Genomic DNA, 41,280 nt, shown 5'->3' on the forward strand with positions numbered 1-41,280 from the left:
CGCGCGGTGCAGTCCGAGCCGCAACCCGACCCCGCCGACCTGGCGCGCCAGGCCGAGCGGCTGCTCGGCGAGCTGCCCGCGGGCCTGGAGGAGCCACGTGCCATGTTCATCGGGTCCCACCTCCGGGCGCTGGCCTGCGCGGGACGCAAGTTCGCCGGCGAGCAGGTCGGGTTCGTCGACGAGGTGGAGGCCTACTTCGACGTCCGGATCAGCAAAGGCGACCCGGACCGGTACCGGGAGGCGCACGCGGCGCTCGACGACGCGCTCGGCGGGACCGGGCCGCTGGCCGACCGCATCCAGGCCTACCGGGCGGCCGAGGAGATCCCGCCCGAGCGCCTGGAGGAGGCGATCCATGCGTTCTCCAGCGCGCTGCGCGACCGCGTCCGCGCCACGTTCCCGCTGCCCGCGCGCGAGACCATCACCTATGAAGTCGTCACCGACAAGCCGTGGTCGGGGTTCAACTACTACAAGGGCGACTACCAGTCGACGGTCGCGGTCAACGCCGACCTCAAACAGCAGATGTCGAACCTGCCGCGGCTGGTGGCCCACGAGTCCTACCCGGGGCACCACACCGAGCACTGCCGCAAGGAAGAACGGCTGGTGGCCGGTCAAAATCAGGCCGAGCAGACGATCTTCCTGGTCAACACCCCGCAGTGCCTGATGGCCGAGGGGCTGGCCGACCTGGCGCTGTACGCCGCGGTCGGCCCGCAGTGGGGGAGTTGGGCCGCCGAGATCTACGCCGATCTGGGCCTGCGGTTCGACGGGGAGCGGGCGGCGGCGATCTCGGACGCGACCGCCGCGCTGGCCGACGTCCGCCAGGATGCCGCGCTGATGCTGCACGACGAGCACCGCGACGTCGACGACGTCGTCGCGTTCCTCAAACGGTGGCTGCTGGTCAATGACGAGCGGGCCCGCCAGACGCTGCGGTTCCTGTCCTCCCCGCTGTGGCGGGCCTACACCAGCACCTACGTCGAGGGCTACCGGCTGCTGCGGGGCTGGCTGGACGCACGGCCCGACGGCGTCAGCCTGACCGAGCGGTTCGGCAGGCTGCTGGACGAGCCGCTGATCCCGTCGTCGTTGCGCGCGGCCTGAACGTTTAGGCTTCCTGGCATGACTTCTTCGTCGCCGTCAGGTCTGGGTGCCGAGTACGCCGCCGACGCCAGTGAGGCCTACCGGGCCGCGCTGCGCGTCATCGAGAGCGTCGAGCCCCGCGTCGCCGATGCCACTCGTAAAGAGCTTGCCGACCAAAGGGATTCGCTCAAGCTGATCGCCAGCGAGAACTACGCCTCCCCGGCGGTGCTGCTGACCATGGGCACCTGGTTCTCCGACAAGTACGCCGAGGGCACCGTCGGGCACCGGTTCTACGCGGCCTGCCAGAACGTCGACACCGTCGAGGCGCTGGCCGCCGAGCACGCCCGCGAACTGTTCGGCGCGCCCTACGCCTACGCCCAGCCGCACTCCGGCATCGACGCCAACCTGGTCGCCTACTGGGCCATCCTGGCCACCCGCATTGAAGGTCCAGGATTGGCGGAGCTGGGTGCCAAGCACGTCAACGACCTGTCCGAGGCGGACTGGGAGTCGCTGCGGGCCAAGCTCGGCAACCAGCGTCTGCTGGGCATGTCGCTGGACACCGGCGGGCATCTGACCCACGGCTTCCGGCCCAACATCTCCGGCAAGATGTTCCACCAGCGCCAGTACGGCACGGATCCGGTCACCGGGTTCATCGACTACGACGTCGTCGCCGCGGCGGCCCGCGAGTTCAAGCCGCTGGTCCTGGTCGCCGGCTACTCGGCGTACCCGCGCCGGATCAACTTCGCCAAGATGCGCGAGATCGCCGACGAGGTCGGCGCCACGCTGATGGTGGACATGGCGCACTTCGCGGGCCTGGTGGCCGGCAAGGTGTTCACCGGTGACGAGGACCCGGTGCCGCACGCGCACATCACGACCACCACCACGCACAAGTCGCTGCGCGGCCCGCGCGGCGGCCTGGTGCTGGCCACCGAGGAGTACGCGCCCGCGGTCGACAAGGGCTGCCCGATGGTGCTCGGCGGTCCGCTGTCGCACGTGATGGCGGCCAAGGCCGTCGCGTTGGCCGAGGCGCGGCAGCCGGCGTTCCGCGAGTACGCGCAGGACGTCGCCGACAACGCGCAGGCGCTGGCCGAGGGCCTGCTCAAGCGGGACGCCGGGCTGGTCACCGGCGGCACCGACAACCACCTCGTGCTGCTCGACGTGACCTCGTTCGGGCTCACCGGGCGGCAGGCCGAGTCGGCGCTGCTGGACGCCGGCATCGTCACCAACCGCAACGCGATCCCGGCCGACCCGAACGGCGCCTGGTACACCAGCGGTATCCGGTTCGGCTCCCCGGCGTTGACCACCCGCGGGTTCGGCGCCGACGACTTCGACCGCGTCGCCGAGCTCGTGGTCGACGTGCTGAACAACACCCAGCCCGCCGCAGGCCCGAACGGCCCGGCCGGATCGACTTCGAAAGCCAAGTACACGCTGGCCGACGGCACCGCCGAGCGGGTGCGCGCCGCGTCCGCCGAGCTGCTCGACGCCAATCCGCTGTACCCGGGCCTCACGCTCTGACGCGCTGATCCCGCCGAAATCGCATTCCGTGCGGCCCGTCGACGTGATCGGCCGCGTGGAATGCGGTTTCGGCCGACACCCGGTGCGGAATTTTACGATCCCCACAGAATTGAGTTAATGTAACCGCATGGCACAGAAACCTGTCGCTAACGCGCTGACGCTGGAACTCGAGCCCGTGGTTCTGGAGGAGCTGCGGCGTCACCTCGATACCGAGGACGTCTGGTTCGCCCACGACTACGTGCCGTTCGACCAGGGCGAGAACTTCGCCTTCCTGGGTGGCCGGGACTGGGATCCCTCACAGGTCACGCTGCCCAAGAAGATCACCGACGCGTGCGAGATCCTGCTGATCACCAAGGACAACCTCGCCGGTTACCACCGTGAGCTCGTCGAGCACTTCATCCTCGAGGACAAGTGGGGCCGCTGGTTGGGCCGCTGGACCGCCGAGGAACACCTGCACGCGATCGCGCTGCGCAACTACCTCGTCGTGACCCGGGAAGTGGACCCGGCCGCCAACGAGGACGTCCGCGTCGAGCACGTGATGAAGGGCTACCGGGCCGACACCTACACCCAGATCGAGACGCTGGCGTTCATGGCGCTGTGGGAGCGTGCCCACGCGGTGTTCTGCCGCAACCTCGCGCAGCAGACCGACGAGCCGGTGCTCAAGGCGCTGGCCGGGCGGATCGCCCAGGACGAGGAGCGCCACGAGCAGTTCTTCGCCAACCTCGTCGGCCACCTTCTGACCACCGCCAGGGACGAGACGGTCACGGCGATCGCGCGCCGCGCCGCCGCCCTGGACGTCGTCGGCGGGGACATCGACACCTACGAGGACAAGGTCGCCACCGTGGCCGAGGGCGGGATCTTCGGCCGCGATCAGCTGCGCACGGTGATCGCCGACCGCATCACCGCGTGGGGCCTGGCCGACGAACCCGAACTCCGGCAGTTCATCAGCTCTTAACGCACGCGCCGCGCAGACCCGGCGCGCCTGCGAGGCGCGGTCGGCACACCCGGAGTAGCGTCGATTCCGATGGCTAGCGACATGCTCTGCTGTCCGGGCGGTCCCGATTGAAAGGGCCGGCCCCGGCTCTGAGACCGCTTGTGTGTCCACCGAGAAGTTCGTGTGGGGCCACAGGAACTCGCGCAGCCTCGAGGAGCGCTACGTGACTCAATCGCTCAACCCTCAGTCCGACCTCCGGACCTATGTGCTCGACACCTCCGTGCTGCTGTCCGATCCTTGGGCCTGCACGCGGTTCGCCGAGCACGAAGTGGTGGTTCCGCTGGTAGTGATCAGCGAACTGGAAGCCAAACGCCACCACCACGAGTTGGGTTGGTTCGCCCGACAGGCATTGCGCATGTTCGACGATCTGCGGCTGGAACACGGGCGGCTCGATCAGCCCATTCCCGTTGGCGCAGAAGGCGGTACGCTGCACGTCGAGCTCAACCACAGTGACCCGACGGTGTTGCCGGCCGGCTTCCGGACCGACAGCAACGACGCGCGGATCCTGACCGTGGCAGCCAACCTGGCGGCCGAGGGCAAGCACGTGACGCTGGTGAGCAAGGACATCCCGCTGCGGGTGAAGGCCGGTGCGGTCGGCTTGCTGGCCGACGAGTACCACGCTCAGGACGTCGTCACCTCCGGGTGGACCGGCATGGCCGAGGTCGAGGTGGCCGGCGACGACGTCGACGCGTTGTTCGCCGACGGCGAGATCGATCTCGAAGTCACCCGCGACCTGCCGTGCCACACGGGAATCCGCTTGCTCGGCAGCAACTCTCACGCGCTGGGCCGGGTCAACGCCGACAAGAAGGTGCAGCTGGTACGTGGTGATCGCGAGGTGTTCGGCCTCCGGGGAAGGTCCGCCGAACAACGCGTCGCCCTCGATCTGCTGCTCGACGAGTCGGTCGGCATCGTGTCCCTCGGCGGCAAGGCCGGCACCGGGAAGTCGGCGCTGGCCCTGTGCGCGGGCCTGGAGGCGGTGCTGGAACGGCGCACCCAGCGCAAGGTGGTGGTGTTCCGTCCGCTCTACGCGGTCGGCGGGCAGGAACTCGGGTACCTGCCGGGCAGCGAGAGCGAGAAGATGGGGCCGTGGGCGCAGGCCGTCTTCGACACCCTCGAAGGCCTCGCCAGCCCGGCCGTGCTGGAGGAGGTGCTGTCGCGGGGCATGCTCGAGGTGCTGCCGCTGACCCACATCCGTGGTCGTTCGCTGCACGACTCGTTCGTGATCGTCGACGAGGCGCAGTCGCTGGAGCGCAACGTGTTGCTGACCGTGCTGTCGCGGCTCGGGGCGGGATCACGCGTGGTGCTGACCCACGATGTGGCACAACGGGACAACCTGCGCGTCGGCCGCCACGACGGCGTCGCCGCGGTGATCGAGAAGCTCAAGGGCCATCCGCTGTTCGCCCACATCACGCTGCTGCGCAGCGAACGGTCACCGATCGCGGCGCTGGTCACCGAGATGCTGGAGGAGATCAGTCCCGGCGCCCTGCCGTGACCGTGACGGGCGGATCCGGCGCGCAATGCGACACCCACGGTGCTCGGGCGCGCCGGATTCACTCGGCGATCGGGTGGGTAGCGGCGCTGATGCTGGCGGCCGTGGTCGTGGCCCCGACCGCATCGGCCGACGTTGTGGACTGCTCCCGGGTCAAGTGCGTGGCCCTGACGTTCGACGACGGGCCCGGGCCGTTCACCGACCGGCTGCTGCACACCCTGCGGGACAACGACGCTCGCGCGACGTTCTTCCTGATCGGCGACAGGGTGGCCGCCGACCCGGCCGCGGCCCGGCGCATCGCCGACGCCGGCATGGAGATCGGCAACCACACCTGGCAGCATCCCGACATGACGACCCTGCCGCCCGCGCAGGTTGCTGAGCAGTTCAGCCGTGCCACCGCCGCCCTGCAGGCCGCGACCGGCCGCACACCCACGTTGGCGCGCACCGGTTTCGGCGCCGTCGACGACGCCGTGCTCGCCGAGGCGCGACGTCAGGGTCTGGCCGTGATCAACTGGGACGTGGTGCCGCTGGACTGGCAGCACGCCGGCGACACCGCGGCCACCCGCGCAGTGCTGATGAGCCACGTCCGGCCGGGCTCGGTGGTGCTGCTGCACGACACGTTCGCCTCGACGGTCGACCTGATGGCCGAGTTCATCCCCGTGCTCAGCGCGAACGGCTACCACCTGGTGACCGTCTCGGAGCTGCTGGGTCCGCGTGCGCCGGGAAGCCTGTACGGCGGCCGCGACAACGGGCCGCCGGCCTACGATCTGGCCGAACCCGCCCGCTGATACCGGCTCAGCGCTGTCGGCGTCCCTCGACCAGGAACCATCCCGCCGCGGCTGCGCCGGACATCGCCAGCACCCGATCCGCACCGCCGCCGCGTCTGGCTCGCGAGAGGTCGACCAGTGACGCCAGCCCCAGCACCACGGCACCGGTCCGCAACGCGGGCTGGCTGGTGGCCGTGGTGACCAGGGTGGTCGAGGACGGGGTGATTGCGGCTTCGGGCTGAGCGGACACCGCGCCTCCTGATTCCTGCCTGGGGGAGGAGCCCGCCGTCACGCCGAGGACGCGGCGGCGAGCCCAATGCTCCCTAGATCTTGTGCCTGTCTTGACGATTCGTCAGGCGAATGGCAGATCTCGGGGGCAGGAATTCGGACGGTCAGTTTCCGTCGCGGACCTTGGCCATGGCCAGCACGTCGAGGCGGCGGTCCAATTCCTCCTCGGACAGCTTGTCGCCGATCAGGCCGCGGTCGATGACCGTCTGGCGGATCGTCTTCTTCTCGGCGAGTGCCTGCTTGGCGACCTTGGCCGCTTCCTCGTAGCCGATCGCCGAGTTCAGCGGCGTCACGATCGACGGCGACGACTCGGCCAGCTCACGCAGCCGGTCCTCGTTGGCGACCAGGCCGTCGATGCACTTCTCGGCGAACAGCCGGGAGGAGTTGGCCAGCAGCGTGAACGACTCCAGCACGTTGCGGGCCATCATCGGGATGTAGACGTTGAGTTCAAAAGCTCCGGAGGCGCCACCAATAGTGACGGCCGCGTCGTTGCCGATGACCTGGGCGGCCACCTGCGTGACGGCCTCAGGGATGACGGGGTTGACCTTGCCCGGCATGATCGAGCTGCCCGGCTGCAGGTCGGGCAGTTGCAGCTCGCCCAGACCGGTCAGCGGGCCCGAGCCCATCCAGCGGATGTCGTTGGCGATCTTGGTCAGCGACACCGCGATCGTCTTGAGCGCACCGGACGCCTCGACCAGCCCGTCGCGCGCGGCCTGCGCCTCGAAATTGTCGACTGCAGGCCGCAACTCGGCGATGCCGGTCTGGTCGACGAGCACCTCGACCACCTTGGGGCCGAACCCGTCGGGGGCGTTGAGCCCGGTGCCCACCGCGGTGCCGCCGATCGCCAGCTCGCCGAGGCGGGGCAGGCATGCGCGCACCCGTTCGATGCCGGCCTCGACCTGGCGGGCGTAGCCGCCGAACTCCTGGCCAAGCGTCACCGGCACCGCGTCCATCAGGTGGGTGCGGCCGGACTTCACCGTGGTGCGCCACTGCCGGGCCTTGGCGGCCAGCGACTCGTGCAGCACCTCGAGTGCGGGGATCAGATGGCGCACAGCGGCTTCGGTCGCCGCGATGTGGGTGGCGGTCGGGAACGTGTCATTGGAGCTCTGCGACATGTTCACGTCGTCGTTCGGGTGCACGGTGACCCCGTTGGCGGCGCAGATCGAGGCGATGACCTCGTTGGCGTTCATGTTGGAGCTGGTGCCCGAGCCGGTCTGGAACACGTCGATCGGGAACTGGTCGTCGTGGCGGCCGTCGGCGATCTCGGCCGCGGCGGCGATGATCGCGTCGGCCTTTTCCGGGGCCAGCAGCCCGAGATCCTTGTTCACCTGGGCACACGCGCCCTTGAGCAGCCCGAGTGCGCGGATCTGCGTGCGCTCCAGCGGGCGGAACGAGATCGGGAAGTTCTCCACCGCGCGCTGGGTCTGGGCGCGCCACAGCGCGTTCTTGGGCACCCGGACCTCGCCCATGGTGTCGTGCTCGATGCGGTACTCGGTGGCGTCGACAGCGCTGTCGGTCATGTGGCTTCCTGTTCGTCTCGGTATGGAGGATTCGGGCTTAGGGCAAGGGGTAGGCGGCGGTGTTGTCGCCGGTGAAGTTCACGGCCGAGTACTCGTTGAGCTTGGTCAGCCGGTGGTAGCCCTCGATCATCCGGACGGTGCCGGACTTGGACCGCATCACGATGGACTGCGTGGTGCAGCCGCCGCCGAAGTAGCGCACACCCTTGAGCAGGTCACCGTCGGTGACGCCGGTGGCGCAGAAGAAGACGTTCTCCCCGGCGACCAGATCCTTGGTGTTCAGCACGCGGTCCAGGTCGTAACCGCGGTCGATGGCGCGCTGGCGTTCGTCGTCGTCGGTGGGCGCCAGGGTGGCCTGGATCTCGCCGCCCATGCACCGGATGGCCGCCGCGGCGATGATGCCCTCGGGGGTGCCGCCGATGCCGACGAGCAGGTCGGTGCCCGACTCGGGCCGGCACGCCGAGATCGCGCCCGCGACGTCGCCGTCGGAGATCAGCCGGATCCGGGCGCCGGCGGCGCGCACCTCTTCCATCAGCTTGCTGTGGCGGGGCCGGTCCAGGATGCACACGGTCACGTCGGAGACCGAGGCCTTGCGGACCTTCGCGATGCGCTGGATGTTGGCGGCGATCGGCGAGGTGATGTCGATGAAGTCCGCGACGTCGGGTCCGCCGGCGATCTTGTTCATGTAGAACACTGCCGACGGGTCGAACATCGCGCCGCGCTCGGCGACCGCGAGCACCGAGATCGCGTTCGGCATGCCCTTGCTCATCAGCGTGGTGCCGTCGACCGGGTCGACCGCGAAATCGCAGTCCGGCCCGTCGCCGTTGCCGACCTCCTCGCCGTTGTAGAGCATCGGCGCGTTGTCCTTCTCGCCCTCGCCGATGACCACGACGCCGCGCATGGAGACCGAATTCACCAATTGGCGCATCGCGTCGACAGCCGCGCCGTCGCCGCCTTCCTTGTCGCCGCGGCCGACCCAGCGGCCCGCCGCCATCGCGCCCGCCTCGGTGACCCGTACCAGCTCAAGGGCAAGATTTCGGTCCGGCGCTTCACGTCGAGAGGTCGATGAGCCGCCTGCGCGAAGAGCATCCGGAGTAGTCATGGCCAGATTGTCCCATTAGCAGGTTGCCAATTGAGAGCTGGGATACTGGCGGGCATGACGATGTCGCCCGAGCCGGGCCAGGAGGTCGCCGGTGACGCCGGGCGCCGCCCCGACACTGCAGGCCAGCACCCGGTCGATCACGTCGTGGTGCCGGTGGCGCCGCCCGCCAAGTCGCGTCTGCTACAGGACGGCCGGGACATGTTCTGGTCGATGGCCCCGCTCGTGGTCGCGTGCCTGGTGCTGGCGGGCCTGCTCGGCATGTGCTCGTTCGCGCCCACCGGCCCCGGACCCGGCCCCGCCCCCGACTACAACGCACCGGCCGCGCTGCGGGCCGACGCCGACGCGCTCGGCATCCCGATCCGGGTGCCGCGGCTGCCGGAGGGCTGGCAGGCGAATTCGGGCAGTCGCAAGGGGATCGAGGCCGGCCGCACCGATCCGGTGACCGGGCAGCCCGTCCGCGCGGTCGGTGCGGTCGTCGGCTACCTCAGTCCGGGCGGCAGGTATCTGAGCGTCACCCAGAGCAACGCCGACGAGGACAAGCTCGTCGCCTCGTTCAGCCCGGGGTTGGTGCCGACCGGGGTCGAGGACGTCGACGGCGTCCGGTGGGTGGTCTACGAAGGCGGCGAGGTCGACGGCAAACAGCTCGAGCCGGTGTGGACCGCGCAGGTTCGCGGGCCGACGGGACCGGCCCAACTTGCCGTGACGGGCGCCGGGAACACCGACGAGTTCCGTACGCTGGCGGCGGCGACGCAGTCCCAGGCGCCGCTGCCGGTGGACTGAGCCCGCCGGAGCCCATCAGCGAGGACGTTCCGTCAGCCGAGGAGACGTACATGAGCGGACCGGAAGCAGATCTGCGCGGATGGTCCGCGGAGCCGTTCACCGCGGCCGGCGTGACCCACGACGTGTACCGCAAGGGTGACGGACCCGGCGTCGTGCTCATCCCGGAGATGCCCGGCCTGCACCCCGGCGTGCTCGCGCTGGGGAACCATTTGGTGGACAACGGTTTCACGGTGTGGTCGCCGTCCCTGTTCGGCACGCCCGGGGCGCCTGCCCAGCGACCGGGCGCGCTGCCGGTGCTGGCGAAGGGCTGCATCGCCAAGGAGTTCGCGGCGTTCGCCACCCACGCCGACCGGCCGGTGGCGCACTATCTGCGCGCGCTCGCACGCGAATTGAACGCCTGCACGCCGGGCAAGGGGGTCGGCGTGATCGGCCAGTGCTTCACCGGCGGGTTCGCGCTGGCCGCCGCCGTCGACGACGCGGTGCTCGCCCCGGTGATGAGCCAGCCGTCGCTGCCGCTGCCGCTGACCCCGCGCCTGCGCCGGGATCCGGGCCTGTCGGAGGCCGAGCTCAAGGTCATCGAGCGCCGCGCCGCCGACGAGGGGCTGTGCGCGCTGGGGCTGCGGTTCAGCGAGGACCTGATGTCCCCGGCGGCGCGGTTCACCACGCTCAAGGCCCGGCTCGGGGACGCGTTCGAGCTGATCGAGATCAGTTCCAAACCGGGCAACCCGGACGGCATCGGCCGCATGGCCCATTCGGTGCTCACCGATCAGGTGGTCGAGCGTGACGGCCATCCTGCCTACGAGGCGCGGAAGCGGGTCGTCGAATTCCTCACGGAGCGGCTGACTTAGCGGGCGCCGGTGCGGGCTTCGGGGTGCCCGGCAGCAGCCTGCGCCACCACGGGACGTCGCGTGCCGCGTCGTCGTCGGACGGTTCCCCGCCCGTACCCGTGACCGACTCCATCGGCGCGTCCCGGTACACCACCCGGTAGACGCTGATCGTCGTGACGATCACGATCATCAGCACCGGGCCCAGCACGATGCCGATGAAGCCGAACATCTGCAGCCCGGCGAACACCGCGAGCAGCATCAGCGCGGGCTGAAGGTGCGCACTCTTGGGCACCAGGAACGGCCTCAGCAGGTTGTCGATGTTGGTCACCACGAGGAGGTGGAACAACACGACGAAGATGCCGCCCACCGGGTTTCCGAACACCACCATGACGATCCCCGCCGGGATGGTGACGATCCCGCCGCCCAGCGGGATGAACGACAGCACGGTCAGGAAGATCACGAACATGAAGAAGCCGTCGTGCAGGCCGGCGATGTACAGCGACGCCGCCCCCGCGACGCCCTGGCAGGCCGCGATGATGAACTGGCCCTGGACCGTCGCCTTGACCATCGCGCCCACCTTGGCGAGGTAGATGTCGGCGACCTCCTCGCCGAGCGGGTTCAGGTCGCGGAACAGTTCCAGCACCTTCGGGCCGTTGGTCAGCAGCGCCAGGAACACGTACAGGAAGATGATCAGGCCCGTGACCATCGCGACGATGCCGCCGACCGAGTCCCGGGCGAACCCCAGCGCCAGCTCCCCGCCCTTCTGGCCGACAGTCGTCATCGCGTCGCGCACCGACTCGGGCGTCAGCGTGAAATCCACGAACGGCACCCGGGCCAGCAGCTCGTTGGCCGAATCCAGCAGGCGTTGCGCCAGTGCGGTGAAGTCGGTCTCTTCGACCCAGTGACCGATGCCGGTGACCATCTGGCTGATCTGCAGGAACGCCAGGAGCGCGAGGCCGGACAACGGCACGGCCACCGTCGCGATCGCGGCCAGCATGGTCAGAGCGGCGGCCGCACCCGGTCCGATCCGGGCGCGCAGACGGTCGAACAGCGGGGTGAACAGGTAGGCCAGTACCGCGGCGATCGCGATGAGCAACACGTATGCGCGCAGGAAATACGCGCCGAACGCGAGCGCGAGCACCGTCAGCACCGCCAGCGCGCGCTTCTGGGTGAGGGTGAAGTCGCTTCTCATGCACGCCCTCCCGACCACGCCCGTTCGGATGCCGAGGGCAACCCTATCCGCTGTCGGCGGTAGGGGACGGGGATCCCTGCACCTGCCGGGCGCGCTGCTGCGCGACGAACCGCATCGAGAGCCGGTTCATCAGCTCGGGCGCCAGTCGGGCGATCCACCACTGCGCCTGTGCGGCAACCGGTCTGACGAGGATGGCCTTGTCACGTTCGATCGCGCGCAGCGTGTCACGGGCCAGTCGGTCGGCGTCGTAGGCCTTCCCGCCCTGGGTCTGCAGGAAGTAGTCGCGGCCGACGAAACCACCGACGGCGCCCTTGTCCAGGATCGGGGTCTCCACCGCGGCCGGGCAGACCACCAGCACCCCGACTCCGCGGGGCACGGCTTCGGACCGCAGTGCCATCGACAGGCCGACCACGGCGTGCTTGGTCGCCACATAGCTGGTGAGCTGTCCGGCAGCGGCCAGCCCGGCCATCGACGCGGTGTTGACGATGTGGCCGTGGCCCTGCCGCAGCATCTGCGGGTAGGCCGCGGCCACGCCGTGCACGACGCCGCGCAGGTTGACGTCGATGATCGCGTTCCACTGGTCCAGCGTCAGCCGTTCGGTGTCCCCGCCCCACACGATGCCGGCGTTGTTGAACATCAGGTCCAACCGGCCCGCCCGGGCCACGACGTCGTCGACGGCGGCCTGCACCGCCGCGGCGTCGGTGACGTCCAGCCGCGCCGCGCGGGCCCGGGGGCTCAGTGTCGCCACCACCGCGTCGGCGGCCGCCGGGTCGATGTCGGTGCACACCACGTGCGCACCGGCCTGATCGAGCGCGCGGCACAGCGCCGCACCGATCCCGGACCCGCCGCCAGTGACTATTGCCTGTTTTGCTCCTCGCGTCCGCGGCGCATGCTTGCCGGCGATCTTCACGATGACTGTTCCACCAGCCTCATCACGTGGCCCATCACATCCGGGTAGCGCTTCAGGTGGGCGCCGCCGTTGATGTCGAGCACCTCGCCGGTCAGCCATGAGGCGCCCGGCGAGCACAGGTACACCACGGCATCGGCGATGTCCTCAGGCGTGCCCGCCCGGCCGAGCGCGGTGTTGTCGACGTAGTCCTCGACCACGCCGGGCACCGACGCCGCCGCGGCGGTCAGCGGGGTGTGCACGAAACCGGGGGCGACGGCGTTGACCCGGATGCCGCGCGGACCCATCTCCAACGCGGCCACCTGGGTGAGCATCGACAGACCGGCCTTCGCCGCGCAGTACGCGCTCATCCCGGCCGCGGGCTGCCTGCCGTTGAGCGAGCTGATCTGCACCAGCGAGCCGCCCTCGCGCAGCTGCCTGCCCGCGTGTTTGGCGACGATGAACGCACCGTTGAGGCAGACGTCGATGACGGCGCGGAAGTCCTCGGCGGCCATGTCGGTGATCAGGCCAACGTTGCTGAAACCGGCGCAGTTCACCGCGATGTCCAGCGGGGCCGCGCTGTCGAAGAGTTGCTGGACCGAGTCCTCGTCGGTGACGTCGACGTAGGCCGACGTGTGCGGATGGCCGAGTTCGGCGGCGCGCTCACGGGCCGCGCCGGCATTCAGGTCCGCGATCGTCACCCGGCATCCCTGACCGGCCAGCGCCGACGCGGTCGCCCACCCGATGCCGGACGCGCCGCCGATGACCACAGCCTCCCTGGCGGCCCGATCGCTGCCGTCGCTCATCCGGTTGGCCTTCCGACGATGGAATAGAACGTGTTCTAAAGTCACACCCGGAACCCGAAAGCGCAATAGCCGGGCCCGAACTGGCAGACTCGGCCGGGTGAGCGAGCTGAAGATGTCCGAGTCGATCCACGTGGCCGCCACTCCGGAGCAGGTGTATGCGTTGGTCGCCGACGTCACCCGGATGGGTGACTGGAGCCCGATCTGCAAGGCGTGCTGGTGGGACGAAGGCGCGGGCCCCCAGGTCGGCGCGTGGTTCACCGGCCGCAATGTGACCGCGGAGCGGACGTGGGAGACCAGGTCTCAGGTGGTCGCCGCCGAACCGGGACGCAAGTTCGCCTGGGAGGTCAACGACGGCTGGGTGTACTGGGGCTACGAGATGGCCGCCGAGGACGGCGGCACCCGTCTCACCGAATCGTGGGAGCTGCTGCCGAAGGGGGTGGCCGGATTCCACGAACGCTACGGCGACACCGCCGAGGACGAGATCGCCCAGCGCGTCGAGGCGGCCGGCAGCGGCATCCCGGCCACGCTCGCGGCGATCAAGGAGACAGCCGAGGCGGCGTGACCGGCCCCGGCGCTCACTGCTGCAGGTGGGCCTTGGCGTCGTCGTAGCCGCCGCTGCGGGTTCCGCGGTCCGGGCCGTACACCAGGTGCAGCACCCCGGAGCCGAATGCGCGACTACTCAGCAGCGCGAGCGGGACCGGTGTGCCCTCGTCGAACAGCCGTGCCCCCTTGCGTACCGCGATGGGGTGCACGAGCAGGTGCAGTTCGTCGATCAGTCCGGCTTCGAGTAGTTGTCGGACGACGGACGGGGAGCCGCTCATCGCGACGGCGCCGTCGCCGGGGCCGTTCTTCAGCGCGGTCACCCCGTCGACGAGGTCGCCGGCCAGCCGCTCGGAATTACGCCAGGTGAACTGCTGGTCGCGGCGGGACACCACGATCTTGCGCGCGTCTCCGAGCTTCTTGGCGAACGCCGCATCCTCGCCGCCGCCGGCCTCGCGCTCGGGCCAGGCCCCGGCGAAGCTGTCGTAGGTGACCCGGCCCAGCAGCAGGGTGTCCGCCGACCCGAGTTGGGCGTCCACCGCGGCGCCCATGTCGTCGTCGAAGTACGGAAAGTGCCACTGGTCGGGGGCTTCGACGACGCCGTCGAGCGATATGAACAGGCCTGCGGTGAGCGTGCGCATCGGGGACTCCTCGGTGGTGTTCGGTCGTCAGTATCGACCGTCCCGGCCGCGTGAACTCATCGAACGACCTACTCCGACGGGTATGCAGCAACCTTGCCTGCGGAACCACATTCTGGGTTAGCGTCGGTCATCACTCCGGCGCGTGGGCGCCGGATCGGGAGCGGAGTGACGATGCGGTGACCGGGGAGGCATTCGCCGTGGAGACGGCGTCGCCGGCCGGCGGCGCCGTGCTCGCGTTGCTCGCTCTGTGCGCCACCGGGTGCGCGGTGCTGGCGGCGCGGACGCTGCGCGGGCGGATGCGTGCCGCCTGGGCGATCATGGCGGTGGCGCTCGGCGCCTGGGCGGCCGGCGATCTGGTCCGGCTGTGGTGGGGACACGCGGTGCGGGCCGATCAGTTCCCGTCGCCCGCGGACGCCTTCTCGGTCGTCTTCTGTGTGGCCGCGTTCTCGGCGGTCCTGACGATGACCCCCTTCGACACGCCGTCGAGAAGCCGGGCCGTGTGGCGCATCAGCCTCGACGGGATCACCGTCGCGTTGTACACGTTCCTGCTGGCGTGGATCCTGTTGCTGCACAGGGCCGATAGCCTCTTCGATGGCGACCGGCCGGTGCTCGCCCTGGCGGTGTTCCATCCTGCGGCGGACGTGGCGATCCTGACGGTGACGGTCGGGGTGCTGGTCCGTGTCGACGCCCGTCACCGTGCGGTGCTGGGCATGCTGGCCGCCGCGTTCGCGGTGTTGGCGGTCACCGACAGCGCGTTCGTCTACGGAGCCGCCGTGCATGGGCACACGGCCGCCGGCGCGCTCGACATCGGCCGGGCGACAGCACTGATCGCCATCGGCGCGGCGGCGCTGCTGAGCCACCGGACACCGGCTCCGCGGGCGCACGGCCTGCAGGTGCCGTCGAACATCTCGCTGTGGGCGCCCCATGTGCCGTTGCTGATGGTCGGCACGATCGGCCCGGCGGTGGCCCTCTCCGGCGTGGCCCGCATCGTCGTTCCGGTGATCAGCGTCGCAGTGTGCCTGTGGCAGGCGGTCGCGGCGCGGGAGAACCAGCAGTGGGCACGAGCCGCGGCGCAGCAGGCATTGACGGATCCGCTGACCGGACTGGCCAATCGGGCGTTGTTCGTCGACCGGCTGACCCACGCGATGATGCTGCAGTCCCGCGACGACCGGCCGGTGGTGGTGGCGGCCCTGGATCTCGACGACTTCAAGTTCGTCAACGACAACCTGGGCCACCCCGCCGCCGACCGGCTTCTGGTGCAGGCGGGCCGGCGGATCGCGGCGTGCGTACATCCGGGCGACACCGTCGCCCGGATGGGCGGCGACAAGTTCATGCTGCTGCTGGAGGGCGACATCGACGACTCGCGCCGGGTCATGCGTTGCGTCGTCGACACTTTCGACGAGCCGTTCAGCGTCGGCGGTCAGCAGGTCTCGACCCGGTGCAGCGTCGGGGTGGCCGTCGCCGCGCCAGGCGATCCCGACCTCACCGCCAAAGCGATGCTCGAACGCGCCGAGCTCGCCGTGCGCGCGGCGAAACAGTCCCGGCCGGAGCGGGTCCGGCTGTTCGATGCGGGGATGGCAGCGGGGGTCGAGGCAGCCGGGTCCGGTGCCGGGAGCGCCGAGCAGGTACCGCCCACGGGCGCCGCGCGGGTCCGGCTGCTGGGGGAGTTGCGCAGCGCCGTCGACAACGGCGATCTGGGGATCGCCTACCAGCCCAAGGTGGATCTGCACAGCGGCCGTATCGTCGGGGTCGAGGCGCTGTTGCGTTGGCCGCACCCGGATCTGGGGCTGTTGTCGCCGGGTGCGTTCATGCCGCTGGTGCGCGAGCACAGGCTGATGCGTCCGGTGACCGATCTGGTGGTGGACAAGGTGCTCGACGACGCGGCGCGCTGGGTCGTCGCCGGGACGCCGATGCCGGTCGCGGTCAACCTGTTCGCGCCGTATCTGCGTGACGTCCGGTTACCCACGACGTTGTGGGAAGCCCTCCAGAACCGTGATCTGCCCGCCGAGCTGTTGACCGTGGAGATCACCGAGGACCTCGTGATCACCGATCTCGAGTTGGTCACCGGTGTGCTCGAACAGCTGCGTGCGCACGGAATCCGGGTCGCCATAGACGATTTCGGCAGTGGGTACTCGGCGCTGTCCTATCTGCGTGACCTGTTGATCGACGAGATCAAACTCGACCGCCACTTCATCGCGTCGGTGACCGCCGACCCCCGCGCCGCCGCGATCGTCCGCGCGGTCATCGACCTGACGCACGGGCTCGGGATGACCGTGGTCGCCGAGGGGATCGAGGAGGCGGCGACGGGACGCTGGCTTCGCGACAGCGGATGCGATGTGGGGCAGGGCTTCTACTTCGGCAGACCGCTGGACGCCGCCGATGTGCCGGGCCTGGCCCGCTCGGCCGTCCAGCTCACGTGACGGGGTGAACGTCGACCTTTGCTACTCGTTTCGTTGCGGCAGTGTGGAGTAGGCGAAGTCGAACAGGTAGTCGCTGAGGGCCAGCGATGCCGCCTCAGCGGCATCGCCGTCACCGTCGGCGATCGAGGCCAGTATGTCGTGGTGCAGCTGCGCGGCCCGTCCCAGATCCTCGGATGGCGAGGTCATGTTGCCGAACCAGAACCGCCGCGACAACCCTTGCAGTGGCGCCATCGCCACCTCGACGAACTCGTTGTGGGTGGCATTGACAACCAGCGCGTGCGCGGACCGCAGGAACCGGGCGAAGTCGTCGACCGACAGCGGGCCGGCGATCACGTGGTCGGCGAGCCGGCGGGCCGTGCTGCGTTGGTCGGGGGTGGCGCGCGTGGCGGCGAGGCGGACGGCGAACGGCTCCAAGGTGCGCCGCAGTTCGAGCAGTTTCAGCTGTGCCTCGATGGACGCGGCCGGCACCAGCACGCCGCGGTTGGGGTGGATCTCCACCAGTCGTTCGCGGGCGAGCCGCTGCAGCGCTTCTCTCACCGGTGTCCGGCCCAGCCCGGTCCGTTCCATGAGCTGCTTCTCCGACACCAGCGTGCCCGGCGGCAAGTCCTGCAGGACGATCATCCGCTCGATGTCGAGGAACGCCTGATCCGCCTTGTTCGGGGTGACGCCTGTCATGTCAGAGCCTTGACTGTCACGCGGTAGACAATATCGCGACTATCGATGTACGGTCCAAATATGACTGATATATCGGTTGAATGGCGGTTGTCGACCGGACTGGCGGAGTCCGGTCCGAGCGGTCTCCCGGTCGTCGCCGATGTCGATGTCGCAGTCGTCGGAGCCGGGGCGGCGGGAGTGGCCGCCGCCACCGTCGCCGCCGAAGCCGGTGCTTCCGTTCTGATCGTCGAGAAGTACGGATTCGCCGGTGGGGCCGCAGTTGCGGGAATGTCGGGCACCATCTGCGGCATGTACCTGGCGTCCGAGGACGCCGCCGGACCCGAGCAGGTGGTCTACGGATTCACCGACAGGTTCGCCGGTGAGCTGACCGCCCGCAACGGCCTGACTCCTCCCCAGCGTTACGGCAAGACCTTCACCAGTACCCACGATCCCCTGGTCTGGCGGGAAACAGCGGATGCCCTGCTGTCAGCCGCAGGCGCACGAATTCTGTTCCACACCCAGGTGATCGACGTGCTGACCCACGGCCCGCAGCGCTACCACGGACTGGTGGTGGCGTCCAACGCCGGTGTGTCGGTGATCCGGGCCGCGCGGATCATCGACGCGTCGGGCGACGGAGCGGTGGTCGCCCGCGGTGGCGGTGCGTACCGGTTCGGCGACGACGGACGCATCCAGAACCCGACGATGTTCTTCCGGCTGGGCAACGTCGACGTCGAGAAGTTCTGGGACGCTTGGGGTCCTGACACCATCAGCCCCACCTGGGTGTCCGAGGCCATCGACGCCGCCGCTGCCGCGGGCATGGACCTGCCGCGCAACAAGATCTGGATCTTCGCCACCGGACGGCCGAATGAGTTGCTGGTCAACGCGACTCGGCTGACGGGCCCGGGCAGGCGGATGCTGAACGTGATCGACCCGGCCGACTTCACCGTCGCCGAGATCAGCGGCCGGCGCCAGGTGCGGCAGTACGCACGCTTCCTCGCCGACACGGTGCCGGGTTGCGCCGATGCGTTCGTCGTGGACACCGGAGTCGAGGCCGGTATCCGCCAGACCCGCACCGTGGTGGGCATGCAGACGTTGCGCGATGACGACGTGGTCACCGGGGCCAAGCGCGCCGACACGATCTGCCGCTCGCCATGGCCCGTGGAACTACATGCCGGCCAGCGCCCCACGCTGCACTGGCTGCTCGACGACTATTACGACGTACCGTACGGAACCCTCGTCCCCGAACGCGGGGAGAACGTCATCGTCGCCGGCCGGTGCCTCAGCGCCGAACATCAGGCGCTCGCCTCGGCACGAGTCACCGCGCAGTGCTTCGAATATGGTCACGCCGCCGCCGTCGCCACCGTGGTTTCGCTGGACTCCGGGGTGGCCTACCGAGATCTCGACGTACGGACCATCCAGGACCGCATGGTCGCCAACGGAAGTGCGCTACAGCCTGCGACACCGGTCGCGGCTGCTTCGGAAAGGCAGGAACTGCAGTGACCGACAACTTCGAACGCGCGGCCGACGGGGGACTGCGAAGCAACTTCACCCCCGGCAGCACCCGCTGGGCGGTGCGCCGCGCGCAGTGGAGCGCGATGGGGATCAGCGTGGAAGACCAGCAGAAACCGAAGATCGCCGTCGTCAACACCTCGTCGAAACTGTCGGTGTGCTTCATGCACCTCGACGACGTCGCGGTCAGGGTCGCCGACGCAATCCGGGAGGCCGGCGGCCTGCCTTTCGAGGTGCGCACCACCGCCCCAAGCGATTTCGTCACCAGCGCGGGCCGCAAGGCGCGCTATCTGATGCCCACCCGTGACTTGATCGTCAACGACGTGGAGGCTGCCGTGGAGGGTGCGGTGCTCGACGGCATCGTGTTCCTGTCCTCGTGCGACAAGACGACCCCGGCGCATCTGATGGCCGCGGCGCGGCTCGATCTGCCCTCGATCGTGGTGATCGGCGGATACCAGAAGGGGGGACGCTACAGCGGCTGCTCGGCCGACATCGACACGGTCTACGAGTCGGTCGGCGCGCTCGCCGCGGGCGCGATGACCGTGGACCAGCTCGGCGAGCTGGCCGACAATGCCATCGAGGGGCCCGGCGTCTGCGCGGGCCTGGCGACCGCCAACACGATGCACTGCCTGGCGGAGGCGCTGGGCATGACCGTGGCCGGGTCGGCGCCCACGCGCGCCAACTCCGAGGCGATGCTGGCCAACGCCAGTGCGGCCGGGCATCGCATCGTGGCGATGGTCGACGAGAAACTCACTGCGCGCCAGGTGATCACAGAAAAGTCCATCGAGAACGCGGTGGAGGTCGCGCTCGCGCTCGGCGGTTCGGTGAACTGCATCCGCCACCTGACCGCCATCGCCGCAGAAGCCGATCTGGACCTCGATGTGGTGGGTCTGTTCGAGAAGCACGGCCGCGACGCCGTGCAACTGGCCGCGATCCGGCCCAACGGAGCCCACCAGGTGTGGGACCTCGACGGCGTGGGCGGTGTACAGGCGGTGTTGCGCACCCTCTTGCCCCGACTGCACGGGCAGGCGCTCACGGTCGACGGGCGCACCGTCGCCCAGCGTGCCGAGCAGGCCCCCGCCGCCGACGGCGACGTGCTGCACGGACTCGACGACCCGATCAACGACGAGCCCGGCCTGATCATCCTGCGCGGGTCGCTGGCCCCGGACGGCTCCATCGTCAAGGTGGCCGGCGTCGGGAAAGCCACTCGTCGTGACTTCAGCGGGCCTGCAAAGGTTTTCGTCGGTGAGGACGATGCCATCAGCGCGCTCGGAACGGGGGGCATCGAGCGCGGCGACGTGATCGTGCTGCGCGGGATGGGACCGCGTGGCGGACCGGGCACCGTGTTCGCGGCCAGTTTCGTCGCCGCGCTCAACGGAGCCGGACTCGGGGGGCACGTCGCCGTCGTGACCGACGGTGAGCTGTCCGGTCTCAACCACGGGCTCGTCGTCGGACAGGTCATGCCCGAGGCCGCCGACGGGGGACCGCTCGCCGGACTGCGCGACGGCGACACCGTCAGCATCGATCTCGACGCACGGCGCATCGATGTACACCCGGTACGCGACGGCGCCCCGGTGTGCGCCGCCGGTGAGGTTCCCGAACGAGGCTGGCTCGGGCAGTACGCCGCGCTCGTCGGCCCCATCCAGCGGGGCGCAGTCCTGCGCCGGCCGGCTCACTGAACCGACCCGACTTCCATCCACCACACCCCGCCGAGGAGATCGCAGTATGGACACCACCGCCGCCACCGCAGACATCGGCGTCTCGGGCGCGCCGAACCAGGCCCGCAAGGCGGGCATCGCCGCGCTTGTCGGGACCACGTTGGAGTGGTACGACTTCCTGATCTACGGCACCGCTGCGGCATTGGTGCTCAACAGCCAGTTCTTCCCCGGGGCCGACCCCACCGTCGGGACCCTCGCGGCCTTCGCCACCTACGCCGTCGGCTTCCTGGCGCGTCCGCTCGGCGGCATCGTGCTCGGCAACATGGGCGACAGAGTGGGCCGGAAGAAGATGCTGGTCTTCACGATCGTGTTGATGGGGGTGGCCACCACGCTGATCGGGCTGCTACCGAACTATGCCGCGATCGGGGTGTGGGCGCCGATCCTGCTGATCGTGCTGCGACTGCTCCAGGGCTTCGGCGCCGGCGGCGAGTACGCCGGCGCGGTCGTGCTGTCCGTGGAGCACGGCGATCAGAAGCGCCGCGGGCTGGCAGGAGCCTGGGCGCCGGCCGGGTTTGCGCTGGCAACGCTGCTGTCCACCGGGGTTTTCCAGCTCGCCACGCTGCTGCCCGAGGATGCCTTCCAGAGCTGGGGTTGGCGGGTGCCGTTCCTGCTCGGCTCGGTGCTGCTGATCGTGGGCTACTTCATCCGCCGCAACATCGATGAGACGCAAGCGTACGAGAAGGCAGTGCAGGCCGAGGCGTCCGGCGTGGTCGAGGAGACGAAGGTCCCTGTGCTGGAGTCGATCCGGCGCAACCCGCGCAACTTCCTGGTCGTCATCGGCGCTCGAATGGCGGAGAACGGCTTCGCCTACCTGTTCCCGGTGTTCGCCGTGGGCTACGCGGTCAACACGCTGGGGGTCGAGCGGAGCACCACACTGCTGGCGGTGGTGATCGCCTCGGCGGTGCAGGTGGTGTTCATCCCGATCTGGGCGCACGTCAGTGACCGGGTGGGCAGGCGACCGGTGTATGCGGGCGGGGCGCTGCTGTCGGTGCTGTGGCTGGTGCCGTTCTTCCTGGTGCTCGAATCGCTGAACACCGCCCTGCTCATCGTGGGATTCGTTGTCGGACTGGGGATTCTGTACCCCGCCATGCTCGCCCCGCAGGCCGCCTACTTCGCCGAGCTCTTCGACACCCGAACCCGACTCTCCGGATTCGCGTTCGCCCGCGAGATCGGCTCGGTGCTGGCCGGCGGCTTCCTGCCGTTGATCGCCACCGCACTGATCGCCGCGTTCGGGCACTGGTGGGTGATCGTGGTGTATCTCGGGATCCTGACGGCGCTGACCCTGGTGGCGCTGGCCTTCGGACCGGAGACCAACCGCAAGGACATCATCGAGACGGACCCGGCCGACGCGCGTCCCGCGCAGGCCGGGTCCGTCTGAGGCGCGCCCGGTTCAGGAGGTGAAGTCCCGGACGGATGAGCTCGCCCATCCGGGATCCCCGGTGGTGGCGTAGTCCACCCACGCCCGATGCATCTCGGTCGCGAGCTGCCGGGGCGGTTCCTCGGGGCCGAGAAGCCCGGCGGGCCCCCGTAACACCGGCTCGTCCAGGCAGTCGAACACGAACGGCAGCTCCACCGCGTGGGCCGCACCCAGCCGGCCGCCGACGGCTGTCGACTGCCAGCAGAACCGGTACTCGTGCAGCGGCGCGCCGGGCTGCGCGGCGCGCGCTTCGACCAATTTCCGAGTGCCTGAGTCGAACAATGCGGAACCCAGTATCGCCGAACTGATCTCACCCCACCCGGCCCGTGGATACTCGGCGCGGTAGGCGGCGACAACGGTGTCGGGATCGGGGTGGACCCGCGCGGCGAGTGCGCGCACGTCGTCCTCGGACGAATCGTCGAAAGTGCCCTGCGGCACGAGGTACAGGTTGCCCTCCTGGGCATTCGTGCCGATGAGCACCGGCACAGCGGATCCGAGTCCGGCAGCGGCGGCATCGGCCGGCTGACGTTCGCCCACCAGGCTGAACGGGCTGAGTCCGACCAGGGGATCGAACCGTTGCTCGGTGCGCAGGTCGATGCCGGTCAACCGTGATCCGGCGTCGACGAGTTCGGCGTCGGTGAATGCGGAGAACCCCGCTACGGTGGCGCGCGTGGCGAGGAGTTCGGCCGCGCGGTGGGTGACCCGGGCGGCCTGCTCGTGGTCGAAGGCGCCGGTTCCGTTGCCGCTCTGCATGATCACGCGACGCACCAGAGATCCCGCTTCGGGCGTGGTCAGGACCCCGCCGACGATGGTGGCGCCCGCGGACTGCCCGAACAGTGTCACGTTGTCGGGGTCGCCGCCGAAGTTCTCGATGTTGGCTTTCACCCACCTCAGCGCGGCCATCACGTCAAGCAGTCCCCGGTTGGCCGGTGCACCCGGCACGTCGAGAAAGCCGATGATGCCGAGGCGATAGGTGAGCGTCACCAACACCACCCCGTCCCGGGCGAACGCCGCGCCGTCATACAACGGGGACTGCGGTGAGCCGGACACGAAGCCCCCGCCGTGCACGAACACCATCACCGGCCGTCGGCGGCCGGCCTCGGGTGCCCAGATGTTCACCGTCAGATACTCCGGGTCGCCGACAGCCGCGGTGCCGAAGAACGGGGACATGTCGAGCGCGCCGAACCCGCGCCGGGGTGCCTGTGGGGCCGCCGGTCCGGGTTCCAGTGCGTCACGGGTGTGCGTCCAGCCCGGGTGCGGATCAGGCGCGGCGAATCGCGCTGCACCGGTCGGCGCTGCGGCATAGGGAATTCCGCGGAACACGGTGTAGCCGTCGACTGTACGTCCGCGGACGGGGCCGTAGGTGGTGGCGACGAGCTCAGACATGGCTGACCCGCTCGAACGGCGCCCACCGCTTGATTGCGAACGTGTCCCCTTCCCGGACGACTTCGGCGCCGCCGTGGCCGCCCAGATGTGCCGGGAAGACGAGGGTGTTGGTGTCGGCGGCCTGACCGAGCAGCCGTCGACGGGTGGCCCGTGCACCGGCCTGGTCCTCGCAATAGCAGCTGTTGACGTCCGGCTCGACCATCTGCAGCGCGGTGTGCAGCAGATCGCCGACGAACAGCGCTCTGTCCGTGCCGGATTCGAGGGTGACGATCGACGATCCGGGGGTGTGGCCCGGGGCCAGGTCCAGCCGCAGGTTCTCATCGATGCGCAGCTGGTCGTCCCACAACTGGACCAGGCCCGCCTCGTAGACGGGTGCGACGCTGTCTTCGAAGACGAGTTTGGCGGCGCTGCGGCCGGCGGTATGTCCGTTGGCTGGATTCCAGAAGTCGAAGTCGGCGCGCGGCATCAGATAGGTGGCGTTCGGGAAGGTCGGCTCCCAGGTGCCGTTGCGCAGCGTGGTGTTCCATCCGACGTGATCGTTGTGCAGGTGGGTGTTGATGACGATGTCGACGTCGCCGGGCGCGATCCCGGCTGCGGCGAGATTGCCGAGGAAATCGGTTTCCAGCCGGTGCCAGACGGAGCCGGGACGCTCCTTGTGGTTGCCGACGCCGGTGTCGACGAGAATGGTCTTGCCCTCACTGTGCAGCACCCAGGTCTGGACGGCCGAGATGCACATGTCGGCGGCGGGGTCGTAGAAGTCGGGTGCCAACCACGTCTCGTTGGCCGCCCAGGAACTTGCCAGGCTGTCCGGGAAGAAGGTTTTCGGTGACAGTTCGACCGAGCCGTAGTACTCCATGACCCGGGTGATCGAGACGTCACCCAACACGATGTTGTTCACGCCGACCAGCCTGCGGCGGTCGCGCGGGGGTAACCAGCCCCGGTGCTGCCTACTTCTGGCGGGGTCAGGCTAGGGCCGCGCGGATGGCGCATAGTTAACACATGACGTTTCCCACCCTCGGCGAGTTCCTGCGGGCCCGGCGTGCGCGAATCGATCCGCAGGACGTCGGTCTGCCGGTGTTCGGGGGGCGCCGCCGCGTCGCCGGACTGCGTCGCGAGGAACTGGCGCAGCTGGCCGGGGTGAGTGTGTCGTACTACACCCGACTCGAGCAGGGCCAGTCCGTCAACGCCTCCGACGCGGTGCTCGACGCCATCGCGTCGGCGTTGCGTCTCGACGACCACGAGCGCCGGCATCTGCACGCGCTGGCCAGCGCCCCGCCGAAACAGATGAACAGACCTCCGGTGGAACGAGTCGATCGGCTCACCCGTGACCTGCTGCAGTCACTGGCCGATGTGCCTGTGATGGTGGCCGGCAGGCGCAGCGATGTGCTGGCCTGGAACCCTCTCGGGCACGCCCTGATGGCAGGCCACGTCGACCCGGCCTCGGTGGACCAGCCTGCGGCGAGGCCGAATCTGGCCCGGATGCTGTTCCTGGACTCTCACACCCGTGAGCTCTATGTGGATTGGCAGCGCAAGGCGCGTGCGATGGTCGGCAACCTGCGGCACGTGGCCGGCCGCTACCCCGACGATGCCGCACTGGCCGCGCTCATCGGTGAATTATCCATGAAGAGCCCGGATTTCGTCGCACTGTGGCGTGACCACCGGGTGAAACCGTGCGAGGCGGATTCCTATGAGTTGCGCCATCCCCTGATCGGTCCGGTGACGATCACCCAGCAGAACCTCGTGGTGGCGCGAGATACCGACCAGTCGGTGTGCATCATCACCGCAGCGCAGGGGTCACCCTCGGCGGACAGCCTCGACCTGTTGGCGGGGCTCGTGCGTGAGGGGTCGACGGCAGTCCGGCATGACGCCTCGGTGCCGACCACCTGACTAGACGAAGATGTCGGTGGGCACCATGGCCGACACCAGCACATTCGGCACATCGACGAGTTGGCTGATGCGCAGGTCGACGGCCACGCTGCACAGCGCATAGGCCTGCCGACGGGTGAAGCCCCGCTCCGCGGTGAGATGGTCGACCATCAGCCGCAACGCGTTTCGTGTTGCGAGATTGAGATTCTCCGGGTGGATCCGGCCCTCGGCATCGACGGGCGTGCCGGTCACCGCGAAGTGCGGCCGGCTGGCCACTTCGGGAGGGCCGGCGGCGAACCGCTCGAAGCGCAGATGCCGCACGTCACCCGAGGCCGCCGCACCCTTACGGAGATCGAAGCGCACCACCACACGCGCCGTGGTTTCCACGGCCGCACCGCAGGATTCACCGTCACCCTGGGCGAAATGCCCGTCACCGACCGAGAACAACGCGCCGGGCACCCACACCGGCAGGTAGACCCGGCTACCCTCCGTGAGGTGTTTGATGTCGATGTTCCCGCCGGCCTCGGTGGGGGAGATGGTGCGCCGGCCCGGGTCGCCGGGCTGGTCCGGTGGCACAGCCGAAGTCGCGTTCGGCAACTCGACCAGACCGCCGTCGTCGGCGGCCCGTTGCTCTGCGGACTTGGTGCGCTCGAACAGCTCCCGGGACGGCGCGACGCCCATGACACCCATGAAGGGTGCGCCGGGCAGTCGCACACCGGGCAGGTCCGGTGAGTCGGCGAAACCGTCGGCGATCTCCCAGCGCACGATGTGCGGTTCGGTGAATTCGTCACGCAGGAAACCGAATCCCGGGATGTTCAGTGTCGCGCCGAAGTCACCGGTCTCCACGGACAGCACGTCGACGACGAGAAGGTCGCCGGGTTCGGCGCCTTCGACGTACACCGGGCCCGTCAGCGGGTGGATGCGCGCCGTGTCCATCCGCAGCACGTCCTCGGCGGTCGAGTCGCGGGTGATCTGGCCGTCGTAGCCGTCCCTGGCGGGCAGGACCACCGTGTCCCCGGGCATGCACCGCAGCGCGGCCGGGATGTCCGGGTGCCAGCGGTTGTGTCCCGCGCGGGGGTCTGCCACCAAGGGTTTCGTCAGGTCCAGCTCGATCTCGTGCACGGCGCTCATGATGCCGCACGGGGCGGAACCGGGAATCCGCCGACCGCGCGCTCGAACGCGCGCGCGACACGCAGAACCGACGCGTCGTCGAAATGCCGGCCGACAATCATCATTCCCGTCGGCAGGCCGTCCACCGTCCCTGCGGGGACGCTGGCGGCCGGATGGCCTGTCACATCGAACGTCGCGGTGTTGGCCATCATTTCCAGTGCGCGTGCCATGTACTCGTCCAGCGGCGCGTCGGGGTCGGGGATCCTGCTGGCGAGTATCGGTGTGGTCGGCATGACGAGGACGTCGCAGTGGGTCAGCGCGGCGTCGTAGGCGCCGCGCAGGCGCGGCACGAGGTTGCGCGCCATCGCATAGTGCGTGCCGTGGTGTCGCTCGATGGTGTGGCCACCGGCAAGAAGCACCAGTTTGACCGTGTCGGGGAACAGGGCGCCGTTCTGCCGCCATCTCGTGCCGTAGTACTCGATCAGGCGCGGGTCGTACCGGCCCTGCCAGTTCATGCCGTAGGCATTGCCGTCCACCATCTGGGCCGCGCCGCCCTCGACGGCGATGACATCCCAGATCTTCTTGCCGTGCAGGTGCCATGGGATCGAGATGTCCGTGCAGACAAGACCTTCGGCGCGAAGCGTGTCGACGGCTGTGCGTACCGCGTCGTCCACCCCGGCAACGGACTCGGGGTGACCGAATCCCTCCCGTACGACCCCGACCCGCAGCCCCACCACGGAACGGTCCAGCTCTTCGACGAAGTTCGGCACACGCAGCTCGGCGGGTTGACGGGGGTCCTGGCGGTCCGCTCCTGCTACCACCGTCAGCACGCGGGCGGCGTCGGTGACCGTGCGGGTCATCGGTCCGAGATGGTCCAGGGTCTGTTCGATCGGAAAGGCCCCGGTGTAGGGCACGAGCCCGTGGGTCGGCTTGTGGCCGACGATGCCGGTGAACGCCGCGGGCAACCGGACCGAGCCGCCCTGGTCGCCACCGATCGCCAGATCGACGGCGCCGGAGGCCACCAGAGCCGCGCTGCCGCTGGAGGATCCGCCGGTGGTGCGCTCGGTGTCCCACGGGTTGCGGACCGGACCGGTGGCCGCGGTGTGTGAGGCGCCGGAGAAGCACAGGTCCTCACACACCGCCTTGCCCGCGACAGTGGCCCCGGCGGCGAGCAGGCGGGAGACGACGGTGGCGTCGCGGTCGGGAATGAAACCGTCGACCAGCGCCGAACCGTTCATCATCGGCACGCCGGCGACTGCGACGTTGTCCTTGACCGCCACGGTCCGGCCCGCGAGCGGCCCCGTGTCGGTCTCGTTGACCTCGCAGGTGACATACCAGGCGCCGAGCGGATTGTGCTCAGGCCGCGCCCAGGTGCGCTGCGGCGCGGGCTCTCCGGTCTCGGCGTGCAGTTCCTCGACGAGGTCCCATGAACTGAGCATGTCCTTGACGAGGGGTTCGAACGACGCCAGTTCGGCGCGGGACAATCTGAGGCCGTAGCGCGCGGCCACCCGGGCGAGCGCGGCGGGTTCGGCTGGGTGTACTGACATCGCTGCTCCTTCGAAGCGGTAGGGGTTGGGGTCAGCCGGCTTGGAATGCGTCGCGGGCCTTCGTCGCAAACTCGGTGTTCACGTTGTTCTCGTACGACGTGGCATCCGATGGATAGGCGGCGATGTTCTTGGTGAACAACGAGATCTTCATGTTGTTGTCCCACGACTCCTTGGTGACGGTCACATCCTCGGCGTAGCCCTTGGCCTCGATCTCGCGTTCGACCGCCGCCTGTACGACCTCGCGCGAGAGATCCGGGAAGTACTGCGCCGCAATGTCGATGGTCGCCTCGGGGTCGGAGTAGATGAATCGCGAAGCTTTCGCGATCGCGGTCACCACAGCCTGGGCCGCCTCGGTGTTGCCCTGCAGATACCGCTCTGTGGTGGTGAGGCTGGAGAACGCGAAGGGATACCAGTCGCTGTTGGCCGGGAACGAGTAGACCACTTCGAGACCCTGGTCGACCACGGCCTGGCTGACTGTCGGCTCGAAGGACAGCGCGAGATCGGCCTGACCGCCGGCAACAGCCGCGAGTTCGCTTCCCAGCGCGACGTTGACCAGCGTGACGTCCTGCAGACCCTGCTCGTCGATCAGGTACTTCATGAACGCCCAACTGGTGTCGGGTTCGGGACTGACGACGACCTTCTTCCCCTCGAACACCGACGCGTCGTCGAGCGAGGCGGTCGCCCCCTCGCGGCCGATGACGAAGACCGACGGGGCGTTCTGGATCGCGGCGACCACCACACCGGGCCCACCGTTCTCCCGGGACTTCGGGACGAACACCGGGTCCTGGATGGAGAAGTCGGCGGATCCGCCGACCACGGCCGCCCACGATTGCGTGCCGCCACCGCCCGTGGCGATCTCGACCGTCACGCCCTGCTCGGTGAAGTAGCCCTTCTCCTGCGCCACGTAGAGCGGCAGGTACAGCAGGGACTGGAAGGCCTGGTTGATCCGCACGGTCGCGGTGCCGTCGGCCTGCTGGGCCGGTTGCCCGCCGCACGCAGTGACGGTCAGCAGTGCTGTGGCGCCGAGGACGGCGGCGAAGAGTCGCAACAGGTTTCGGATGTTCATGGTCATGACCCTTCCCAGTGGCCGAGGAACCGCTCGAGGGCGGTTACGAGGACGTTGAACACCAGCACCATGACCATGACGATCGTGATGCCGGCGATGACGAGGCTGATGGTGAAGTTCGAGCTGCCGAGCAGGATCATGTGGCCCACGCCGGCATCGGAGCTGATGTACTCGCCGACGATGGCGCCCACCAGAGCGAAGCCGATGTTGAGTTTGAGCCCCGATACCACCCAGGACATGGCGGACGGCACGACGAGCTTGCGGAAGATCTGCGACCGGGAGGCCCCGAACGACTTCATCAGGTTGATCAGATCGGGATCCGTGCGGCGGGCCCCGCGGTAGGAGGTCGTCAGGGAGACCACCACGCACGAGAACGCGACGATCACCACTTTCGACGTCATCTCGGTGCCGAACCAGATGATCGTCAGGGGCGCGACGGCCAGCACGGGGATCGACCCGATGGCCGCGATGAAAGGAGCGGTCAGATCGGCGACGAACCGCGAGTACCACAGCAGCAGGCCCAGGACCGACCCCCCGACAGCGCCGATGAGGAATCCCAGCAGCACTTCGACGGTGGTCACGCCGATGTCGGTCCAGAGCTGACCGGAGCGGGCACGCCTGACCAGAATGTCCCAGACGGCACTGGGACTCCCGAACAGGAACGAGCTGATGGCCCCGCTGCGGGCCCCGAATTCCCAGGCGGCCAGGGCCGCCACCACGATCGCTACCTGCAGCGAGTGAAGGCCGATGCGTCGCCAGGGAGCAGCGGCAAGGGGTTGACGCCGCCGCCGCGACGGCTGCACCGCCTCGGCGGGTGGTTGGGTCAGCACCGCGGTCATCGGTCCTCCTGGTCGGTGGTCGGGGGCACGGCGCGGCGGGTCACGCGGCACCTGCCTGCTGGCCGATGCCGCGCCAGATCAATTCGTAAAATTCGTTGAAGCGCGGTGCCAGCCGCCGTTCGTTGATATCGGTGCTGGACGTCCCGAGATCGATCTGGAGTTCCTGCACGATCTGGCCGGGGTGGGCCTTGAGGACGTACACGCGGTCTGACATGGTGACCGCCTCCTCGATGTCGTGGGTCACGGCCACCACGGTTTTGCCTGTCGCCCTGGCGGTTTCGAGGAGCTCCGTTTCGAGCGCGATCTTGAGCGGATAATCGAGAGCCTTGTACGCCTCGTCCATCAGGATGATGTCGGGGTCGGTGACCATCGTGCGCATGAGCGCCGCCCGCTGCCTCATGCCGCCGGAGAGATCCGACGGGTACTTGTCCTCGTAGCCTTCGAGCTTGTACGCGGCGAACAGGCCCCGGGCTCGCTCACGCGCTTCTTTGCGCCGGTGCCCGCGGACCTCGAGGCCGAGGATCACGTTCTCCATCACGGTCCGCCACGGGAAGAGCAGATCCTTCTGCAGGACGTAGCCGATGTGCTCAGAGGTGGTGCCGGTGACGTCTTCGCCGTTGACCCGCACGGTGCCGGCCGTCGGGGCGACGAGACCGGTGATGATGTTGAACAGGGTCGATTTGCCGCAGCCGCTCGGCCCGACGATCGTGACGAACTCACCGCGGTCGGCGTGCAGGGTCAGCCCTCTGAGCACCTCGGCGCCCGTCTCATAGCGCTTGTCGATCCCGACGACCTCCAGCCGCGGGGTCACCGGAGCAGCTCCCTCGGCGTGCGACGCGGACAGAACGTGAGCACAGCAAACCAATCAACAACTGACATATCAGTCATCTATCGACTGACCTCCTCTCCTGTGGCAGTAGTTTCACCGGTGAAACGTGGCGGTAACGTGCGGGTGGATATCGCACCTTCCGGGCGTCGACCGCTTCGGCGGTTCCCTCAGCGAAGCACACCTGATGCCGGTGAGCAACCGATTGTGCAAATTAGTTCCACGATGGACAACCGATTGCGCACTCTGATCTAATGCGGACGGGGCGAGTGTCTGCCCATCCCCATCTCTCGTGTTGATAGGAGACCGCCGATGCCGATGCTCGAAGGGGTCAGGGTCGTGAGTTTCACCCATTTCCTGCAGGGGCCGTCCGCCACCCAGCTACTCGCAGACCTAGGCGCGCGCGTCATCAAGGTGGAACCGCCCGCCGGCGCCTTCGAGCGGTCATGGTCCGGGCCGGACGCGTATCTGAACGGTGAGAGCGTCTTTTTCCTGCTCGGGAATCGCAACGTCGAGAGCTTGGTGGTCGACCTCAAGGACCCGCAGTGGGTGGAGGTGGTGCTGCGCCTGGTCGACGAGGCCGATGTGGTGATCGAGAGCTTCCGTCCCGGCGTGATGGACCGGCTCGGTCTGGGGTGGGAGCGATTGCGCGAACGCAACTCTCGGCTGGTCTACTGTTCGCTGTCGGGGTATGGCAGTGACGGTCCGTACCGGGACCGGCCCGGACAGGACGTGCTGTTGCAGTCGATGTCGGGCATCGCCGCCGCCACGGGCCGCGCCGACGGTCCGCCCACTCCTGTCGGTGCCTCGCTGGTCGACCAGCACGGCGCCGTGCTGGGGGCGTTCGGGATACTGGCCGCGCTGCATGGGCGCGAACGGAGCGGTCGCGGATCGCGGGTGGAGAGCAACCTGCTCAGCGCCGCCCTGGATCTGCAGATCGAGCCGCTGTCGTACTACCTCAACGGCTTTACCGGCAGTCGCAGCGCCTCGGGCGTCTCCTCGCCGTATTACAAGGCGCCCTACGGTGTTTTCGCCACGGCGGACGGTCATCTCACGCTGTCGCTCAACGGGCTCGCGGCGCTCGCCGCAGTGTTCGAGGACGACTGGTTCCTCACCGTCGGGGAACACGCGTCGTACGCGCGCCGCGAGGATGTCAACGAGCGCGTCGCCAAGCACATGATCCAGCGTTCCACGCGGGAGTGGACCGCTGTGTTCTCAGCGGCGAAAGTGTGGTTCGCGCCGGTCAACTCTTACGCCGACGTCTGTGCTGATCCGCAGGTCCGGCACAACCGATCGATCATCGAAATCGACCATCCGACAGCGGGTTCGGTGACCCTGCTGGCCCACCCGGTGCTGTACGACGGCGAGCGGCCGGGTGTCCGCACACCCCCTCCGGAGCTCGGTGCGGCGAATCGGGACGTGCTGGCCGAACTCGGCTACAGCGAGTCGGAGATTCAGGAACTACAGACGAAGGTGGTACCCGGTGAATAGCGATCTGTCCGTGACGGTGACTGTCGACGCGGGGGTGCTGCATCTCCTTCTCGATCGTCCTGCGAAGCGCAACGCATTCGATCTCGGCATGGTGCGGGCGCTGACCCGCGCGCTCGACGGCCGCGACCCCGAGACCCGGGTGGTCGTGATCAGCGGCGGGGATTTCTTCTCCGCGGGTGCCGACATCGCGGTGTACCGGCGGGGCGATCACGGGGAGATCGGCGAGATCACCCGTGCCGCGGGGACTCTGGTCGACACCATCAGCACGGTCCCGGTGCCGGTCATCGCGGCGGTGGAGGGAATGGCGCTCGGCGGAGGGTTCGAGGTCGCACTGGCCGCCGACTTCGTCGCGGGGGACACCGCGAAGTTCGGCCTTCCCGAGGTCTCGCTCGGCCTGATCCCGGGGTGGGGCGGTACCCAACGGCTGACGGCACAGGTCGGCAGTCGGAAAGCCAAGCAGATGATCATGTTCGCGCAGCGACTGTCGGCCGCCGAGGGGCTCACGGCCGGGTTGGTCAGCGAGGTGGTACCCGCCGGGGGCAGCCTCGCGCGAGCGTTCGAATTGGCCCGCCGGCTCGCCGACTCCTCGGCCACCGCCCTGGCTGCCGTGAAGGTCGCGGTCTCAGGACGTGACAGAACCCTGGACTACAGCCACGAGCGTGCAGAGCTCATGCGGCTCTTCGCGTCTCGCGACGGTCGTGAAGGAGTTGCCGCGTTCGTCGAGAAACGGCCGGCGGACTTCCGGGGCTGATCCCGAACGCCGGGCGCTCAGGGTCCGCCAGGTGGAGCGCTGGTCTCGCGGACCAGGAGTTCGGGAGCGGGATCCTCGATCACGACGTCGGCCAGTTCGCGTCCACCGAGGTGGTCGATGAGCATGGTGGCGGCCACCGCGCCCAACTGTCGCAGCGGCATCCGGACGGTGGTGATCGCCGGATACACCGTGTTCGAGACCCATGTGGTGTTGATGCCGACGATCGACAGGGCGCCGGGGACGTCCAGGCCGAGGCGTAATGCAGCCGAAAGGGCGCCGACGGCGGCGTTCACGCTGGCCACGACGACGGCAGTGGGTCCGTGGGGCGACGCGAGTCCAGATGTGCGGTGCAACTGCTCGAGCGCCCACGCCCCGGCGTCGGCCTCCCATCCGGCGTTGACGGTCCACTCGGGCGCAGCCGACAGCCCAGCCCGGGACATGCTGTCGCGGTAGCCTTCTTCGCGCCGGCGCGCCGTATCGTGCATCACGGTGCCGGAGATGAAGGCGATTCGGCTGTGGCCCAGCGCGATCAGATGATCGGTAGCGGTGCCGGCGCCCCGGTGGTCGTCCAGGATGACCGATCCGACGCGGTCGGGGACACGGGAGTTGATGGTGATCGCGGGGATACCGGTCTGCAGCACGGCGGTCAGCATGGAATCGTCGAAATCCTCGCGGCGCTGGATCAGCAGACCGTCAACACGGCCCTCGCGTACCAGGCGGGAGAGCTGCTGGGCGCCGTCCGGGGGCGGGTCGACCTGACCCAGCAGCACATCGGTCGTATGCCTGGCAGTCGCCTCCTGAACGCCGAGCAGCATGTCCGCGAAGACGGCGTTGTTGACGTCGGGAACGATGAGTCCGATTGCGCCCGAACGCGACTGGCGCAGTGCGCGGGCCCGGGCATTCGGCACGTACTGCAGTTCCGCGGCCGCCGCGAGCACGCGCGCCCGAGTGGACGCGCTCATGCGGGCGCGGGAATCGCCGGTAAGTGCCCGTGACGCGACCGATTTCGAGACACCCGCGGCGCGTGCGACATCGTCGAGGGACCCCATGCCGGCCATAGTAATTGGCGTACGGAATGCCGTGGCATCCTCACCCCCGCCGATGCCTCCGGGGGTGGTGCTGCCTCAGGGCCGGGCCGGCGGCGCCGTGGTCGTCGACGGAGTTGTCGGTGTCGAGCTCGGCGGCTGCATGCCGGGCATCATCCCCCCGCCCATGCCGGGCATCATCCCGCCGTGCATCCCGGGCATGCCGCCACCACCCTGCATCCCGGGCATGCCGGGACCGTATCCCTGACCACCCTGCATGCCGGGGCCGTACATCCCGGGCCCACCTGGGCCGTAACCCGGGCCGCCCTGCATTCCGGGCCCCCACGGTCCGCCGCGGGAGAACGGCGCGTCGCCGCGGTGCCAGTAACCGTCGTCGTCGTCGTGTCCGCCGCCGGAATTCTGGCCCAGCATGAACCCGAAGCAGAAGATGAGGGCGACGATCAACAGCGAGCCGGCCACGATGCCGATCCACGCCGCGATGTGGTTGAGGCGGCTCGAGCGGTTCTGCCCGCCGTACGGCGGCGGTTGCTGTGGCGGCGGCTCAGGCGGCGGTTGAGGTGGGTGCGGCGGCGGTGGTGGCGGGGCAGCAGATTGCGGTGGCACAGTCCCGTGCGGCGCCTCGCCCGGAGCCTGAGGATTCTGCGGTTCGGTCATACTTCGATCGTCCTCCTCTCGGCTCCCGAGCGGGTCCGTTCCGCCCCCACCCGCTACCGCGACCCCGCGCTGTCGGCCGTTTCGCGCACCAGCCGCGGGTAGCGGCCACGGTCAGGCCGGAAGATGTCGTGCGGCGAATCGGGGAACTCGTGCAGCCGGGCCGCCAACGGTTCCCAGAAGGACAGGGTGCGCGCCGAGCGCACGACGGAGATGCCGGCCCCGCGGTCGACGCGCTCGTGCACCGGGGCACCCCGTACGCGCTGGTCTGGGCGCTGTCCTACGTTTGCGACCTGTCGATCGACGAGATCAAACTCGACCGACACTTCATCGCGTCGATCACCGTCGACCATGGCGAACGTGGCATCTCGATCGGCTAGCGCGTGATGCAGCGGAAGCCGATGTGGCTCATCCCGGTGTCGACCTGCTGAGGTCTACGCGCGGCGGGGCGGTAGCGCATGCAGTAAGTGTCGGCACACAGGAAGGAACCGCCCTTTATCACCTTGCGTGGCACCTTGAACTGGGGCTGGCTCGGATCGTAAGTTTCTGCAGCGCAACATGGTTGGATGTCCCGCGTCGATCCGTACCAGTCGCTCGTCCATTCCCACACGTTGCCTGCGGTGTCGTGGAGCCCGTAACCGTTCGGGGGGAAGCTCCCGACCGGCGTGCTCTGTCCGTAACCGGTGTCGGGGAGGTAGGGAAACTCCCCGTGCCAGTAGTTGGCCAGTGGCCTGCCCTGCGGTTCGGGCTCGTCGCCCCACGTGTAGCGGGCATGGGCGAGGCCGCCGCGGGCAGCCACCTCCCACTCGGCCTCGGTCGGCAACTCGTATCCGGCCCACTGCGCGTATGTCGCGGCGTCGTCGAACGCGATGTGCACGACGGGATGGGCCTCGCGGTTGCGCAGTGACGAACGTGGCCCGCGGGGGTGCTTCCAGCAGGCACCCGGTGTCCACGTCCACCACTGGCTGACGTGGCGCAGGTCGACGGGGCCGGTGGTGCGGTGGAAGACCATCGAGCCCGGCTGCAGGTTCTGCGGGGGAGCGCCGGGATAGAGACTCGCATCGAGCGGTCGCTCGGCGACCGTCAGATAGTCGGTGGCGGAAACGAACTCGGCGAACTGGGCATTGGTCACCTGATGCCTCTGCATCCAGAAGCCGTCGACGGTGACCTCGCGGGCCGGGCCTTCCTCGGGGTAGTGCTCGTCGGAGCCCACCACCGCGGTCTGCGCCGGAATCCACACCATGTCGGCGGACAGATCAGGCAAAGATCTGTGTCCAGTCGTTCTTCATGCTCACCACACTCCACCCGAACTCGTCGGCATGCTCGAGCAGGCGTTCGGCACCTGCGGTGTAGTCGAATTCGCGTTCAGCGTCGTCGTGCAGGACCGCCAGCCGCAACGCCGCCTCGCCGGGGCGACCGGAGTACATCAGCATCTCATCGTCACCGTTGGAGTTGCCGGCAGACAGGATCGGACGTCGGCCGACGCGAGTCCAGATCCGCACCGGCTTCTCCGGGCCGTCGTCGAACACATCGAGGGCCGGCTGGATCAGCAGATCGCCGTGGCCGTTGCCGGCATCGAACTTCAGGCCCTGGGCGCTGCCGACCACGCGCTCGGGCGGAATGCCGTAAATCGACGCGGTGATCGGTCGCATGAAGTCCCGGCCGCCGCCGGAGACGACGTAGCACGTGAAGTCGTGTGCTTCCAGATACCGCAGCAACTCCACCATCGGCAGGTACACGCAGCTCAGGTACGACCGGCCCAGCGTCGGATGGGTAGCTGTGGCGAAGAAGGCGTTGACCAGCGCCGCATGGTCTTCGACGCGCATCGATTCGTGCAACGACAACACAGCGCCGGCAAGTACTTCGAGGCCGGAATCGTCACCCTGGTAGTGCTTCGTGATGGCGCTGCCGAACCAGCTCAGGTCACCGGCGACGGCCGCTCGGTAGGGTTCCTGCCCGGCGAGGGACGCCTCGGCGGCCGCCTTCTCTGCGAGCCTGCGCACGATGAAGTCGAGCTGGATGTACAGCGGCTTCTCGCACCACAGCGTGCCGTCGTTGTCGAAGACGGCCACGCGCGCCTCGGGTTCGACGTGGTCGGGGCCCGCGGTGGTGACACGCGCCACGAAGTCGGTGATCGCCGACTTCGTGGGACCGTCGGTCCAGCTGTCCAGCTGCGCCACGCTCAGCCGCCGCGGCTGGCGAGGAACTTCTCCAATTCCTCGACCGCGTTGTCGATCGTGAACGACGCCGGGTTCTGCCGGGGCGGGAACTCCTTGAACGTCTCCAGGAACTGCGTGGCGATGGCAGATCCGTAGAGCACCAGGTAGATGCGATCGATCACCCAGTCCCAGTAGGTGTTCGACGTGATATCGGCCCGTTCGTAGGGGTCGGTACGGAGGTTGAACAGCTTCGGCGCGCGCAGCGGTGTGAAGGGTTCGAACCAGATCTGCAGTGTCCCCTGGCAGCGCTGCTCCTGAAAGACGACCTTCCAGTTCTCTGCGCGGATGCCGAGCACGTCGCAGTCGTCGGAGAAGTAGATCATCCCCCGGCGCGGACTCTTGTCGACCTCTCCGGTGAGATAGGGCACCAGGTTGTAGCCGTCGATGTGCACCTTGTACTCGGTCTGGCCGTCCGCGCCGGCCTTGTGGCCGGCCTTGAGCTTGTCGATGATGTCTGGATCGCCGGCCGCGGCCAGGAACGTCGGAAGCCAATCATGATGCTGCACAATCTCATTGGAGATACTACGGGGTTTGATCCTGCCGGGCCAGCGGATCAGTTCCGGAATGCGGAAGGCGCCCTCCCAGTTGGTCGCCTTCTCGCTGCGGAACGGGGTGGTCGCACCGTCCGGCCAGCTGTTGGCGTGCGGGCCGTTGTCGGTGGAGTAGATGACGATCGTGTCCTCGGCGATGCCGAGGTCATCCAGAGCGTTGAGCAACTGGCCGACGTTGCGGTCGTGGTCGATCATCGTGTCGTGGTACGGCGACTGCCAACGGCCGGCCTGACCAAGGCTCTCGGGCTTGGTATGGGTGCGAAAGTGCATGTGCGTCATGTTCATCCACACGAAGAACGGGGTGTCCGCCTCATGCTGGTGCTTGATGAAATCGATGCAAGCGCCGGTGGTCTCGTCATCGATGGTCTCCATCCGGAGCTTGGTCAGCGGGCCGGTGTCCTCGATGCGCTGCTTACCCACCGGACCGTAGCGCTCGTCGACCTCGCCGGAATCCTCTTCGGTGGCCCACGAGTGGATGACACCGCGCGGAAGCAACGCCCGCCGCAGCAGCGGGGCCTCCTCCTCGGTCGGGTAGTCGGCGTTCTCGGGTTCCTCCTCGGCGTTGAGGTGGTACAGGTTGCCGAAGAACTCGTCGAACCCGTGGGCTGTCGGCAGGTACTTGTTGAGATCGCCGAGGTGGTTCTTGCCGAACTGGCCGGTGGCGTATCCCATGGGCTTGAGCAGTTCGGCGATCGTCGGATCTTCCTTCTGCAGGCCGATGTCGACGCCGGGCATACCGACCTTGCTCATGCCGGTGCGGTACACGCTCTGGCCGGTGATGAACGAGGACCGGCCCGCGGTGCAGCTCTGTTCGCCATAGGAATCGGTGAAAAGCATTCCCTCGTCGGCGATCCGGTCGATGTTGGGCGTGGAGTATCCCATCATGCCCCGGCTGTAACAGCTCAGGTTCGAGATGCCGATGTCGTCGCCCCAAATGACCAGGATGTTCGGCTTGGATTCAGGCATGCGCAATTCCCTTTCCGAATTGTCGTGCCGCAGTTGTCAGGACGTCAGTCGGCTGCCAGGAACTCTTCGAGCTTTTTGACGATCTGGTCGATGCTGAAGCTCGCCGGCTCGTGTCGGGGCGCGCACTCCTTGAATGTGTCGAGGAATGCCGAGCACATCGCCGTCGCGTAGAAGACGAAGAAGTCGCGCCGCAGAAACCACTCGTAGTAGGTGTTCGAGGTGATATCGGCGTATTCCTAGGGGTCGGTGCGAAGGTTGAACAGCTTCGGTATCCGCAGCTCCGTGAACGGCTCGGCCCAGATCCGCAGTGTGGCCTGGCGGCGTAGTTCGGGAACACGATCTTCCCCGGCATGGCCGCCCCCTCGCCGATCGACGCCTGAGTCGAACCCTTCGAACCCTAGGCCGCTCGGGCGGTTCTGGTCATCGGATTGGGTAAGGAGTCAGCAGTTGGTCACCTGGCGTCGACTGCGTCGACATGGTCGCGGACGAGCGCGGGGTAACGGCCGCGTTCGGGGCGGAAGATGTCGTGCGGCGAGTCGACGAACTCGTGCAGCTTCCCCGCCGGGAACAGTCGCCGGTACCGGTCCCAGTCCGCATCGCTGACCACGGGGGTGTTGGGACTGCGGACGACCATCAGTGGAGGCTGCCACCGCGACAGCGGTTCCCAGAAGGACTGGGAACGCGCCGTGCGCAGCGTCGCCGTTGCCGCGTCGCGGTCGACACGTTCGCTCACCGGCGTTCCGCGCCAGCGTCCCTCGAGCAGGCCGACGATGACGTCATCGGACAACGTGATCTCTTCGGGCACGTAGTCACCGATCGCGATCGAACGCACCCGCTCGCGGTTGGCCAGCGCCCACGCCAGCGCGTAGGTGGTGCCGCGGGAGAACGTCATGAGGTGGACCGGACCCGTGGTGACGGCGTCGACGACGACGCCGACATCGTGGACGAGCGCATCTGAGTCGAAGGGACCCGACGGCGCGGAGCTGCGCCCGTGGCCCCGAAGCTCGACGACGACCGTCCTGCGTCCGAGTGCAGGCAGGATCCCGGTGTAGTCGTCGGCTACACAGGTGAAGCCCGGGACGAAGACGATGGGAGCGCCGCGGTCGTCCCCGCCCGAGTCGAGGAAACGGATGTGGGCGCCTTTTTGGTCGATGAAGTGGTCGATGACGTGGAACTGCGACATGGGCCTCCAATGGTCGTCATCACTTGATGACGACCCCGCAACGTCAGCCTGCCGGCGGCACCGGGGCGGCGGCCTGCACGGTGGGTCGGCCGGCTTCACTCTTCATCTGCTCGAAAAGGTCGACGTAGTACGGCAGGCATTCGGCCATGGCTTGTTCGGTGCTGAACAGTGGCTCATACCCGAGATCGCGGCGGGCCTTGCCGATCGAGAAGTAGTTGTTCAGGTAAAGCCGTTCCACCGCAAGCGGTTCGACCAGCGGCTCGCGGATGCCGTACTTGAAGTGCAACCACTGCCAGCAGGTCATCGCCCTGTGCACCAGCTTTCCGGGCACCCGGATGTCGGGCAGTTTGCCGCCGCAGGCCGCGACCACGGGGCGCGCGAACTCGAACATGTTGAGCGGTTCGCCGTCGTTGATGAAGTACGCCTGACCTGGGGCCGTCCCGCCGGGGACCAGATGCTCGGCGGCGAGGATGAATCCGTGAATCAGGTTGCCCACATAGGAATTGTCGAGCTTGATGTTCCTGTTGCCGACGAGCACCTTCACGTGTCCGGCCAGGACATTCTCGAACACCTTGCGGAACATCGTCTGATCGCCGCGGCCCCAGATGCCGCTGGGCCGGATCGAGCAGGTGAGCATGCCGTGCTCACCGTTCTGGCTCAGCACGAACTGTTCGGCGATGACCTTGGTCTCGGTGTAAAGATCGTTGAAACGGGTTGTATAGGGCAGATTTTCGTCACCATTGACGATGTCCTGGCCGCCCATGACGACGCTGTTGGACGCGGTGTAGACGAAGCGCTGCACCCCGGCGGACTGCCCGGCGTGGACGAGGTTCTTGGTGCCCTCGACGTTCACCGCGAAACTGCGCTGCCGGTACTCCTCGGTGACCGACGCGCCGCCCATCAGGTCGATGATCGCCGCGGTGTGGATGACGGTGTCGATCCCGTCGACCGCGGTGGCGACGTCGGCGACGTCGGTGATGTCGCCGACGACCGCCTGGAGTCGGGGGTGGGCCGGCAGCGGCGACGGGACCCGGTCGAACGAGCGCACCTCCAGGCCGCGGTCGAGAAGCGCGGTGACCAGGTTGGCGCCCACGAACCCGGAGCCCCCGGTGACCAGGACGCGTCCGAGGTCAGTCTGCAGCGATGCATCACCCATCCCGGCAGACTAACTGAAACGTGTTCCAATTTCGAGGTCTCGACGGTCCGAGGGGCGCCGGATCACCTCTCGTCGTCGTCGCTGACCGCCAGGGCCTTCTCCACCCGCGCGCGGGCGCCGGCTAAGTGCTCTTCACAGCGTTTCGCCAGCTGTTCGCCGCGTTCCCATAACTTCAGCGACGCATCGAGGTCCAGGCCGCCGTGCTCGAGGCGCTCCACGACCTCGATCAGTTCGTCGCGTGCCTCCTCGTACCCGAGTTCACTAATAGGCTTCATCATTGCTTATCACCGCTCCTCCGCTGCCTTCGCTGATCGCTGTCACGGCCCCGTCGGCCACCCGGATGCGCAGCCGGGCCCCCGCCGGCGCGTCGGCCACCGAATGCAGCACGTGCGGAGCCCCGTCTTCGGGGACGGCCTGCACCACGGCGTAGCCGCGCGCCAGCGTGGCCGCCGGCCCCAGGGTGGTCAGCCGCGCCGCCAGATGCCCGATGCGG

Annotated in this window: 40 protein-coding genes and 2 pseudogenes; 16 read left to right on the plus strand and 26 right to left on the minus strand. The window is 68.4% G+C overall.

The genetic code is table 11. The features are described 5' to 3' along the window. The 5 genes from MVA01S_RS08570 to MVA01S_RS08590 form a co-directional block, all read left to right on the plus strand. Window positions 1-1,092: hypothetical protein (locus MVA01S_RS08570; protein WP_060941577.1), on the plus strand; the 1,092-nt coding region annotated here is incomplete at its 5' end. A gap of 18 nt (window positions 1,093-1,110) precedes the next feature. Continuing rightward, a complete protein-coding gene (locus MVA01S_RS08575) occupies window positions 1,111-2,586 on the plus strand; it encodes a glycine hydroxymethyltransferase (RefSeq protein ID WP_003930067.1) in 1,476 nt (491 codons plus the stop codon). Window positions 2,587-2,713: 127 nt separating this feature from the next. After that, on the plus strand, window positions 2,714-3,541 hold the full coding sequence (locus tag MVA01S_RS08580; RefSeq protein WP_003930068.1) for an acyl-ACP desaturase: 828 nt from the start codon (window positions 2,714-2,716) through the stop codon (window positions 3,539-3,541). A 202-nt stretch (window positions 3,542-3,743) separates the two neighbouring features. Beyond that, the gene (gene phoH2 / locus MVA01S_RS08585; protein WP_051015264.1) at window positions 3,744-5,072 is read left to right on the plus strand and encodes an RNA 5'-3' helicase PhoH2; all 1,329 of its coding nucleotides are present in this window, start codon (window positions 3,744-3,746) and stop codon (window positions 5,070-5,072) included. Window positions 5,073-5,128: 56 nt separating this feature from the next. Beyond that, entirely contained in the window at window positions 5,129-5,857 is a 729-nt protein-coding gene (locus MVA01S_RS08590) for a polysaccharide deacetylase family protein (RefSeq protein ID WP_390176139.1), read from the plus strand. Between the two features lie 7 nt (window positions 5,858-5,864). On the opposite strand, the gene MVA01S_RS08595 is transcribed toward MVA01S_RS08590, so the two are convergent. From MVA01S_RS08595 to glpX, 3 genes are all read right to left on the minus strand, one after another. Then, entirely contained in the window at window positions 5,865-6,086 is a 222-nt protein-coding gene (locus MVA01S_RS08595; RefSeq protein ID WP_003930071.1) for a hypothetical protein, read from the minus strand. Between the two features lie 142 nt (window positions 6,087-6,228). Next, window positions 6,229-7,644, minus strand: a complete 1,416-nt coding sequence (locus MVA01S_RS08600; protein ID WP_003930072.1) for a class II fumarate hydratase — start codon at window positions 7,642-7,644, stop codon at window positions 6,229-6,231. A gap of 37 nt (window positions 7,645-7,681) precedes the next feature. Then, window positions 7,682-8,743, minus strand: coding sequence for a class II fructose-bisphosphatase (gene glpX / locus MVA01S_RS08605; RefSeq protein ID WP_081529029.1), 1,062 nt, complete (start codon window positions 8,741-8,743; stop codon window positions 7,682-7,684). Between the two features lie 54 nt (window positions 8,744-8,797). On the opposite strand from glpX, the gene MVA01S_RS08610 reads away from it, so the two are divergent. Both MVA01S_RS08610 and MVA01S_RS08615 read left to right on the plus strand, forming a co-directional pair. Beyond that, window positions 8,798-9,523, plus strand: coding sequence for a DUF4245 domain-containing protein (locus MVA01S_RS08610; protein ID WP_003930074.1), 726 nt, complete (start codon window positions 8,798-8,800; stop codon window positions 9,521-9,523). Between the two features lie 50 nt (window positions 9,524-9,573). Further along, window positions 9,574-10,371: a dienelactone hydrolase family protein gene (locus MVA01S_RS08615; protein ID WP_003930075.1), complete on the plus strand. Its 798-nt coding sequence runs from the start codon at window positions 9,574-9,576 to the stop codon at window positions 10,369-10,371. On the opposite strand, the gene MVA01S_RS08620 is transcribed toward MVA01S_RS08615, so the two are convergent. The 3 genes from MVA01S_RS08620 to MVA01S_RS08630 are packed head-to-tail and all read right to left on the minus strand — an operon-like array spanning window position 10,352 to window position 13,234. Then, the gene (locus MVA01S_RS08620; protein ID WP_003930076.1) at window positions 10,352-11,542 is read right to left on the minus strand and encodes an AI-2E family transporter; all 1,191 of its coding nucleotides are present in this window, start codon (window positions 11,540-11,542) and stop codon (window positions 10,352-10,354) included. The genes MVA01S_RS08615 and MVA01S_RS08620 overlap by 20 nt on opposite strands. A gap of 43 nt (window positions 11,543-11,585) precedes the next feature. Continuing rightward, the gene (locus MVA01S_RS08625) at window positions 11,586-12,452 is read right to left on the minus strand and encodes an SDR family NAD(P)-dependent oxidoreductase (RefSeq protein WP_003930077.1); all 867 of its coding nucleotides are present in this window, start codon (window positions 12,450-12,452) and stop codon (window positions 11,586-11,588) included. After that, complete coding sequence (locus MVA01S_RS08630; protein WP_003930078.1) at window positions 12,449-13,234, minus strand: SDR family NAD(P)-dependent oxidoreductase; 786 nt, start codon at window positions 13,232-13,234, stop codon at window positions 12,449-12,451. Before MVA01S_RS08630 ends, MVA01S_RS08625 begins: the two co-directional genes overlap by 4 nt. Window positions 13,235-13,331: 97 nt before the next feature. Here MVA01S_RS08630 and MVA01S_RS08635 point away from each other — a divergent pair, with 97 nt between their 5' ends. After that, window positions 13,332-13,796: an SRPBCC family protein gene (locus tag MVA01S_RS08635; protein WP_003930079.1), complete on the plus strand. Its 465-nt coding sequence runs from the start codon at window positions 13,332-13,334 to the stop codon at window positions 13,794-13,796. 13 nt (window positions 13,797-13,809) lie between these two features. Here the strand turns inward: MVA01S_RS08635 and MVA01S_RS08640 are convergent, their stop codons facing one another. Further along, window positions 13,810-14,415, minus strand: a complete 606-nt coding sequence (locus tag MVA01S_RS08640) for a dihydrofolate reductase family protein (RefSeq protein WP_003930080.1) — start codon at window positions 14,413-14,415, stop codon at window positions 13,810-13,812. 176 nt (window positions 14,416-14,591) lie between these two features. On the opposite strand from MVA01S_RS08640, the gene MVA01S_RS08645 reads away from it, so the two are divergent. Continuing rightward, window positions 14,592-16,835, plus strand: a complete 2,244-nt coding sequence (locus MVA01S_RS08645) for a putative bifunctional diguanylate cyclase/phosphodiesterase (protein WP_003930081.1) — start codon at window positions 14,592-14,594, stop codon at window positions 16,833-16,835. Window positions 16,836-16,856: 21 nt separating this feature from the next. Here MVA01S_RS08645 and MVA01S_RS08650 read toward each other — a convergent pair whose 3' ends face one another. Beyond that, window positions 16,857-17,510 (minus strand): GntR family transcriptional regulator, encoded by a 654-nt coding sequence (locus MVA01S_RS08650; RefSeq protein ID WP_003930082.1) that lies wholly within the window; start codon window positions 17,508-17,510, stop codon window positions 16,857-16,859. 60 nt (window positions 17,511-17,570) lie between these two features. Between MVA01S_RS08650 and MVA01S_RS08655 the strand changes: the two genes are divergently transcribed. The 3 genes from MVA01S_RS08655 to MVA01S_RS08665 are packed head-to-tail and all read left to right on the plus strand — an operon-like array spanning window position 17,571 to window position 22,094. Beyond that, window positions 17,571-18,989, plus strand: a complete 1,419-nt coding sequence (locus MVA01S_RS08655; protein ID WP_237024214.1) for an FAD-dependent oxidoreductase — start codon at window positions 17,571-17,573, stop codon at window positions 18,987-18,989. Further along, entirely contained in the window at window positions 18,986-20,677 is a 1,692-nt protein-coding gene (gene ilvD, locus MVA01S_RS08660; protein ID WP_003930084.1) for a dihydroxy-acid dehydratase, read from the plus strand. The genes MVA01S_RS08655 and ilvD overlap by 4 nt, the downstream gene beginning before the upstream one ends. A 46-nt stretch (window positions 20,678-20,723) precedes the next feature. After that, on the plus strand, window positions 20,724-22,094 hold the full coding sequence (locus MVA01S_RS08665) for an MFS transporter (RefSeq protein WP_003930085.1): 1,371 nt from the start codon (window positions 20,724-20,726) through the stop codon (window positions 22,092-22,094). A 12-nt stretch (window positions 22,095-22,106) separates the two neighbouring features. On the opposite strand, the gene MVA01S_RS08670 is transcribed toward MVA01S_RS08665, so the two are convergent. Together MVA01S_RS08670 and MVA01S_RS08675 are read right to left on the minus strand one after the other, a co-directional pair. Continuing rightward, window positions 22,107-23,519, minus strand: coding sequence for a carboxylesterase/lipase family protein (locus MVA01S_RS08670; protein WP_003930086.1), 1,413 nt, complete (start codon window positions 23,517-23,519; stop codon window positions 22,107-22,109). Further along, complete coding sequence (locus MVA01S_RS08675; protein ID WP_003930087.1) at window positions 23,512-24,417, minus strand: MBL fold metallo-hydrolase; 906 nt, start codon at window positions 24,415-24,417, stop codon at window positions 23,512-23,514. Before MVA01S_RS08675 ends, MVA01S_RS08670 begins: the two co-directional genes overlap by 8 nt. Before the next feature lie 101 nt (window positions 24,418-24,518). Between MVA01S_RS08675 and MVA01S_RS08680 the strand changes: the two genes are divergently transcribed. After that, complete coding sequence (locus tag MVA01S_RS08680; protein WP_003930088.1) at window positions 24,519-25,406, plus strand: helix-turn-helix transcriptional regulator; 888 nt, start codon at window positions 24,519-24,521, stop codon at window positions 25,404-25,406. On the opposite strand, the gene MVA01S_RS08685 is transcribed toward MVA01S_RS08680, so the two are convergent. The 5 genes from MVA01S_RS08685 to MVA01S_RS08705 are packed head-to-tail and all read right to left on the minus strand — an operon-like array spanning window position 25,407 to window position 30,758. Then, the gene (locus MVA01S_RS08685) at window positions 25,407-26,516 is read right to left on the minus strand and encodes an acetamidase/formamidase family protein (RefSeq protein ID WP_040540967.1); all 1,110 of its coding nucleotides are present in this window, start codon (window positions 26,514-26,516) and stop codon (window positions 25,407-25,409) included. Then, on the minus strand, window positions 26,513-28,042 hold the full coding sequence (locus MVA01S_RS08690; RefSeq protein ID WP_003930090.1) for an amidase: 1,530 nt from the start codon (window positions 28,040-28,042) through the stop codon (window positions 26,513-26,515). The genes MVA01S_RS08685 and MVA01S_RS08690 overlap by 4 nt, the downstream gene beginning before the upstream one ends. 31 nt (window positions 28,043-28,073) lie before the next feature. Beyond that, the gene (locus MVA01S_RS08695; protein WP_003930091.1) at window positions 28,074-29,114 is read right to left on the minus strand and encodes an ABC transporter substrate-binding protein; all 1,041 of its coding nucleotides are present in this window, start codon (window positions 29,112-29,114) and stop codon (window positions 28,074-28,076) included. Continuing rightward, window positions 29,111-29,947: an ABC transporter permease gene (locus MVA01S_RS08700; protein ID WP_003930092.1), complete on the minus strand. Its 837-nt coding sequence runs from the start codon at window positions 29,945-29,947 to the stop codon at window positions 29,111-29,113. Before MVA01S_RS08700 ends, MVA01S_RS08695 begins: the two co-directional genes overlap by 4 nt. A gap of 40 nt (window positions 29,948-29,987) precedes the next feature. Further along, on the minus strand, window positions 29,988-30,758 hold the full coding sequence (locus MVA01S_RS08705; protein WP_003930093.1) for an ABC transporter ATP-binding protein: 771 nt from the start codon (window positions 30,756-30,758) through the stop codon (window positions 29,988-29,990). Window positions 30,759-31,085: 327 nt separating this feature from the next. Between MVA01S_RS08705 and MVA01S_RS08710 the strand changes: the two genes are divergently transcribed. After that, complete coding sequence (locus MVA01S_RS08710; RefSeq protein WP_003930094.1) at window positions 31,086-32,264, plus strand: CaiB/BaiF CoA transferase family protein; 1,179 nt, start codon at window positions 31,086-31,088, stop codon at window positions 32,262-32,264. Then, window positions 32,257-33,015 (plus strand): enoyl-CoA hydratase/isomerase family protein, encoded by a 759-nt coding sequence (locus tag MVA01S_RS08715; RefSeq protein WP_060941578.1) that lies wholly within the window; start codon window positions 32,257-32,259, stop codon window positions 33,013-33,015. The genes MVA01S_RS08710 and MVA01S_RS08715 overlap by 8 nt, the downstream gene beginning before the upstream one ends. Before the next feature lie 17 nt (window positions 33,016-33,032). On the opposite strand, the gene MVA01S_RS08720 is transcribed toward MVA01S_RS08715, so the two are convergent. The 3 genes from MVA01S_RS08720 to MVA01S_RS08730 form a co-directional block, all read right to left on the minus strand. Beyond that, window positions 33,033-34,064 (minus strand): LacI family DNA-binding transcriptional regulator, encoded by a 1,032-nt coding sequence (locus MVA01S_RS08720; protein ID WP_040541039.1) that lies wholly within the window; start codon window positions 34,062-34,064, stop codon window positions 33,033-33,035. A 75-nt stretch (window positions 34,065-34,139) separates the two neighbouring features. Then, on the minus strand, window positions 34,140-34,715 hold the full coding sequence (locus tag MVA01S_RS08725) for a hypothetical protein (RefSeq protein ID WP_082762379.1): 576 nt from the start codon (window positions 34,713-34,715) through the stop codon (window positions 34,140-34,142). A 53-nt stretch (window positions 34,716-34,768) separates the two neighbouring features. Beyond that, complete coding sequence (locus tag MVA01S_RS08730) at window positions 34,769-34,957, minus strand: hypothetical protein (RefSeq protein ID WP_003930138.1); 189 nt, start codon at window positions 34,955-34,957, stop codon at window positions 34,769-34,771. On the opposite strand from MVA01S_RS08730, the gene MVA01S_RS31475 reads away from it, so the two are divergent. Next, window positions 34,952-35,092, plus strand: a complete 141-nt coding sequence (locus MVA01S_RS31475; protein WP_003930139.1) for a hypothetical protein — start codon at window positions 34,952-34,954, stop codon at window positions 35,090-35,092. The genes MVA01S_RS08730 and MVA01S_RS31475 overlap by 6 nt on opposite strands. Here the strand turns inward: MVA01S_RS31475 and MVA01S_RS08735 are convergent. The 8 genes and pseudogenes from MVA01S_RS08735 to MVA01S_RS08765 all read right to left on the minus strand — a co-directional run. After that, window positions 35,089-35,955 carry a formylglycine-generating enzyme family protein gene (locus tag MVA01S_RS08735; RefSeq protein ID WP_086006043.1) on the minus strand — a complete coding sequence of 289 codons (867 nt, stop codon included), beginning with the start codon at window positions 35,953-35,955 and terminating at the stop codon, window positions 35,089-35,091. The two genes, MVA01S_RS31475 and MVA01S_RS08735, sit on opposite strands and share 4 nt — an antisense overlap. Before the next feature lie 13 nt (window positions 35,956-35,968). Then, window positions 35,969-36,892, minus strand: a complete 924-nt coding sequence (locus MVA01S_RS08740) for an HAD family hydrolase (protein WP_003930141.1) — start codon at window positions 36,890-36,892, stop codon at window positions 35,969-35,971. A 2-nt stretch (window positions 36,893-36,894) separates the two neighbouring features. Beyond that, entirely contained in the window at window positions 36,895-38,448 is a 1,554-nt protein-coding gene (locus MVA01S_RS08745; RefSeq protein ID WP_003930142.1) for an arylsulfatase, read from the minus strand. Between the two features lie 44 nt (window positions 38,449-38,492). Continuing rightward, window positions 38,493-38,777, minus strand: a pseudogene (locus MVA01S_RS30310) (arylsulfatase); the annotation flags it as partial. A 122-nt stretch (window positions 38,778-38,899) separates the two neighbouring features. Beyond that, entirely contained in the window at window positions 38,900-39,631 is a 732-nt protein-coding gene (locus MVA01S_RS08750) for an alpha/beta fold hydrolase (RefSeq protein WP_003930144.1), read from the minus strand. 43 nt (window positions 39,632-39,674) lie between these two features. Continuing rightward, window positions 39,675-40,787 (minus strand): 3-beta-hydroxysteroid dehydrogenase, encoded by a 1,113-nt coding sequence (locus MVA01S_RS08755; protein WP_003930145.1) that lies wholly within the window; start codon window positions 40,785-40,787, stop codon window positions 39,675-39,677. A 62-nt stretch (window positions 40,788-40,849) separates the two neighbouring features. Further along, window positions 40,850-41,062 (minus strand): exodeoxyribonuclease VII small subunit, encoded by a 213-nt coding sequence (locus tag MVA01S_RS08760; protein WP_003930146.1) that lies wholly within the window; start codon window positions 41,060-41,062, stop codon window positions 40,850-40,852. Next, window positions 41,049-41,280, minus strand: a pseudogene (locus tag MVA01S_RS08765) (exodeoxyribonuclease VII large subunit); the annotation flags it as partial. The pseudogene MVA01S_RS08765 and the gene MVA01S_RS08760, both read right to left, overlap by 14 nt.

The sequence above is a fragment of the Mycolicibacterium vaccae NBRC 14118 = CIP 105934 genome (assembly GCF_001552715.1).
GTDB lineage: Bacteria > Actinomycetota > Actinomycetes > Mycobacteriales > Mycobacteriaceae > Mycobacterium > Mycobacterium vaccae.

Coding starts and splice junctions, on each gene's coding strand:
- MVA01S_RS08725 (WP_082762379.1), bottom strand. CDS start 34,715: ATGACCGAACCGCAGAATCCTCAGGCTCCGGGCGAGGCGCCGCACGGG.
- MVA01S_RS08650 (WP_003930082.1), bottom strand. CDS start 17,510: ATGACAGGCGTCACCCCGAACAAGGCGGATCAGGCGTTCCTCGACATC.
- MVA01S_RS08575 (WP_003930067.1), top strand. CDS start 1,111: ATGACTTCTTCGTCGCCGTCAGGTCTGGGTGCCGAGTACGCCGCCGAC.
- MVA01S_RS08680 (WP_003930088.1), top strand. CDS start 24,519: ATGACGTTTCCCACCCTCGGCGAGTTCCTGCGGGCCCGGCGTGCGCGA.
- MVA01S_RS08750 (WP_003930144.1), bottom strand. CDS start 39,631: ATGTCGCAGTTCCACGTCATCGACCACTTCATCGACCAAAAAGGCGCC.
- MVA01S_RS08655 (WP_237024214.1), top strand. CDS start 17,571: ATGACTGATATATCGGTTGAATGGCGGTTGTCGACCGGACTGGCGGAG.
- MVA01S_RS08755 (WP_003930145.1), bottom strand. CDS start 40,787: ATGGGTGATGCATCGCTGCAGACTGACCTCGGACGCGTCCTGGTCACC.
- MVA01S_RS08580 (WP_003930068.1), top strand. CDS start 2,714: ATGGCACAGAAACCTGTCGCTAACGCGCTGACGCTGGAACTCGAGCCC.
- glpX (WP_081529029.1), bottom strand. CDS start 8,743: ATGACTACTCCGGATGCTCTTCGCGCAGGCGGCTCATCGACCTCTCGA.
- MVA01S_RS08670 (WP_003930086.1), bottom strand. CDS start 23,519: ATGTCTGAGCTCGTCGCCACCACCTACGGCCCCGTCCGCGGACGTACA.
- MVA01S_RS08720 (WP_040541039.1), bottom strand. CDS start 34,064: ATGGGGTCCCTCGACGATGTCGCACGCGCCGCGGGTGTCTCGAAATCG.
- MVA01S_RS08600 (WP_003930072.1), bottom strand. CDS start 7,644: ATGACCGACAGCGCTGTCGACGCCACCGAGTACCGCATCGAGCACGAC.
- MVA01S_RS08760 (WP_003930146.1), bottom strand. CDS start 41,062: ATGAAGCCTATTAGTGAACTCGGGTACGAGGAGGCACGCGACGAACTG.
- MVA01S_RS08710 (WP_003930094.1), top strand. CDS start 31,086: ATGCCGATGCTCGAAGGGGTCAGGGTCGTGAGTTTCACCCATTTCCTG.
- MVA01S_RS08735 (WP_086006043.1), bottom strand. CDS start 35,955: ATGGTGTGGATTCCGGCGCAGACCGCGGTGGTGGGCTCCGACGAGCAC.
- MVA01S_RS08640 (WP_003930080.1), bottom strand. CDS start 14,415: ATGCGCACGCTCACCGCAGGCCTGTTCATATCGCTCGACGGCGTCGTC.
- MVA01S_RS08685 (WP_040540967.1), bottom strand. CDS start 26,516: ATGAGCGCCGTGCACGAGATCGAGCTGGACCTGACGAAACCCTTGGTG.
- MVA01S_RS08615 (WP_003930075.1), top strand. CDS start 9,574: ATGAGCGGACCGGAAGCAGATCTGCGCGGATGGTCCGCGGAGCCGTTC.
- MVA01S_RS08665 (WP_003930085.1), top strand. CDS start 20,724: ATGGACACCACCGCCGCCACCGCAGACATCGGCGTCTCGGGCGCGCCG.
- MVA01S_RS08610 (WP_003930074.1), top strand. CDS start 8,798: ATGACGATGTCGCCCGAGCCGGGCCAGGAGGTCGCCGGTGACGCCGGG.
- MVA01S_RS08690 (WP_003930090.1), bottom strand. CDS start 28,042: ATGTCAGTACACCCAGCCGAACCCGCCGCGCTCGCCCGGGTGGCCGCG.
- MVA01S_RS08630 (WP_003930078.1), bottom strand. CDS start 13,234: ATGAGCGACGGCAGCGATCGGGCCGCCAGGGAGGCTGTGGTCATCGGC.
- MVA01S_RS08745 (WP_003930142.1), bottom strand. CDS start 38,448: ATGCCTGAATCCAAGCCGAACATCCTGGTCATTTGGGGCGACGACATC.
- MVA01S_RS08695 (WP_003930091.1), bottom strand. CDS start 29,114: ATGACCATGAACATCCGAAACCTGTTGCGACTCTTCGCCGCCGTCCTC.
- MVA01S_RS08700 (WP_003930092.1), bottom strand. CDS start 29,947: ATGACCGCGGTGCTGACCCAACCACCCGCCGAGGCGGTGCAGCCGTCG.
- MVA01S_RS08620 (WP_003930076.1), bottom strand. CDS start 11,542: ATGAGAAGCGACTTCACCCTCACCCAGAAGCGCGCGCTGGCGGTGCTG.